Origin of the sequence: Bacillus nitratireducens, assembly GCF_001884135.1 — a bacterium.
In the GTDB taxonomy this organism is placed as follows: domain Bacteria; phylum Bacillota; class Bacilli; order Bacillales; family Bacillaceae_G; genus Bacillus_A; species Bacillus_A nitratireducens.
Genome location: NZ_MAOC01000004.1, coordinates 1 through 57,671, shown reverse-complemented (window position 1 = coordinate 57,671; position 57,671 = coordinate 1). Strand labels below are relative to the sequence as shown.

The window sequence follows — 57,671 nt, the reverse complement described above, 5'->3', positions numbered from 1 at the left end:
ATTTTGCAACAATTAGTGCGGTAGAAGCACATACGCATTACGAAGAAACGAAAGGATCTGTTTTATTAACAGACATTCCTGATAACATTAAAACGGATAGAAAATTTAGCTTTATTATGCGCGATGATGTATTAGCGCGTACGATGAAACATATAGAAGAAATCGGCTGTTTTACGAAGTAAAATGGCCGATTTCTTTTTTTGTGTTTAAGAATAAATGTAAATATATCTTTACATATTTTTGGGTGTATTATACAATTTTGTAAATATATATTTACATTTTAGGAGGGGAAAGATGGATAAAGGAAAAGAAACGACTGTTGCTGTTTCGATGGTTAAATTAAATTTATATGCATTTCTTATAATATTTGTTTTGGCATTTGGAATTAGTTTTTTGCATGCACTTCTTTCAGGCGGGATTCAAGTTGAAATTACGTTACCAACTGTGTTTCTTTTTATTAGCGCAATGATTGTTCTCGTTTGTATTCATGAAGCGATACATTTAATAGGGTTTCGCTATATCGGAGGTGTTCCGTGGAGTGAACTAAAATGGGGCGTCAATTGGAAATTAGGTGTTGCATATGCTCATTCTAAACAGGTGATTACAGTAAAGCAAATGAAGAAAGTGTTAATGCTTCCGTTTTTACCAACTGGAATTTTACCAATTGTATTGGGATTAGCTATGAATTTTCAAGCACTCTCATTTTTAGGGATTCTACTAACAGCAGGTTGTATTGGTGACATTGCCCTATATCAAAAGGTCTCAAAATTTCCAGACGATGCACTTGTTAAAGATCATCCGAGTAAACCGCAGTTTACAGTATATGAATAATAAAGGAAGAGGAGGCGTCTTGAAAAATGGCCTCTTTTTTGTTTGTCAGCTTTTGTCGGTAAGTCGACACGCCTTGTCGAATCGCCGATAAATTCGAAAAATCGCTCATAAAATTTCATTTACTATTGCCTTGTTTTTATCCCACTATTTGCGGGCAGTAAAACTCCCACCTCAAAATTCGGCTAGAGCCAAAAAGTTAGGTGGGAAGCCCTGCTGCCCGTAAACTCCCACTGATTATTAGCCTTCACGTTATCTCCGCCTCTAAAAACGAAAGAACCTCTAATAAATTATCTACCACACGTGAATGTTCAAAGTCACCCCAAAATAAATCTCTCTTCCAAACGCCAAGAATCCCTACTTGTTCAGAACCAAGCACATCGTTTTCTGGGTGATCTCCAACGTAAAGACATTCTTCTGCTTTAACATTTAGCTTTTGCAAAGCACGTTCGAAAATTTCTCGGTGTGGTTTCTTAATTCCTTCCGCTTCTGAAACAAGAATTATGTTTGTATACGTATGTATGTTTAGTGCTCGAAGGTTGTTCATTTGGAAATCAGTAAAGCCGTTTGTAATAATGCCGATTTTTATATTTTGCTGCGTTAGTCGTTGAAGTAATTCATGCATGTTTGGGAAAGGAGTGCAGTGATGTTGAAAGTTTGTAATGTAGTCATACAGCAGTTGCTCTGGTGTTAAAGTAGTAATGTTGTATTCGCAAAGGAGAGTAGCATATACTTTATCTTTCCACGTATATCCATTATTATCGAGTTCAAGAAAACGAGAGCAATACTCGGCTTGTTCAATGTTCGTAAAGTGAAGGGAAAAGCGATTGTATTGGTCATGAATAAATCGCTCTAAAGATTGATGCCGATCTAATAGTGTCCCATCCAAATCGAATAGCACCGCACGAATCATATGTAACCTCCTCAAAGTTTTTATAAATAATTATCGCATATTCGTTGGAAAATGATTATCATATTTTTGTAGGCTGTAATGACGGAGGGGCAAATGAAAGAACTATATGGGAAATTAGTTTGTTTTATCATTTCAATTGGTTTAGTGGCTGGATGTGATATGGCGGAGCAAACTTCGAAAAGAGAGAAAAAAGATGTATGCGAAACGACAGAAGAATGCACACAAATAGGCGATAATAAGCTTCAGAAAGTATATAAAAAGATAGATGGACTTTCAGAACTTGAAGTACTAGAGGATTATGATTTAGAAGGAAGTTCAAGTAATGATATGAAAGAAGCGGAAATGAAAAAAGAGGATGATGAAAATTATTTCTTTTTAGCTTCTTATTATATTGATGGTGATGAAATTGTAGACCCTTATTTCGATAAACTAGATCGCAAACAATTGAATAAGGCTTTCGCTGAAGATAAAGAAGCGAAAGAAGAGGTGCTGATACAACGTCAAGATAGAGGGTATCATCAGTCGTTATGGGATATGTACAGTACTCTTATTCCAGCTAAGTATCGTACTGACATAAAAGAGTTTGATATGGTAACGGATGGATACGATGGAATTGTGGCTCATGTTATGCCAAGTATGGAGTATCCGAAAGAGTGGGTTCTTAGTTTAGATACGCTTGATTCTGCAGTAAATATTGATCAAGTGATGAAAACATTAATTCATGAGACGGCTCACGTATTGACGCTGGGGCATAAACAAATACCAGTAAATGAAAAGTACTTAAAGGCTTTTGAAGAAGATAAAGATATTTCATCATACCAAAATAAATGTAAATCGCTTTTCTTACAAGAAGGATGTGCGAAGGAGAGCTCTTATATAAATCAATTCCATAATTTGTTCTGGAAACCAATTGAGCAGGAGTGGACAGAGAAGAAAGTGGAAGAAAGCGAAGAAGCTCAAATTGAATTCTTTAAGGAAAAGCATGATGAGTTTGTTTCACTGTATGGAACGACAAATGTAGCAGAGGATATTGCGGATACATTTACAGCGTTTATATTACAAGATTCAAAAAAGGTGAAAGAAGGATCAGAATTAAAATATAAAAAAATTGCTTTCTTCTATCAATTCCCTGAACTTGTGAAAATGAGAGCGGAAGTGTTAGCAGGATTATATGATGTTTCGAAAACGATAGAACAACAAAGTGGACACGAAGGCGATTGATGTGTTCGATATATGTTAGCCAAGGGAAAACGTGAAGAATTTTACTTCTTTGCGTTTCTTTATATTTATAAAATTGAAAATTCTGTCTTTTTAAAAAAAGAAGAAGGAACTGAAGCTTTAAAATAGAATTAGTATAAAAATGTCACAAATTAGACACAATTATAATGCGCATATTATAGGGGCTATAAGTTTACTCTCGAGGAGGTAATGAAGCGTATGAAAACGATTCTTGCGGTTGCTGGTCTCATTTGGGTAATGTCTCACGGTTTTCCGATTTTTGAAGGAGAGCAAATTCGTAGTGCATTAAATAAGGAGTTTAATGATTATCATATTATTGATCGAAAAGATAATGTCGTTACAGTACGTGTGAAAGATTGTTTCCATACAGTTACGGTTGCGAATGGAAACGTTACAAATGAATCAAAAATGTGCGATAAAAGATAAAAGAAAGAAGCTGACTCTGGCGTATCGCTCTAAGTCAGCTTTTTTTTCGTTTTCCGATAAGGAGTTTTTCAAACGCCTCGACAAATACATACATAAGAGTTGCGAGGAAGCAAGTGAGCAATACACTGAGCAAGACGAGTGTGAAGTTAAAGACTTGGAATCCATAGCTAATTAAATAGCCAAGTCCTTGTTTAGAAACGAGGAGTTCCCCAAAAATAACACCGACCCATGATAAGCCAACATTCACTTTTAATGTTGAAATAATTGCAGGGAAAGATGAAGGGAGAATAACGTGCGTATAGCATTGCCATTTATTTGCGCCAAATGTGTCCATGACCTTTATATAGTTGGAATCGACTTCTTGGAATGCGCTGTAAATAACGAGAATGGTAATGATGATGGAGATGATTACTCCCATTGCGATAGAAGATGAAATGTTTGGACCAAAAATAACAATGATAATTGGGCCGAGTGCAACTTTTGGCATTGCATTTAGGACAACGAGATAAGGATCAAGTACGCGGGCTAAAAGTGGCATCCACCAAAGGAAGGTAGCAATAATAGCTCCGAGTACAGTTCCGAGAATAAAACCTACTCCGGTTTCCAGTAATGTCGTCCATATGTGAATCCAAAGTGAACCGTCAATCCATTTCGTTAAGAAGAGATCCCAAATGCTCGAAGGGGAGCTAAAGAGTAAAGGATCAATCCACTCCTTTTTACTAGCTATTTCCCATAGTGCAAAAAAGAGGATTAGCAGTAAAAGCTGTAAAGAACGTGCTAACCATGCGCGCCTGCGTTCTTTTTTCCGAAACTGTTCATGTAGTTGTTTTATATTATCCAAGTCGTTCCAACTCCTTCCATATTTCTTGGAAGAGGGATGGGAAGTCATGGTGTTGGCGTGCTTCTAACGGTGATAAGGAACGAATACTTTCTGGGACAATGAACGTTTTTGCAATTTTTCCAGGGTTCGCCTGCAGTAAATAAATACGATCACTCATCGCGATTGCTTCTTCAATATCGTGTGTCACGAGTAGAGATGTTTTTTTATAGTTACGTAATAATGTGAAGACGAGATCTTCTAGTTTTAACTTTGTTTGATAATCGAGTGCGGAAAATGGTTCATCCAGCAATAAAATTTTTGGATCGGTCGCTAACGTTCGAACGAGTGCTGCACGTTGGCGCATACCGCCGGATAGTTCGCGAGGATATTGCTGTTCTATATCATGCAGACCGACTTGTTGCAAAAGCTTTAATGTATGTTCTTTCGTATATTCGTCATAAATCTTCCGAATATGAAGTCCGAGCATAATGTTTTCTTCAATTGTTTTCCATGGAAACAAGTAATCTTGCTGGAGCATATAGCCCATTGATGGGGTCTTAGTTGTAATCGGTTTACCATCTAAAAATACGATACCTTCAATTGGATCAAGTAGCCCTGCAATGATGGAGAGGAGTGTTGTTTTTCCGCAACCACTCGGACCAAGAATAGAAATAAACTCTCCTTCTTCTACTTGTAAACTCATATCTTCAAGAATAAGTTTGGCATTTTCTTTTGCAAAAAAGCAGTGAGAAACGTTACGTATTTGTAAAAAGCTCATACACTTCGCCTCTATTTCTTAATAACGCTTTCGGCAATTTTTGTATTGACGAGCGTTTCATGTGGAACTTCTTTTTGTAATTCCCCAGATTCTTTCATAATCGTTTGGAGCTGTTTCCATTCAGAAGCATCTAATAATGGATTTGTCGCATAAGAATGTTGTTTTTTGTAGCGCTCAATTACTTTCACTGAAATGTCTTTTGAAGTGTCTTTAAATAGTGGTGAAACAGCATTGGCAATCTCTTCTGGACTATGAGTATCAACCCATTGCTGCGCTTTATATAGTGCGCGCGTGAATTTTTCAGCAGCAGCTTTATCTTTCTTTAAGAAACTTTCTTTTGCCATAAACGTTGTATACGGAACAGTGCCAGATTCAGCTCCAAAAGACGCGACGATATAACCTTTTCCCTCTTTTTCCAGTATACTTGCAGTCGGTTCAAAGAGCTGTACAAATTCTCCCGTACCAGATGAAAAGGCATTTGCAATATTAGCAAACTCAATATTTTGAATTAAGTTTGTATCTTTGTGTGGATCAATGCCATTTTTCTTCAAAACGTATTCTCCAACCATTTGTGGCATGCCGCCTTTACGCTGTCCTAAAAATGTAACGCCTTTTACGTCATTCCAATTAAAAGAATCTAATTTTTTACGAGAAACTAAAAATGTGCCATCTGTTTGTGTAAGTTGGGCAAAATTAATGACAGGATCTTTTGCTCCTTGTTGATGAACATAAATGGACGTTTCTGAACCAACAAGCGCAATATCAATTCCGCCGGATAAAAGGGTGGTCATCGTTTTATCTCCGCCAGCTGTTGTTTGTAAGTCAATATTTAAACCTTCATCTTTAAAAAATCCTTTTTCAATTCCAACATATAATGGTGCGTAGAAAAGAGAGTGGGTAACTTCGCCAACGCGAATTTTTTGATCTTGTTCTTTCGTACTATCCTTTGTACTACTACAAGCAACGAATGTGAAAACAGCTAGTAACATGATGCAAAAAACGGTAATTAATTTTTTCACTATATGACACCTCCTAGAAGTCAATCTACAAGCATAATATGTAGGTAAGTGCCCATATGTGAGTAGAGATAGCAGGAATTTTTTGGATAGTAAAGAAGTACAAATATAAGGGGTGATAAAATGGAGTATGAATACGACGATAGCGTTCATTTGCATCTTGATTATTTCGGAGCTGAAGGTGATATGGAATCGATTGCTTATAAGAGGAAGCATGAAGACGTATGGGATGTATATTTTAATTTCGGAGTATACGGTATCCAGAAAGATGATGTAGAGGCAGGGATGTTTATGGACGAATATGCTGGTTATTACGTTTTTTCTGTACATGCTCGTGATTTGAGCTGGGAATTTGGAAGTGCTCAGTTTGAGGAATGGGTTTTGAAGAACCATATAGTAGAAAAAGCGCTTCAAAAATAGGAGGAATTTCGTGGTTGAATTTCTCATCTTATTGTTTATTTGCGTAACTGGAATTTATATCATGCAAGTGCTCATTTACCGATTCGCAAAGAAAAATATTCATAAATACAAAAGGTTGAAATTGGTTCATATGTGGCTAGATATGACTATGAAAAAGGGTCCGAGATTAGATTTGTTTGATTTTGTACTTATAGTAATTGTAAGTATCATTTGGAAAATATGGATGCTTCCTCTTGTATAGTAAACATACTAATCATCCTATCTTAATAAATAACGAAAAGAACCTGTCATATGACAGGTTCTTTTCTATAATAATAATAGTTTTCCGAAACTTGTGCCGACAAGTAAAACCGCACTTGCAAAAATTATAGTAAAGATTATTTGTTTCTTTTTATAATTAAAAATGGTAATTGCTAAAAAGGAAAAGAGGATAAGGGTATGAGAAAACAATCCAAGTTCTAACGGCTTGTGAGAAATAATTTGAATGAAGAATGGAACATATAGTATGAAATAAATAATGAGGAACATGATTTATGGAAACGAGATTATATGTGTATTCATATTGTCCCCCTTTTTTCCAATTGTAGCATGTAGTGTTACATGGGAAATCCAATGTATACGACAAATTACGACAAATGGGTTCATACATATTTGTTATTCTATTAAAGGTCATTATTTGTAATGTATATATAGGAGGATTTTTTAATGTTAAAGAAATTATTATTATTTTTACTTACGGGCTTATGTGTAGTTGTTTTAACAGCTTGTAAAGATGAAGAGGACAAGCTGAAGGCAACGGAAGAACAGAAAATAGATGAGAAGAAGGTTGAAGAAGATAAGAGGGTAGAAGAGGAAAGTAAACAAGAAGAGCAGCAAAGAGTAGAAGAAGAAAAGCGTAAGCAAGAAGAACAACAAAGAGTAGAAGAAGAGAAACGTAAGCAAGAAGAACAACAAAGAGTAGAAGAAGAGAAACGTAAACAAGAAGAGCAAAGACGTGTACAAGAGCAGCAGAAGATTCAGCAACAACAGTCTGCACAACAAGAGAGAACACAGAAACAAGAAAAAACAACACAAGCAACGGGTGGGAAGCCGACAAAATCACAAATTTCGGTCGGTTCCCATGTAGTTATCCAATTAGATAAAGATTATAGTAAAACTGTGAGCGGTGTTGTGAAAGATATTTTAACAAACACGGAAACACATACGTACGGAATTAAAGTTCGATTACAAGATGGACAAATTGGCCGTGTTCAAAGTGTTGGGTAAATAAAAAAGAGGTCGTCCATCTTTGGACGACCTCTTTTTTATTATGCTTGGCTAGTGCGGAAAAATGGAAGCTTCTGCACAGCGTAAACTAACCCATATGCAAGAATTAAGCACATAAGAGGGTTAATGAAAAATCCGTAGCGATTAATTGCTAAGAATAAGTTAGAGAAGATGATGTAAATAATAGAACTTGCTACTAGCATCATAACGCGTTTATGTTTAAATGAATTTAGCATGAAGCAGAAGCTGCTCAAGAATGTACCGATGATAAAGACTCTATGACACATTTGTATAAAGTTATGAATACGGTATTGGTCTACAGCAGGAGCTGTTTTGAATAATTCAATTGTTTTACCGACAGTGAACCAAGAGAACCAGTATGTGAAGTCCGTTTTAAATCCATTTTTGATTAAATCTTTTGCGTATGCCTCTTTATCATCTAAGCCTTGAGCTTTCATTTGATTAACTACATTTTCATAGCCAATTTTGTTAAATGGATCTGCACCGGCAATTAATGGGTCTGCACCTTGCGTTGAGAATAAGATAAATTGATTGAATGCTAAATAGTTACGGACAACCCAGGCCCCGATAATAAGGAACGGACCAATAATCCATAATAATCCAATTCGAATGGAGTCTTTAAATCCATATGTGAACAAGACGACCAGGACAGGAATAAGCATCATTGGAGCTGGGTTTGGACGGAACATAAGTAAAATAGCAACAACAATTCCAAACCATATATGGAATTTTGTTTTATTGTATTTCCATGCGAGAACAAATACATACACGCTTAATGATAATAAGAATATTGAAGGAACTTCTGTTAGTAATGTACGGAAGTATGTATAGTTACTTGGATAAATAGCATATAAAATACTTGCGACAATTCCATAAATATTCTTTTCAAATAACTCTTTTCCTATTAAGAATACTAATAACACTGTGCCGAGGTTCAGTATCATATTAATGACAGTTGCCACGTAATAGTAAGGAAGTGATGTAACATCAGAAATAATCATGGCGCCAGCTAATAATAGCGGCTGACCTGGTGTGATGTATGCATTTTTTCCAGGCACTTCACTAGGTTCTAAATAAACATAGCCAAATACACCATGTTTTAATAATTGTTCGGCTGTTAACGAATAGTTAAAGGCATCATTTGCGCCATATGTTACTTTGACTAACTCTCCATCTAATCCTGGCTGTTTTACTAGACAAAAAACGTGCAGTAGGAAAGAAAGCGCCAAAATTGCATATACCGCTTTAGGTAGATTTTTAAACTTATTTAGCAAAAATGAGCATCCCCTTTTTTATTATTTCTTTCGTATTTTCATGATAAAACCCTAATAGTATTAAGGTTTTCCAAAACATAGTTATTATATCATAAAGTGGAATGAAGGAATTTAGGTTTTTAAGAATAAATAGTTTATATCCCAAAATTCCCCTATTTATTAAGGGAGAATTAAGAAACTAAAGTTATAGTAGAATCCAGTGTGAAGACGAAATGCATGAAAGTATGTTATCTTAATAGGAACTGTTTTTACGGTGCGGGGTGAAATTAATAAACAGAAAAGAGGGAATGAATTGAGGTATAATTTTTCATTTCATCAGCCAAGAAGAAGTATATTAATTTCAGCGATGTTAAGTGGCCTAGTAACCCTATATGTAGTACCCACACTTTTCTTGATTTTAAAATGTTTTAGTTTAGATACGATGAAAGATATTTTAAATCAAAAAATTGTCTTAAGTATAATGATAATTTTGATGTGGATTGTACTATTGTATGTTGCGTATTTGAATAAAGATATAGTTAACAAATTTAAACCGATTATTAGGATTTATATTAGAATGTTTTTAGTAGCGCACGTGGTTACTCTGCTTTTTATTTTCACGCAAAATAATATGAATCTCGTAAATACACTGAATTGGATTTACAATTATAACGCACAGTTTATATTTAGTTTAATTGTAATTTATGCGATATATGTTTTGGTGTATAACGTGCTTGGGAAAGTTTTTTTGAGTACTATTTTGACAAGCATTTTGCTAATTATTTTGGCTATTGTAAATCACTTCAAAATTGTTTTTAGGGGAGATCCACTATATCCTTCTGATTTTACACAGATTGGACATATGCAATCTGTTATACCAATGGTAATGGATTACTTTAGTTGGGGTTATATTCTTCTCGTTATTGTAAGTGTTGTTGTCTGTATTTTGGCGGGTATGTATGTGAGGAAGTATATTCAAAATGTAAAAGTTCATGCAGGCGTACGAGTTCTATTTATAATAGGATCCGTTTTTATTTTATATGTGTATTGTAATTTTACGAATACGTTTATGAATAAATGGTTTCAAAAGTCAGGTATAGAGTTCGTTTTGTGGGATCAAAATGAAAATTATGCTTCGAATGGTTTTGTGTTAGGCTTTATAAGTAATCTAGATACAACAGTTATTGAAAAGCCGAAAGAGTATTCAAAAGAAAATATGCTTCAAATAGCAAATGACATAAAGAAACAATATGGTAGCAACATAGGGGCGCAGAAACAAAAAGAGAAACCAAATATTATTTTTGTAATGAGTGAATCGTTTTGGGATCCAACGAAATTAACGAATCTTTCCTTTAGTGAAGATCCTTTACCGAATTTACATCAGTATATAGAAAGTTTTCCGGGTGGACAAGCTATTTCGCCGGCATTTGGAGGAAATACTGCGAACGTTGAATTTGAGGCGTTAACGAGTTATTCAATGAGTTTGTTAAAACCTGGATCTATACCATATCAGCAAGTCGTTACAAATAAGATAGAAATTCCATCTATTCCTCGAGCGTTGAAAAAAGAAGGGTATTACACAAGCGCAATTCATTCGTTCGGTCGCTCATTCTTTAAACGTGATGATGTATATAAAGTGTTAGGATTTGATAAGTTTAATGCACAAGATACGATGGAAAATGTAGAAGTTGATGGAGACTATATTAGCGATTTATCTATGAGTAAAGAGATAATAGCTGAATTAGAGAAGCAAAAGAAACCTACTTTTATTCATGCGGTTACAATGCAAAATCATTTTCCATTTACAGAAGGAAGATTTGGCGAAAATCAAATAGAGATTAGTGGTTTAGAAAATGAAGAATCGAAGGCTGAATTGGAGACTTATACAGAAGGCTTAAGACGTTCAGATGAAGCTCTTCAATATTTAATAGAGGAGCTAGATAATTTAGATAGACCTACATTATTAGTATTCTTTGGAGACCATCTCCCATCACTAGGAACAAATAAATCTCTTTATAAAGAGACGGGTTATATAACGAATGAAAAAACGCCAAGTGAACGATTAGCGATGGCGCAAACGCCATTATTAATGTATGCAAATTTTAATATATCAAATGACAATTTAGGTTTAGTAAGTCCAATTTATTTTTCAAATCTTGTCCTTGATTATGCTGGATTAAATAAGGTACCGTTCTATCAATTTTTATCGAAGTTATATGAAGAAATTCCCGTACTTCGTGACGAATTGAAGATAGGAAAAGACGGAGAAGTAATAAAAAGTTTAACAGCGAAACAAAAAGAAATGTTAAAGCAATATGAGCTTATTCAATATGACTTACTCGTTGGAAAGCAATATAGTAAGGAGATATTATTTAAATAGGCGACAAAAAAGAACTTGTATACGATACAAGTTCTTTTTTCATAGTATTTAACGGGGTAACCAGACAAGCTGGGTTTAGGGAGTATTACTTGTACATTTAGTATAAATTAAAATAGAATCGTTTTATTGATTGATTTGTGAGAAGTGTGTGAATTTTTCATTTAGTATATAATTGGATAATTTGTTTAATGCGTAAAAAACTCTTTAAAATTGCTAAGAGTTTTTTTATTCAGGTATATATTAAAATTTCAGAAAAATCAGTTATAATTAAACTGTATGGTAATTTTAAAAAAAGAGGTGGGATATTGAAAAGTTTTTGGGGCGAGAAAATAACAGAGTTTATCATTAGTATCGCAGTTATTCTTACTGTGAGCTACGTACCATTCTATTTGTTTCTAGGAAATAAGCTTGATTTTATTACATATTTACAGAGGTTAGCTTCTCCAAAGGAGATTGCACATATTGATACGAACACTATGCAGTCAATTCCCTTTTTTGAACGAATTATTGAACCGTATACGTATTCTATGACTATTCTTTTAATCGCTACTTGTTTAACAATTATTCTTTCAATTGGTCTTTCATTCGTATACTTATTAGTTTCTTCTAAAATTAAGAAGTGGATTGAGAGTTGTTTAATTTTAATAGAATCAGTTCCAGATTTGTTATTAATTTTTAGTTTGCAATTATTTGTTGTATGGATTTATAAACAGACAGGATATCGCTTCGTTACTATTTATGCGTTTAATGATGAACGTGCATATGTCTTACCTATTCTTTGTATGACGATTGTTCCAACTCTTCATTTTTTCCGTGTTATCGTTTTATTTTTAATGGAAGAGAAGAATAAGCCTTATGTGGAATTTGCTCGTGCAAAAGGATTTAGTAATAAATATATACTGTATGTTCATTTATTACGTAATATTATGTACCATCTATTAAATCACTTGCAGCCGTTGTTTTTGTTCATGATTTCAAGTCTTTTAATGGTAGAGGGAGCTTTTAATATTACGGGATATATGTCTTTCTTAATAAGGGCAGGCTCTTTAAATCCTTTAACGATGGCATGGTGGATTCTTTTATTATTTGTACCATTCTATATTTTATTTGCTATTATCCATTACCGAGTGAATCGTATTACAGGAGGGGCTTCTCATGATATATAGAAACTTTCGCTCCAAACGTTTTTTGTGTGGTGTTCTCTTCTTTATAGGGATTGTTGTAATTAGTTATCTTATTACATGGTTTGGTAAGGATTTATATATGAGTAAGACAATCTGGCTAAAAGATGCGAATGGGGATGTTGTTGCTGCAGCTCCGTTTAGTCCGCTTACAATACCACCACTCGGTACAGATCGTAACGGTTTTAACTTGTTTTTTCAATTACTAGTAGGTGCAAAGTTTACAATTTTATTTGTATTTGGTGTATGTGTTGTTCAAGTGTTTCTAGGCACTATATTAGGTGTAGTATTAGCTCATACACCATCTATAGTACAAAATTTATTTCAAAAAGTATGTAAAGTGTATTTCTTTATTCCGACAGTGCTATGGGCGATTTTGTGGATGTTTCCAATCATGTTGCACAGTCAATTAACTGGATTTAATATGGATATTATTATAAAGCAGTTTACTGTTCTTTGTTTTGCGCTGTTGCCAGCTGTTATTCTTTATGTGAATCAAGAAATCAATTTATTTATGAAAAATGAATTTGTTACAACTTCGAAAATATTAGGAGCTTCAAAGTTTCGGATTATTAGAAAGCATATATGGTTGTATCTAAAAGAAATTCTTGTCGTTCTTTTTTTACAGCAGTTTGTTCAATTATTTACGTTATTAATTCATTTGTCGTTCTTTGGGATTTTAATTGGAGGACGAGGTGTAGATTATGATACGGGGAAACCATATTCACTTACAAATGAATGGGCGGGTTTAATTGGTCTATACAAAAATGAATTTTTAGCAGCACCATGGATTGTCATTGCGCCACTACTATTCTTTACTGTTTCTATATTCGTTTTACATATGATGATCAAAGGAATAAAGAAAGAGCAAGGTGGTAGTCTATATTCTATGTATAAAAAGACAAAGAAAGAGCCATATGAACAAAGACAGGAAAAGAAGGAAATAGATAAATCATTGTTCATTCCGGTGTCTTCTAAATCGATAGAAAAAGGTAGTTAATGAAAAGAATTTGCCGTAAGGGCAAATTCTTTTTTTATTGTAAAGTAACTATGAATTTAAAAATTTAATAAGTTCTTTATTTAACTCATCCGCTTGATCGATAGGAGAGCCATGACCGCTATTTGTAAGAGGGTATATTTCAGAGTTTTTAATTCGCTCTTTTGTTAGTTCAGCGCTTTTATAAGGAATGAGCTGATCGTGAACACCGTGGAATATTTTTGTTGGGACGTTAATTTTACTTAAGTCTTTCGTTACGTCTTCGTTTGCAGCGGCTTGCAAAATTTTGATGAGAGCATAGGAAGCGGACTGCATACCGAGATAAGAAAACCATTCTAACGTAGCGGCTCCTAAGTTTCTATTAAAAAATGATAAAGATACATCATTTAGAAATTTAGGCAAATTTACATACATTTGATTAATAAGGGTATCTGCTTGTTCTTTCGGTACGCCGTAAGGGGATTGTTGTTTTTTTACGAAAGAGGGGGAGACGGCATCGATTAATGCAAGTTTAGAAATATGGCGACCGTTATATCGTGACATGTATCGAATAGAAAGAGCACCGCCGACTGAGAAACCAACTAACGTAGCATTTTCTATTTGAAGTGCTTCTAATGCAATTGCGATATCGTCAGCTAAACGATCATATGTGTAACCGGTCCATGGTTTATCAGATTGCCCGTTTCCGCGAATGTCCATGGCGACGCAGCGAAACCCGTGCTGTGGTAAAACATTGAATTGATATTGAAACATTTGGTGATTCAAAGGCCAGCCGTGTACGAAGAAAACAGTTTTACTGTCAGGACCTGGATTCATATCTTGCACAAAAATATGTACATCTTTTTCCACTGTAACGAACATGATATATCCTCCTCATGCGTGTTAATAGGCTCTTTCCCAAAAGCGCTGTTTTGTCATTGCCTGAATAAATTCATTCGCAAGTAGAGTAGGATTTTGTTCAGTTATAACGCCAGATTTTTCTTCGATATTTAAAGATTGAATAATAGTAGTTCCATTTTGAAAAGCGCCAATGGGCTTAAAGTGATTATATGATTCTACGACAAATGAACTTGCTTTGTTAAGAAAATGATCATCAAGATTTCCACCAATAAGAAATAGCCCGTCATAAAGAAGCGGTGATCCTGTTAAGAAAGTATCATTCACTTCCCACTGTACATTTTGTGTTCCTTGCACTATACCTAATCGTTCAGAAATAATTACTGGCTGAAGACCGACTCGTTTGAATTGCTGAAGCATAGATTGTGCGTTTTGCCCGTCATACCCGTTTGCAACAATGACACCTACTCGTAATGTACTGGGACTAAATGTTGTATTCGCCATACTGAGTGCTGGAGATGATTTTGTGACATTTGATTCTTGAACATTCGGTACTGTTGCTCCGACCGCTTCTGCGACTAAAGTAGCCAATTCGGTACTAATATGACCAATCATACTTACGACTTGTTGGCGAACGGATTTACTTTTTACTTTTCCTAATTCAAAGGAGAAGGCTTGCATAATATGGATTTTTTCGACGGGACTCATACTATTCCAAAATAAGCGGGCTTGTGAGAAGTGGTCTTTAAAACTTGCAGCTGTTTCTCTCGTTTTATGTCCAGATACAGTAGAAGGGTATGTAACAAATCCACCCTTTGTTCCGGGGACAGTGTAAGGAGAATTATTAGCTAAGGAGTTATTATGGTAAGCGACTTTCCCTTTATCAATTATATATTTAGAAGCACCATCTCTTTGGTTGTTATGAAACGGGCATATCGGACGATTAATCGGTAATTCTTGATAGTTTGTACCGACGCGCGCCAATTGTGTATCTGTATAAGAAAAGAGCCTACCTTGTAAGAGAGGATCATTTGTAAAATCAATACCACGGACAATGCTTCCAGGATGCAGTGCGACTTGTTCTGTTTCAGCAAATACGTTATCAACGTTCCGATTTAATGTCATTTTTCCGATGGTTTTAACAGGGAAGTCTTCTTCCGGCCAAATTTTTGTTGCATCTAATATATCGAAATCGTATTTAAATTCATCCTCTTCTTCTAAAATTTGAATGCCAAGTTCATACTCAGGGTAGTTTCCAGCATTAATATTTTCCCATAAATCACGGCGATGATAATCTGGATCAGCACCGCCTAGTTTTTGAGCTTCATCCCAAATTAACGAGTGAACGCCAAGCTTAGGCTTCCAGTGGAATTTTACGAATCGGGACTTTCCGTGCGTATTAACTAAACGAAATGTATGAACGCCGAATCCTTGCATCATTCGAAAACTTCTCGGAATTGAGCGATCCGACATAATCCACATCATCATCGCAGCTGATTCTTGATTATTGGCGATAAAGTCCCAAAAAGTATCATGTGCTGTTTGCCCCTGAGGAATCTCATTATGTGGCTCGGGTTTAAGAGCATGAATAAGATCCGGAAATTTAATGCCATCTTGAATGAAGAAAATGGGAATGTTGTTTCCTACTAAATCGAAATTACCTTCTTCTGTATAAAACTTAACAGCGAACCCTCGTACATCTCGGTTCGTTTCATTTGCACCTTTTGATCCAGCAACTTCGGAAAAACGAATAAAAATAGGTGTCTTTTTAGATGGGTCTTGTAAAAAATGAGCCATTGTTAAGTCTTCTAAAGATTCATATAGCTCAAAAACACCATGTGCTCCGTAACCACGGGCATGAACGACTCTTTCAGGAATTCGTTCACGGTCAAAATGAGCGAGTTTTTCTCGCATAAGGAAATCTTCTAAAAGTGTAGGACCACGATCGCCGGCGGTTAAAGAGTTTTCATCATTTGAAATTTTGACACCCGTATTCGTTGTCATCTCTTTTCCTTCATTGTTTTTCGTAAAGGATTGTAACTGTTCTATCTTCTTATTTTCCCGACTATCCATATAAAGCACCTCCCATACTATACGTATTATTGTTCATGGTTTTTATGCTTACATATGGTCTGGAGAAGTATATTATCTATGGATTGATTTTCCTCATTTGTTCAATTTATCTTTGTTTGTCTATGAAAATCATTTATTATAATAAATGGTATTCTTTTGAAGGGGTGTTGAAGTGGAAGAGAGTTTTCTATCAGCTAAAGAAGAAAAAACAAACGCTAAGATTTTCTTATGGGTAATGCATATTATTTTAATTGCATATGAGGTTACATACACGATTATAATAGAAGATACAATGCCTTTAGGAAATTGGTATAAAGTGATATGGAAGCTTACATATATTATGGTTATATTAGGTATTAGTGTTTACTTATTTGAGAGAGGAAAAGCGTATTTAGTTAAATATACATATTTATTTGCATACATAATCGCAGAGATTTTTAATATTGGATGGTATGTTTTTCATAATACAATAGCATTTGATGAAGGGAATGTAATTGAATTTCTTTTCATTTTCTTCGTACCGATATTTTTGAGTAAAAGATATTTATTTATCTTAGCGCCATTTCTTATAGGGAAATATATGATATACCTATTTGTGTTTGGAGAACTTAACTTGTTTATGTCTCTTGTTATCAATATGTTGTTGCTTTTCGTGTCATTTATTATTTTAAATCGATTTTTACAATATCTTTCAGCAGTAAAGGGACGTATTGCAGAAGCAAGTCAGTCACAAAAATTGGCGGTTATCGGAAAAATGGCAGCGACAGTTGGGCATGAAATTAAAAATCCACTTGCTTCATTAAAAGGGTTTACGCAATTACAAAAAGAGAAACACGAAAAAGATGCAACATATGGACAAATGATTCTTGAAATAGAAAATATGAATAACATGATTAGTGAATTAATGGAGATTGCTACATGTAAACCTTCTGTTTATGAAAAGCATATTGTAAGTGATGTTTTAGTACAATCAGTAGAAAATATGCGCGGAAAAATGGACGAGTTAAATATAAATTGCACCTTTAATGAAGAGAAAAATAGAAGTGAAATTGAATGTGATAAACGCAAATTAAAAGGAGTATTTTTGTATGTTATTAAAAATGCTTTAGAGGCAATGGAACATGGTGGAACATTAAAAATACAAGTTGAAACTAAAAAAAGAGATTACGTAATAGTAAGTATAGTAGATAGTGGCTTTGGGATAAAAAAGGATAATTTAGGAAGAGTTAAGAATGCCTTTTATACAACAAAGCAAGAAAGAATTGGATTAGGTCTTACGGTAGCAGAGCGAATTATTACAGAGCATCTTGGAGAATTACATATTTCTAGTGAAGTAAAAAAGGGAACGAGAGTAGAAATAGTGCTCCCGAAAAAGCGTAAGCGCAATGTGACACAAGATTAAGAGGGCTTGTTAAAGGAGTTATCATATGGAAAAAGGCAATATATTTGAAAAAGAAGAGATAAAGGCGTTAAAAATATTTTTAAGCTTATTCTTCTTTATATTTTTTGCGTATGATTTTTCTGAAAAGGCTATTGTTCTTTTATCAGATGAAAATCAAAAACTAGCAGATGTTTTTGGAGAAGGATTAGGTCTATGGCTATATAGTTTGATGATTGGATTATTCCTTGTCGGACTTTATATTATAAAATGGGGAAATCCGTATATTGTGAAGTATATTATTTTAATTGGCTATAATATATTGGATTTTATTAATAACTTCATTATTTATTACGGAAGTGATGCAGAATTTGATGGCGGGAATATAGTAGAAGGATTCTTTATTTTATTTGCACCGATATTTGTGAATAAGAGGTACTTTTGGCTAGTTGCCGGAACTATTGTTGGAAAATATGTACTTATGGGATTCGTTGTTCAATCCTTTATCGTTCTTATCCCAATGGCATTATACAGCGCGTTTGTTATTGTATGTTGGATTATATTCTTAAGATTCCAATCTTACGTTCGTACACTTGAAATGATGGACAAAGAAATACAAAAGGTAGAAAAATTAGCAATGGTTGGAAAAATGGCAACAGTAATTGGCGATAAGATTAGAAGACCATTAGAAAAATTGAGAAAACTTGTGAAGAAGCAAGAAAAAAAACATCCAGAAGATAAGATTTATAGTGAAATTATGAGACAGGAAATAGAGCGAATTCATACAATAGCTACAGAACTCAGTGGGTTTGAGAAGTCTAAATCGGTAGAGTCAGAAACTCATAATATTAAAGAAATTATCTCTTATGTTATCAGGGTTATGGAAAAGCCAGCTTTAGAACAAGGGATAAAAATGCATGTTATTTATAGTAAAGATATCCCTTCAATTACATGCGATGAAAAACGATTGAAACAAGTATTTTTTAATTTAATAAAAAATGCGATTGAAGCAATGTCAGTTGGCGGAACTATTACTGTGAAAGTTATAGTGAAAGATGTAATCATTGTGCAAATTATAGATGAGGGATGCGGCATTCCAAAAGATAAAATTCCGAAGCTAAATGAAGCTTTCTACACAACGAAAGAAACTGGAACAGGCTTAGGGTTAGTAGTTACGGAAAATATTATTAAAGATCACCACGGTAAATTGAAATTTGAAAGTGAAGTTGGAGTTGGAACGACTGTTGAGATTATGTTGCCGATTTAACGGTGGGATATTTTAAAAAGGGGAAATCACTTTCTTTAGAGTGATTTCCCTTTTCAGTGTGGATGGAAGTACGGAATTTTAATAAACGGGATGTTTACTACATTAACAGGGGGGATAAATTCAGACATCTAAAATATGGTTATTTTTAAAGGGAGGGTATAGAATAAATTTGTCTGTTATTTGTTTTAATTTAGTTGTAATCTTTTTGGCCTCGGCAGCGAGGTCCTTTTTTGTAAATGAATGATTTGTAAGTGGGGACTATATATCAGTGATTAGAAAAATAGAGTATACAGCACTTGCAGTAATCCCAGGGGTAATATAAAGAGATATCGCATCCCCCCTCGAGACCGGGTTTCCAGTTGTAATACTAGTCCAAGTTACAGTGGCGGGTCCAGGTGCTGGAGTAGGGTTATACACTTGAGGTTGTCTAGAACCAATATCCGTGGGTTTAATTGAAAATGTCATAGTCCCCGTAATTTTATCTGTAGTGGTTAAAGTAATAGTAGATAGGATGTAACCAGAGGTAGGAGCAGAGAGGTTTGTTGGGACATTCTTGCAAATATCAATCGTATAAACAGCAGCGGGTAAGTTATTAATATTTATAGATGCAGCAAAACCAACTATATTTCCAGCTCCAGCAGTTACATACGGAATAACGTTAGAATCAATTCCTGGAGAACCTGCTATACGTTGAAACCCAGCATTCGTTCCTTGAAAAATCATACTTTTCGCTGATGAACTACCAGCAGTTCCGGTAGGTCCGGTTGTGCCGGTAGAACCAGTGACTCCAGTAGGCCCGGTTGTGCCGGTAGAACCAGTGACTCCAGTAGGTCCAGTTGTGCCGGTAGAACCAGTGGCTCCAGTAGGTCCAGTGATGCCGATAGAACCAGTGGCACCAGTAGAACCAGTAGGACCAGCCTCTACTAATACGATATAATCCGGAGATACATTCGGAAAACCTTGAGGTGCATCTTTTTTTACAACATAGCCACTACTCGTGTAAGTCACAACTTGTCCCGTTTTATAGTTAGGAGCGGCCGCTAGACTAAAAGCGGTAGTGCTTTGTAAACCGGCCCCAGCAGTTCCAGTAGGTCCGGTGGCGCCAGTAGCACCAGTAGCACCAGTAGCACCAGTAGAACCAGTAGGTCCAGTGATGCCGATAGAACCACCGTTACGTCTACCGTCACAACTAAAACAATTGCGTTGATACATGTACTTTCTCCTTTCTATATTTTTGAAAATCTATTATACAAGTAGAACTACTATATATATATTGTAGATTCTATATTTTTGTGTGGCCGATTGTATTGTGTATATAGTTTTCAAAAGTAGAGGAGGTTTTATTAGTTTGATAACTAAGGTTTTATAACCACCATTTTTCCTGTGGAAGCAAAGTAACATCCGCACCAACATTCTCTTTAAACCAATCATACATCAATGTCTCTTTCACTAAATATTCAGAGGCAGAGTGCGACACACCGATGAGCGACATATTTGTTTCTTTTACGTAATCCATAATGAGCGAGTATTTATGCCTGCCGTAATCATTGTCGATATGACAATGGATTTCTCCTGTAATATATGCTTCAGCTCCTTTTTCTTCTGCTTCTTTCATTAAAGAAACGACATCGCCACATCCAGCGATAACTGCAATTTTTTTGATGGAATCATGTTGTTTACCTTCGAAGTCTGTATACGGAATGTTAAAGAGTTTCTTTAGATGTTTTTGGAGTTTTTCTGTTGTTGTTTCGTCTATTTCACAAATGAGGCCGACTGGTTCGTTTTCTGGACCACCGTAAGCAAACCCTTCAATTACATTGGCTTGTAGTGCTTTAGCGATTGAAATGCTAGTTCCAAATGTTTGATGAAAATCCATTGGAACGTGACATGTATATATAGAAAGTTGTTTTTCTTTAATTGCCTGCAAATATTTTGATGAAATTGGAGTAAATCCTCGCCCTGACTTTCCGAGTGGATCACCGCACTCCATCACAATTGGATGGTGCATGAAGAGTAAATCACCTGGCATGGATTGTGAAATGAATTTTTCGAGAACATCATCCGTTGGGAACACAGCTAAAAAGATTGTGTTTACATTTTCAGCACCTCTTATCATAAGACCGTTAAATAACTCAACAAAAGTCGCTTCGAAAAATTGTTGCCATGGAAACTGGATTTGATCATATGTAGCTGGAAGGAAACGACTAAAGGAACTGTCTTTTCCGTATTTTTCAATTTGGAATAAATGATTAAGTGATTGTTCTATTTCTTTTAAAGCTGGCATGTTGTGTTATCCTCCTTAAAATAATCCTTACCCTGTTAGTTGTTTTTGTTTTTCGTGGCAAAATAAGAAGCGGATAGGAAGCACAAAAAACCTAGAATCCAACCGATAGAAGGAGAATAGGGAAGTATATGTTGTAATACCATTCCGCTAGAAATAAAAAAGCTACCGAGTAGACCTAAGAAGATGGGGTATCGCAGTAATTTGAACATACGTGATACAACCTCCTTTATTACATATATTGTATAGTAGTCTCAATTTTCTGTATATAAGATTTAAGAAAAATGGTGGTACAATATATAAATGATAAGAGAAGAGAGGATGTAGGTTCACACATGTACGTTACTGTAACAGAGGCAGCATATAAAAAGATTATGGATACGATTCCAAGTGAAACGAAATATATAAAGTTATTTTATGATAATGAAGGTTGCGGTTGTGTCATGAGTGGGATTATTGATTTAGTAGCCGTTTCAGAAAAAGATGAGCGCGATGTAGATATCGAATCAAGCGTACTAAACTTTATTGCAGATCGCACAAAGCTTGTATTTATGGATGATAAGTTAACAGTTGATTGGCATGAAGGTGGAGGAACTTTTCAGCTGAAGAGCCCGAGCCAATTTTATAATCCAAATATGAAGTTACACGTTCGAGTGTAAGAAAGAAAAGGTGGTTCCAAAATATTTTTGGACCGCCTTTTTATTATATAAGGTGCTAGCAGTGTCGGGTAAGTCGATATTCTTTTTTGAATCACGGATATAAGTTTATGGATTAAGGTGCTTCATACAATACAAAGATTTTTTCACATAATGAAATGTACATGTGATTGAATTTTCTGTATAATTTTACTTGCGGGGGGGATACGCATGAGAAGATGGGGGATTGAGTTGTTAATTTTAGCAGTCGTTATTATTTGGGGGATTAATTTTACGATTGCGAAATATGGACTTTTAGAATTTACAGCAATTGAGTTTACTGCACTTCGGATGATATCGGCGGCACCGCTTATGTTACTCCTTACATTTTTTATTGAAAAGTCGGTTTATATGGAGCGAAAGGATATACCTAGATTAATCATCGTTAGCGTTGTAGGTATTGTACTGTATCAAACATTATTTATGGAAACTGTCAAATATACATCCGCTACAAATGCCTCTTTACTCATTTCTATTTCACCTATTTTTACAACTGTATTTGCGATTTTTTTGAAACAAGAAAAGTTTTCTTCTCGAAAGTTAATCGGTTCAATGATTGCCTTTTTTGGTGTAGCGTTAGTTTTAGTAGCAGGGCATTCGCTTATTAGTTCTTTTTATGGAAATGGAATTGGGCTAATTACATCGATATGCTGGGGGCTTTATCCTGTTTTAGCAGGGCCATTAATTAAAAAATATTCAGCACTACGTGTTACCGCATGGTCTGCACTAGTTGGCGCGATTCCGCTCTTATTGTTAAGTGGTCCACATGTATTTGTAATGCCATTTCACATTACGCACGGAATGACACTATTTGCTTTACTATATTCTATTTTCTTTGTAACAGTATTTGGTTTAGTGATGTGGTATGTTGGTGTTCAAAAAATTGGGGCGTCACATACGATGGTATATATGTATATAACACCACTTGTAGCTGTTTTATTTGCAGCTATATGGGCAAATGAATATGTATCGTTCCAACAAATAATCGGTGGAATTATTATTTTCTTCGGTCTATGGTTTGTGAAATCGGAGAAAGTAAAAGTGCATGCTACCGTACAGGAACCTATATCAAAATAGGAAAACAGATCACCTATGATCTGCTTTCCTATTTTTTTATTTTTGGTAAGAAGACGAGAAATACGATAGCAGTAATAAGTGGAATTAAGTTTAAAAATGGAATGCGGAAGAGTGTAATAAGAATAATACCTGGAAGAAGAACACCGAGGACAGCATAGAAAATACTATGTTTTTTCGTGTACCAATATAAGGAAAGTCCAATAAGTGCAGGGACAATGAGGTGAATGAGAGCCATTAAAAAATAAATCATTAGACGCCCCCTTTATTTATGTGCTTATTACATCATATCCGTATGTTCATAGATTGATATCACTTTTTTCATAATTGGACGAAAAATGTTTTGAAAAACGTCACATTTGCGAGGGATTCTATATTAATAATCTTGTATAATATTATTTCCTAAAAACATTTTAAAAACATAAACATGCTGTTTATGTTTTTAAATTTGAGTGAAATGGATTTTAAGTAGTATGGACTCGAAAGAAATGAGTTATACAGCTTTTGTTGGATAGATAAAAACTACTGAAGAGGGGTACAGCATGATTAGTATGTCATTAAGATCGTTTAAAATTCAATCGTATTATCTACTAGGTATTCTGTTATTAGGCTGGATGTTAACACCGTTTTCAGCACATTTTCTAGGTGCTGGAATTGGACTTATTGTAAGTATGTACTGTGTTTGGCTTTTAGGGAGACGGATTGAAAAGCTTGGAGATAGTCTCGTAAAGAAGACGAAAGCGCCGACGCTCGGCATGTTTAATCGTTTTGCAGCTGCTATTTTGGGTGCTATTATTATGTACGAAATTGAGCACCACATGGTTATGTGGGCATTTGCAGTAGGGATTCTGGGTGGTTATTTCTTAATCGTTGTGAATTTAGGCTACTATAGTATGAAAGATGAGGAAGAATTAACAAAGAGTTAAAAGAGCTTCTTTTTTAGATGGAACAGAGGATCCGGCGATGGATAGAAGCGGTCAGGGCCTTTTTTGTTCCAGTGCGGTGTGAAACCAGAATGGAAAAGAGTTTATGTATTCGAAGCTGTGGTTTGTATGTATGAAAATCTGAGTATATAAATTGAAAATTAGGTTTGGAACTTTTTTAGATAGAAAAGAGGATCTAGCTGTTGGTAGAAGCGGTTAGGGCTTTTTTTGCTCCCATACGATGTGAAACCAGAGCGATGTAGTAAGTGGAAAAAGAGTTTATGTGTTTGAAGCCGTGATTTGTACGTGGATAAATTAAATAATATATAGAAAGAAGCTCACGTTTTTCACGTAAGCTTCTTTTTTATGTAAGTGTGTGTAACCGTTAAGCCGCATTGGGTTTTGTCGGTGAGTACGCGGAACTTTACGGTTACACGACACTTATTCATATGAGTAAAAGGGTTATTCCAACAGAAAGTTTATACTTAAGCGATTGGGCCGCCTAAGTTAATAATATCTTCAGAAACGCTATCAAACTTTTTGAAGTTTGCTTTGAATTCGTTTGCAAGCTCAATTGCTTTCACTTTGTAAGCATCTTTATCAGCCCAAGTTTGTTCAGGCATCAATACTTCGTCAGGTACACCTGGTACGTGAAGTGGAACTTCAAGACCGAAGATGTCGTGTTTCGCAGTTTCAGCTTTTGCAAGTTCGCCGCTTAATGCTGCTTGAATCATTGCGCGAGTATAACCTAAGTTCATACGTTTACCAACGCCGTATTCGCCACCAGTCCAGCCAGTGTTTACTAAGAATACTTTCGCATCATGTTTCTCGATTTTTTCACCAAGCATTTCAGCATAGCGAGATGCATCAAGTGGTAAGAACGGTGAACCAAAGCAAGTTGAGAATGTAGCTTGCGGAGATGTAACGCCGCGCTCTGTTCCTGCTAGTTTGCTAGTGTAACCGCTTAAGAAATGGTACATAGCTTGCTCTTTTGATAACTTACTGATTGGAGGCAATACGCCAGATGCATCAGCAGTTAAGAAAATAATTGTATTTGGATGTCCTGCAACACTTGGTAGTACGATATTGTCAATCGCATGCATAGGGTATGCAGCACGTGTATTTTCTGTTAAAGTAGTATCGTTATAGTCAGCGATGCGTGTTTGACCATCAATGACAACGTTTTCTAAAACTGAACCGAATTTGATTGCATCGAAGATTTGTGGTTCTTTCTCATGAGAAAGGTTTACACATTTCGCGTAGCAACCGCCTTCAATATTGAATACGCCGTTATCAGACCAACCGTGCTCATCATCACCGATTAATTTACGGTTTGGATCAGCGGATAATGTTGTTTTACCTGTTCCAGATAAACCGAAGAATAGTGCTACGTCGCCTTCTTCACCTACGTTTGCAGAGCAATGCATAGAAAGAATGTCTTGTTCTGGTAGTAAGAAGTTCATAATAGAGAAGATTGATTTTTTCATTTCTCCAGCGTATTCTGTACCACCAATTAGTACGATACGTTTTTCGAATGAAACCATAATGAATGCTTCAGAGTTTGTACCGTCAATTACTGGATCTGCTTTAAAGTTCGGTGCAGAAACAATTGTAAACTCTGATTCATGAGTTGTTAATTCTTCTTCAGTTGGACGAATAAATAATTGATGTACGAACAAATTATGCCATGCGTATTCGTTAACAACTTGAATTGGTAGGCGATAGTTGCGGTCAGCGCCAGCAAATCCTTTGAAGACGAATAACTCTTCTTTTTCTTTTAAGTATTCTAAAACTTTTGTATATAATTTATTAAAATGTTCTTCAGAAATCGGTTGGTTCACAGCTCCCCAAGCAATTTTGTCGGCAACCGATGCTTCCTTCACAATAAATTTATCTTTAGGAGAACGTCCTGTGTATTTTCCTGTTGAAGCAGAAACGGCACCAGTAGAAGTTAATTTCCCTTCATTTCGCATTAATACTTTTTCCACTAATTGCGGAACACTTAGTTGAATCTGTGCATTGCTTCCGTTCAATAATTCATGTAAACCAATTTGGACATTCACAGTACTCATATTTATATACCATCCTTTTCATTTAATGAAATATTTCTCGTAATCCCCATCAAGAGTATAACACAATTATATAAATAATGTATACTATTTATTTATTTTTGTTTGTGTGAATGTATTAGTTCCTTATTAATATTTCATTCTATACGTATTGAGAAAAACTTTCAGGAAAATGTGAATATTAATTGACAAATGAATATCATTTCTTTAGTATAGGTTGGGACGGATACTCTCTTATCCCGAGCTGGCGGAGGGACAGGCCCGATGAAGCCCAGCAACCTCACTTGTAGTGGTAAATACAGGTGAATAGGTGCTAAAACCTGTGCGAGGCTAATGGTCTCGAACGATAAGAGCAAAGGGCAAAAAGCAGTATGCAAGTAGCAAATTAAACCTTTCCTCTATATTAAGTAGGAAAGGTTTTTCTGTATGCTTGTGTGGGAGAATAAATGTATGTCGCAGTTTGTGGCAAATTAAGGATGAGTTCCGTACAATATATACAATTACTGTAGGGAGGTTTACCACATGACAAAAAAACGTCATCTGTTCACATCTGAGTCTGTAACTGAAGGACATCCAGATAAAATTTGTGACCAAATTTCTGATTCAATTTTAGATGCGATCTTATCAAAAGACGCAAATGCACGTGTAGCTTGTGAAACAACTGTAACAACTGGTTTAGTATTGGTAGCGGGGGAGATTACGACTTCTACTTACGTAGACATTCCGAAAATCGTTCGTGAAACAATTCAAGGCATTGGTTACACACGTGCAAAATACGGATTCGATGCAGAAACTTGTGCAGTTTTAACATCTATCGATGAGCAATCTGCTGACATCGCTATGGGTGTTGACCAAGCGCTAGAAGCACGCGAAGGTCAAATGACTGACGCTGAGATTGAGGCAATTGGTGCAGGAGACCAAGGTTTAATGTTTGGTTTTGCATGTAATGAAACACAAGAATTAATGCCACTTCCAATCTCGCTTGCTCACAAATTAGCTCGTCGTTTAACTGAAGTACGTAAAGATGACACATTATCATACTTACGTCCGGATGGAAAAACGCAAGTTACAGTTGAGTATGATGAAAATGGTAAACCTGTACGTGTAGATACAATTGTAATTTCTACACAGCATCATCCAGATGTTACATGGGAAGAAATCGATCGCGATTTAAAAGAGCATGTAATTAAAGCTGTAGTTCCAGCAGAATTAATGGATGGAGAAACGAAATTCTTCATTAACCCAACTGGCCGCTTCGTAATCGGTGGACCACAAGGTGATGCTGGTTTAACAGGACGTAAAATCATCGTTGATACTTACGGTGGATACGCTCGCCACGGTGGCGGTGCATTCTCTGGTAAAGATGCAACGAAAGTTGACCGTTCAGCAGCATATGCAGCTCGTTATGTTGCGAAAAATATCGTAGCAGCTGGTCTTGCTGACAAAGCAGAAGTACAACTTGCATACGCAATCGGCGTAGCGCAACCAGTATCAATTTCAGTTGATACATTTGGCACTGGTAAAGTATCTGAAGACGTACTAGTAGAACTAGTTCGTAACAACTTCGATCTTCGCCCAGCTGGTATTATTAAAATGCTAGACTTACGTCGCCCAATTTACAAACAAACAGCAGCTTACGGCCACTTCGGACGTACTGATGTAGATCTTACATGGGAACGTACAGACAAAGCAGCTACTTTAAAAGAGCAAGCTGGTCTATAATATATGAAAAAAAGCTTTGCGCTGTGTGCGCAAAGCTTTTTTTATTTGGTTTTATTTGCTATTTGGATGCAGGAACTGCAATAAACTTCGCCGTCTAGCTCAATATATTTTCTCATGTTTGTCATACCACTTGCCGGAAATGGCATATGAATCCATGCTTTTTCATACGTTTGTATTTCCTTTTCGCATGATTTGCAAAGGGGAGGTTTCTTACGGAACATAGACGGTCACCCTTTCAGTTGATGCGCTTTTCCTGCGCAAAAAGCACTGCTCAGTAAAAATAGCGTTGCGAATATAATACTCACTAATGTAGCGTATGGAATCGCGCCTTTTAAGGAAAATCCGACAGTGATGGAAGCAACAAATAAGAGGATGAATGTTGTTGTTAATTTTTTATAAAGTTCCATAGTATGTGAACCTCCGAATTGTTTTGTATTGTAAATTTTAAAACTAAGCTTAAACCTATTATGTAGAGAACATAAGAAGAGATAAATAGTAGCTAATGATGTGAAAGCTAGGAGTATAAGAAATGGAAATAGTATGCCTATTTAAATTCCTTTTTGTGGGTGTTCATACTTATATTGTATCATGACGTATTGGTGGCTTCATACAGAATTGTGTAAAGGTATGTATGATAAAATGAAGAAAAGCTTTTAAGAAAGGAAAGATGAAAAATGAGTGTAACTGAACATAAAAAACAAGCGCCAAAAGAAGTGCGCTGCAAGATCGTGACGATTTCTGATACACGTACAGAAGAGACGGACAAGAGCGGACAACTATTACATGAATTATTAAAAGAAGCGGGTCATACAGTGACCTCTTATGAAATTGTAAAAGATGATAAAGAGAGTATTCAGCAAGCAGTGTTAGCTGGTTATCATAGGGAAGATGTTGATGTCGTGCTAACAAATGGCGGAACTGGTATTACGAAACGTGATGTAACGATTGAAGCAGTGTCAGTGTTATTAGATAAAGAAATTGTTGGTTTTGGTGAGTTATTCCGTATGATAAGTTACTTAGAAGATATCGGAAGCAGCGCAATGTTAAGTAGAGCGATCGGCGGTACAATTGGGCGCAAAGTTGTCTTTTCGATGCCAGGGTCTAGCGGAGCGGTTCGTCTTGCGATGAACAAGTTAATTTTACCGGAATTAGGTCATATTACATTTGAGCTGCATCGTCAATGAAAATTGCAGGAATTGTATTAGCAGGCGGTATGTCGAGTAGATTTGGTGAGCCGAAAGCGTTAGCGATTTGGAAGGGGACTACTTTCGTTGAGCATATTGTGAAAGTGATGACAACTGCGTTGCAAGAAGTTGTAGTCATTAGTCACTCCGATATAAAAGAGCGAGTAGAGCAATTCGTACAAGTTCCTGTTATAGAAGATATTCCGCATTATAAAGGAAATGGACCACTTGCTGGAATTGTATCAGGAATGGAATATATAGAAGCAGATTGGTATGCTATTATGCCTTGCGATGTGCCAAATGTTTCGCATGAATGGTTTACCATTTTACTAGAGCAAACGAGCGATGAATATGATGCGGTTGTCCCTATTATTAATGGAAGAAAACAACCGTTACTTGCAGCGTATCATAACCGTGTGAAAGAAAAAATTTATGCTTTGCTTCAAGACGAAAAAAGAAGTATGGGCCAGCTTTTATCACAATGTAATGTGAAATATATTGCTGGTGAAGATGTACAAGCGAATGCAGATTGGTTTATAAACGTGAATACGAAAGAAGAATATGTGCAGGCTCAAAAAGACCTTTCAAATGAATGAAAGGTTTTTTTGATATACAGAAATTGGGGAACAATTGCTGTATACAGGTATGTGAGTAAGTAGATTTTAAGGGGAATCTCTTAAAATCGTTATACAGTAAAAATACTGTATAACCATATATTAATTTTTATGGGTTTTTATTACAAGTCTGTTTAGTTATGTATGATTCTGTTATAATTAATACAGAAATAAGGTTATGCTTCACCTTGTGTACCATTTATTAGACTAAAATTTATAATTGTGTAATAAACTCCCTGTCTTTCATTGCAGGGAGTTTATTTAAGTGTTAAGCCAATAGTTCTGCTTCGTTTTGGTGAAGAGCTTCTTCATACTGGTTAAATAAACTATGAAAGATTTCATCCCAACTTTGTGATTTCGCATAAGAAGAGGCGGCAACTCCCATTTGTTTTAATTTTTCTTCATTATTTAATAAAGAATAAATAGATGATAAAAATGAATCCTCATTTTTTGGTTCACATAGAAATCCGGTTTTTTCATCTATAATAATATTTTTAACCCCGCCACTATTTGCACCAATAACAGGTGTACCACATGCGAGTGACTCCAGTACGACGTTCCCAAATGTTTCAGTAGCAGATGGAAATACCATTAGATCGGAGGAAGCATAGGCCTCAGCTAAATTCGCGCCTTGTAAATATCCAGTAAAAGTTATATTTGTTTTTGGGACATTTTCATGTAGGCCCTTTGCGAGAGGACCATCTCCAGCGATGAGCCAATGAATATCGTCACGTTCTTTGTTCGTCGTTTGAATAAGTGTTTGAAGAGTGTCGATATCTTTTTCAGGAGCAAGGCGCCCGACGTAGGAAAGAATATATTTCGCTGTAATATTATATTTTTTTCGGAATAGGTCTTTATTGTAAGTTGGATGAAAGAGAGTACAATCTACACCACGTCCCCAAATATAGAGCTGTTGAAATCCTTTCTTCTTTAATTGATGTAATGTTTCAGGAGAAGGCACAAAGTTTTTTTGCATATGACTATGAAACCACTTTAAATAGTTCCATAGCATATTGGAGAGAAATTCGATTTTGTAATAGCGTAAATAAGCATCGAAATCAGTATGATAAGAACCGACAACCGGGATATTTAACTTTTTTGCATAATATAACCCACAAAGTCCCATATTGAAAGGCGTAGCAATATGAATGATATCGGGTTTAAAGGCAAGAAGTTCCCGTTTAATGCGCGGAGTAGGAAAGGCAAGGCGACATTCTGGATATAATATTGTTAACGGGATACTTCTCATTTTATTTACATTCGCTACGAAATTATCTTCAGCCGTATGCTGAGGGGCAAAAACAGAATAGGCGATATTTTCTTTTTGAAAATATTTAGTTAAACGTTCCAAAGTTTTCGCCACACCGTTGACTTGTGGTGTAAATGTATCGGTAAATATGGCGACTCTCATCATATCGCTCCTTTACATGAGTGGAATGAGTTGATAAAAAGAGATGATGCCAGAGCAAGTGCCGAGGCACATGCCTACAAATACATCTGACGGATAATGAAGCCCTAAATAAATACGGGAAATACCGACGCATAGCGCTAACGGTAATAGAAAAGCAAGCAAGTTTGGATTATAGCAAATAAATGGAATGAGGACAGAGAAAACAGCCGTTGTATGTCCGGATGGAAAAGAATGATCTTTTAATGGATGAACTGGATATTTTGCATCCTGAATTGTCAAATAAGGACGTTTTCGTGGATACCATCTTTTTAATATTTGCACTGGAATATGGCTAATTGTTAAAGAAATAGCAGTTGCAATTGCAGCTTGATGCAAATTCCCTGTTGCGAAAATTAAAAAGAAAAGTGTGAGTGCAATGGAGAATGTAGCACCACCGATATGGGTAATATTGCTGAAAAAGATGTTTAATGTTTTTTGATCAAAGTAGCGATTAATTCCTTTGAAAATGTAACATTCTATTTTATATAGTCCACTGACCTTCATGAGATTTTTCCTCCCTCATTTACATATATATGGAGTTATTAACTTCTATTTTAATAAGATTTTATTGAGGGGATAATAAGGTTTTGTAAAGAAAAAGTTAGATTTTTTCATAAAAAAGCTGCCAATCTTATGGCAGCAGTAAAATTATTTTTGTAATGATTTATAGTACTGACCTTTTTCAACATATTGTGTGCGAATTCGTTCCATGTCTTTACGGTCTTCCCCTGTTAATTCACGAACGACTTTCGCTGGACGGCCGAAAGCTAACGTATTTGGTGGAATTTTCTTTCCTTGTGAAACGAGGCTTCCAGCACCGATAAAGGCTCCTTCACCAATTTCAGCACCATCTAATATAATAGAACCCATTCCAATTAAAGCATCTTTTTTAATATGACAGCTATGTAAAATAACTTGATGCCCAATTGTAACATCGTCTTCTAAAATAAGAGGGTACTGAGGGCTTTGGTGAAGTGTACATTGGTCTTGTACATTTACCCGATCTCCAATTATTGTTGGTGATACATCGCCGCGTATGACTGTATTAAACCAAATACTTGATTCTTCGCCAATGGAAACATCGCCTGTAATGGTAACATAATCAGCGATAAAAACACTACTCGCAATTTTCGGATTTTTTTCTTTGTAAGGATATATCATGTAAAGCCTTCCTTTCCTAGAGACTAGTTTTAGTGTATCAAATTATAAGAAAGAGTGAAATGGAGGAGTTTCGTATGTGGAACTATGAAGCGGAAGAAGCGAAAGCCGTCATTATTATCGTACATGGTGCCATGGAATATCACGGGCGTTATGAAGTAGTTGCAGAAATGTGGAATCATAGCGGTTATCACGTTGTTATGGGGGATCTTCCAGCACACGGAACAACTTCAAGAAATAGAGGACATATCGATTCATTTGATGAATACATAGAGGAAATAAAGTTATGGGTGAAAGAAGCAAGAAAATATAGATTGCCTATTTTTTTATTTGGTCATAGTATGGGAGGACTTGTTGTTATTCGTATGATGCAAGAAACGAAAAGAGAGGACATAGATGGGATTGTATTAAGTTCGCCTTGTCTAGGCGTATTAGCTGCACCTTCTGCTCCGCTTCGTGCTGCTTCAAAAATATTAAATGTCGTTGCTCCAAAATTGCAATTTGCAACAAATCTTACTGTAGAAATGTCAACTCGTAATCATGAAGTGAGAGATGCGATGGAGAATGATTCATTGTTCTTGCGCAAAGTATCAGTACGTTGGTATAGTGAATTGATTAAGTCTATCGAAATTGCTCATGAGAAAATAGATGATTTTCCAGATGTTCCACTCTTGCTAATGCAGGCGTGTGAGGATAAACTTGTAGATAAAATACGTGTCCGCAAGTGGTTTGATAATGTTAAAATGAGTGATAAGGCTTTTAAAGAATGGCCGAATTGCTATCATGAGTTATTAAATGAGTATGAGCGGGATGAAATTTTGAATTATATTCAGTCATTTACTGAAATGCGTGTCAATAATATAGTAAAAACAAACAAATAAATCATTATTTGTACATTTAATAGAGGAGATGAAGGAAGAAGTGAACGTACCGAGTAATCCCATAACGCTCATGGCGAAAGTATACCGTGATGTGTTTCCGGTTGTACACCATGAGCTAGCGATGTGGAAAGAGCGTGCCTACCATATTCCGAATGATGAGCTTCATAGTCAGGCAATCGCAAGTATTGAGAATAAAACGTTTCATTGCGAGGGCGGTGGTATTTTAGCACTGTTAGCAAATGAGCACCGAGAGGAATGCATTCGTTTTATCGTAGCGTATCAAACAATCAGCGATTATTTAGATAATTTATGTGACCGCAGTACATCACTTGACCCAAATGATTTTGCCGCACTGCATGAATCTATGTTAATGGCATTATCACCTGAAGTAGAAGGTGGCGGTAATTATTATCGCTATCGTGATGATCAAGATGATGGTGGTTATTTAGATGAACTTGTTGAAACATGCCAAGATGTTTTAAAGAAAACGAAGCATTATGATAAAATTGCTCCTGTTCTTCATGAACTTGCTTGTTATTATTGTGATTTGCAAATTCATAAACATGTGAAGCTAGAAGAAAGAGAACCACGCTTACAAACATGGTTTGAAGCACATAAAGAAAACTTACCTGAGATGAGTTGGTTTGAATTTTCAGCATGTGCCGGTTCTACGCTTGGAATCTTTTGTCTTGTAGCATATGCATTCCATGATGAATTACATGATGAAGATATTGCGAAAATTAGACAAGGATATTTTCCTTACGTACAAGGACTTCACATTTTACTTGATTATTTCATCGATCAAGAAGAAGACCGTATAGGCGGAGATTTGAATTTCTGTAGTTATTATGAAAACGAGCAAGCTATATTAGATCGGATGAAACACTTTGTAGAAGAAGCAGAGAAGAGCATTGGTGATTTGCCTCATGCGAAGTTTCATCGTCTCATAAGCCGAGGGTTACTTGGTATTTATTTATCAGACCAAAAAGTATCAGCACAAAAGAATATGCACAAAATGGCACGGCGCATTGTAAAATATGGAGGGCTTACTTCACGATTCTTCTATTGGAACGGGAAGATGTACCGAAAGAAAATGGCGCAGTGATGAAAAAAACCACTCATGTAGAGTGGTTTTTTTTATCCCGCATTAACGGGCAGTAAGACTCCCACCTCAAAATTCGGCGAATGCGAATGAGTTAGGTGGGAGATCAACTGCCCGTAAAAGCCTTCACTTTATTATGATCGTATTTTTGAAAATACGTATATGAGAAGTTCAATCGCGAAAATAACTAAAACAGATAGTCCGAATAAAGGCATGACAGCGCCTAGTATAACCATCATGATAAAGAAAACGAATGTGCTTTTCTTATCTCTTTGCTTAGGAGGTGCTGCTAATTTTCCTTTCGGCTTTCTCGCTAACCACATTTTTACTCCGTAATAAATGAGAAGTAATAAGGACAATGTCGTTAGTAAGCATAATATTTTATTTGGCCATCCGAATAAATGTCCTTCGTGAAGCGGGATACCGTAAGTAAACCATTGTGCAAATAAGCCATAATCACGGTAGTCCGTTTTTGAAATGAGTTCCCCACTATATTGATCAAAGTAAGCTGTTATTTCTTCATTTGGTGCGACATGCATCCCCGTAATACCAGAACCGCTCGATTTCGAAACGGTGAATACACCTTTCGAATCAGCTGGTAGTGAGATAACATATGGCTTCTTTATTTCAATTTCCTTTTGTAATTTATCGACAGAAATTGCTTTTGGTTCATTTGAATTCGATTCAGGAGGAGCTTCTTTTCTTGTTGCCCACGGTAATTCTTTTACCTTTGATTCAGGCGGTGCCATATACAATTTCGGATACCCGAGCGATTCATTCGACGATGCGATTTTATAAATTTGGTTCCCCATAAATCCTGACCAAGGCAATCCAGATGCGACTAACAAAACGAGAGGAATTGTAAATATAATACCGATAATAGAATGACGTCGTTTTGCTTTTTCTCGCTTATTAGATGCCGGTGTGTTTTTGAATTGGCGTATACTCATATACAAACCAGTCACAATTAAAAAGATTGTCCAGCATGCCGCAAGTTCTACAATATAGTTGACGACAGTACCACCAACTAAAAGAGAACTATGTAATTCCCGCATTATATTGGCAAACGTTTCACTTGCGTTTTGATCTCCGACAATTTGATTATTGCTATCTAAATACACATATTTTTGCATTCCTGTATATTCATTTGCAATTGTAAGCCTAGTATTATAATCCCCATTAAACTCACTGATTTTCGCCACACTATAATGTGGATATTTTTTCTCTGTTAAGAAAAGCGAATCAGCCATCGAAATAGATTCTGTTTGGGCGCTCTTTCCGAAATATAAATCTTTATAGATGAAATCTTCAACTTCTTCCCGAAATAAATACCCAATTCCGCTCAGTGACAAAGTAATAAGAAGCGGCGTAATAAAAAGCCCAGCATAAAAATGCCAACGCCAAAAAATATAATGAAGCGAACGATTTTGTTTCATACTTCAGTTCCCCTAACCTTCCCTATATGAATAAGCTACTTATTTAATATAGCGAGATTAAGTGTGATTACTTTGAAAGAATTGTGAAAAAAGTTAAAAGTTTTGGGGATTTTTATTAAACACAAAGCACATTTCAAAAGGGATGTGTTCTATGTTTATGAAGACCTTTTTATATTTGATACATACATTCTAACAACCGCTTTCGCAAGACATTGAGAGGAATCAACAAAGTCCTCACTCAACACCACATTCAAATCGGTACATGCGATAATAGCGGTATCTACTTCGTCTTTTAACTGTAAAACGAGCACACTCCATAATTTGCGAGCTTTCTCAATTTCTCCGCCCTTAATACAAGTAATAATTTGATTAATCATTTCTTGCCATTGTTCATTATGAATGTACTCTATATTACGTTTTGTAATCCCGTCTTGGTAAATACCTGCTTGAACAGTCGCTTCTGTTGCGAGAAGAGCGACTTTTTTTGTATTTTCAGGAATTGCTTTTAACGTCTCATCGACTATATTCAAGATAGGAATGGTAATAGAACGCTGTAATTCCTCGAAATAAAGATGCGCTGTATTACATGGCATTGCGATGAAATCTACACCAGTACTTTCAAGTTTTTGCGCTCCTTCAATAATCGCTTTTTTCATCGCCGCATGATCAATAGGGCGATCCATATAAAACGGTGTTGGGCACGAATAAATCATCATATGAGGAAAGTCCATATCATGCGTTGCTCCATATATTGTTTGGCACCCTGCTACAACTGTATCGACGAATGGCCCAGTTGATTTTGGTCCCATTCCTGCTAGTATTCCGATCATTGTTTAGTCCCCTTTAATATGTAATCAAAAACGTTTTCTGCGAATGAGAAAAAGAAATAAAGTAAGTAATAAAAATGAATATACGATAGTCCAAGCTGTAAGCCATAGAGTGTGAGTAAGAATATTATATTTGTATTGTCCAAGCATTATAAAGCTTTCGATAGGTGGTAAAAACCATAGTAACTCTTTTTTTAACCGGATTGAGGCGATCGTCATAAGTAATATAAATGTAAGACTAAGCCAAGCGGTGCTTGCTTTTTGAATAATATTTCTAGTAAATAATGTTGCGATTGAAATTCCTAGTATAGATAAAGACATGTGAGCGAGAAATCCGACTAGAAATAAAGAAGCTGTCATTTTTTCATTAAACATTTGCAAAATAATTGGATAGATTACGGATATAAAAGATAAAACAGTACAAATAAGAAGAGCCGTAATATATTTACCAACGTATAATGCCGAAATATTATTTGTATGTGAAATAGTGATTTGTTCTTGTACAGGATCTTCAGTATGAAAAATTGTGACTGTAATCCAGGCAGATAATAAATAAAGTGCGAGTGCTGTTTCTAAGTATGTCGGCACAATGGGAGTTGGTTTGTATGTATATACAAAAAGTAAGCTTATGCAGTACATCGCAATAGGAGGAATGTATTTATACGATTTTGTGTAGTCGAGAAAATGGTAACGAATAAGCGCAAACATAATAAACCTTCTTTCGATTTAAAAATTAGGCTGTAGCAGTGTGATAGATGCTTTTTTATGTAATAAAAACTGAAGCATTTCGTTTGTATATTCCTTTTCGATTTGTAATTGAATGAGATTTTGATTTGAATTGTGTGTAACTTGTATAAATCCTGATTGCTTTTGTAGTTCTATAGCTGAAAATGTTTCGTGAACAATTGCCTCAATATAGACCTGTTCTGTTGATTTTTGCACAGAGGTATCTTCCGCAATTGTATGATTTGCTAACGTCACAATTCTATCGGCGAAGTTTTCTAGTAGTTGTTTTTCGTGACATGTGAAGAGTATAGATATGCCGTGTTGTTTTAATGAGAGTAAAATATGTTCTAGTTCTTGCTGAGAGTTAGGATCGAGCCCAGAAAGAGGTTCATCCAAAATTAATAAATGTACATCCGTAAGCAATGCTTGCATAATGCCTGTTTTTTGTTTCATGCCTTTTGAAAAGTTTCGTACAACGGAATGCCTTGCATGATGTAAGTGAAAAGATTCAAGAAGCATCGGAATTTTATCTTTTAAATATTTTGTTGATAAACCGTGAATATGGCCGAGATGATATAGATAATCCTCTAATGTAAAACGAATCCCTTCAGGAAAATGTTCAGGTACATAGCCGATTTGTATATGTTCTTTTCTTTGAAGTGTCCCTGTCGTAGGTGAAATAAATCCTGCAATTATTTTGAGTAGAGTACTTTTTCCAGTCCCATTCCCGCCAATAATAGCGAGTGCCTCTCCTTCTGGAATGGATAAATCAATGTTGTCTAGTATAAGTGATTTGCCATACTTCTTTTGAATTCCTCTTAGTTCTACTAGCAAAGTTCTATCCTTCTTTCTTCAAATATTGTATACATCCATTATATAGGAGAATAAGAAAAAGACGTGCAATGAGCGCACGTCTTTTTTTGATATGTTTTGTCGAATCGTTGATATATTTTATCGCTTCTCAATCGCCACAATAAATGGCGGGTTATTTTGCTGGTTAATGAAGCCGTATCGCAAAACGTGAGCTTGTTTTTGATCTAGTTCTTCTGTAAATTTGAGAACAGCGTCGCGTTCTACTTGTCCTTCTGGATGACCGTGATAAATAACAAGGACGATGATTCCTTCAGGTGCCATTACTTCTAGTAATTGTTCAATTGCCGAGAGTGTTGAGTTCGGTTTTGTAACGATATGTTTGTCACCACCAGGAAGGTAACCTAAGTTGAAGATAGCGCCTGTTACTTTTCCTTTTGCATCTTCTGGTAGTACGGATAGAAGCGTATCGTGACTATCGTGAACTAAAACAGTACGTTCAAAAAGCTCTTTTTCTTTTAGACGGATAGTAGAGCTTTCAATTGCTTCTTTTTGAATATCAAATCCAAATACTTTTCCGTTATCTCCAACGATTTCAGCTAGGAAGCAAGTGTCATGTCCATTGCCGAGGGTTGCATCTATAGCGTAATCGCCTTCTTTAACAGCCGTTTGCAAGAGTGTGCGAGCAAACGGTAATACACGTTCTAATTTCATTTTTGTTTCTCCTCATTTGCATATTTTCCTTGCCAGCTTCCGCGGCGTACAAATTCTGCATCGATGGAATTTAATACTTCCCATTTATTTAAGCTCCACATTGGACCGATCATTAAATCAGGTGGACCGTCACCTGTGATGCGGTGCACAATTACGTCTTCTGGAATGATTTCAAGTTGGTCAACAACGAGACTGACGTAATCCTCAAGAGAAAGGAATTCTAGTTGTCCTTTTTCGTATTGCTTCACCATTGGTGTTCCTTTTAATAAATGAAGTAAATGAATTTTAATTCCTTGTACGTCAAGCTTGGCTACTTCACGAGCTGTTTCCATCATCATGTCATAATCTTCAAGGGGAAGACCGTTAATAATGTGGGAGCAAACTCTAATGCCATGCTTACGTAATTTATTTACGCCTTCCACGTAAGATGGATAGTCATGAGCGCGATTAATAAGGTTTGCAGTACGTTCATGAACAGTTTGTAGTCCGAGTTCAACCCAAAGGTATGTGCGTTTATTTAAGTCCGCTAAATATTCAACGACATCGTCTGGTAAACAATCCGGACGAGTGGCAATAGAAAGACCGACAACGTCTTTTTCTGCTAGAAGCGGTTCGAATTTTTCTTTTAATACTTCAAGTGGCGCATGTGTATTTGTGTATGCCTGGAAATAAGCGATACATTTTCCGTCTTTCCACTTTGAGCGCATTTTTTCTTTCATTTCATGATATTGCGTTATAACATCATCGCGGCGATCGCCAGCGAAGTCACCAGATCCAGCAGCACTACAAAACGTGCAGCCACCGTAAGCAACTGTACCGTCACGGTTCGGGCAATCAAAGCCAGCATCTAATGAAACTTTAAAGATTTTTTCACCAAATTCATTTCGTAAGTGATAATTCCATGTATGATAACGTTTATTGTCGTTTGTATATGGAAAAGGGTTTTGAACCTTCATTACTTTCCCTCCTAAGACGAGTCAAAATAAAGTTCAACTAATACTCAGTGGGGAGTGTCTATCCCCACTGAGTATTAGTTGAACCAATCGGGTATTTACGTGTAGCCCGACTCCTGTTTATCTTCTTCGTTCCAGCCGAATTTTGAGGTTGGGTCTTACTGCCCACAAATAGCGAGATGAAACAAAATCCATTATAACATACTCATAAGGTTGAGATGGAAGGGACACACTAAAGGGGAATTGAAGCAAGGAGGGACAATTATGGCAGAGCGTCAATCACTTGAATCGTATATTACACAAGCGGAACAAGCGGTGGAATATGCGAAAGAACAATTAGACCTTGGCATGAGACAAGAGCATTACAATACGATGGAGTATTCGGATGCGCAGTTACAATTAGAACAAGCATATAACGATTTACAAACGATGCAACAACATGCGAATGATGAGCAACGCGAACAGTTAAATAGAGCACGTATGGCAATTCGCCAACTGCAACATCAAATGATTATTACACCGCACTAATAAGGAGTGAATGTAATGGCGAAACGTTCAGATCAAAATAATCCAGAGCAAAAAACACAAAATGGACATAACGCTGAATTTTCGAATGAGCTAGATCCGGTTGTTCAAGTGAAACAGCGTAATAGTAAAAAGGGACAACCGCAAAGATCAAAGCAATCAGAGTAAACCAGGTCGCAATATGACCTGGTTTTATTTTGCATCGAAAATGGCTGAGTAGTGCGGGATGAACAACTCACATACCGATTAAAGTTTTATTTTACTATATGACAATAATGTAAGATTTCTGTAAGGTTTGTCGATAGTTACGAGAGGCCTTTTCCAGTAGAGTAAGGGAGGATTTAATTTTGGACAAGGAGTTGCTTTATGGGGAACAATATTACAAACAAACGAATTGATGAGTTAGATTACATTCGTGGCTTCGCATTACTGGGGATTATTTTAGTAAATATTCTTGCACTACTGAATATTAAAGTTCCAGATCCTAATACAGTGGATGCAAGTTATCAAAGGTTTCTATACTTATTTGTAGAAGGGCGTTTCTTCTCAATCTTTTCATTCTTATTTGGAGTAGGATTCTATATCTTCATTACAAGAGCGATTGCGAAAGGGAAGAATGGATATGTTCTATTTCTACGCCGCTTAGTTGCACTATTTATTTTTGGTTTGATTCATCAAATGTTTCAGCCTGGGGAAGCACTAGCGTTATACGCAATTTGTGGATTAGTAACTTTACCATTTTATAAAGTGAAGAAGCAAATAAATTTGGTAGTAGGTCTTATTCTTACGATAGCTTTTAGTATTATGGCAGCTAAGGAATTATTACCATTAGGTTTAATTTTATTAGGTCTTGCTGCAGGACAGTACAAAGTATTTGAAAACCTTTCAGCGAAAATAAAGCAAGTCGCTATTTTTACAGGCGTTATGTTTGTTTTAAGTGTGATAGCTTTATGGTATCAATATGGGCATGTTCCTGCTGAACCATTTGTAAATATGATAATTATGAATGAGGATGGAACAATGGATGCTGCAGGTCAATTTTTAAAAATTGGAGTGACAGTTGGACCAATTATTTCAGCTTTCTATGTCGGAGCATTAATTTTGCTACTTCAATTAAAACCAGTTCAAACATTGTTAGCACCACTGAAATATTACGGTCGTATGGCTTTAACAAATTATATCGGACAAACTGTAATGATTTTAATTGCGGGCAGTGTATTTAACTTTGCAGGAAACTTAACGTACATGCAGACGCTATATGTGTGTATCACAATTTATGCAATTCAAATTATTTTCAGTGTGATTTGGATGAAAATCTTTAAAATGGGTCCATTAGAATGGATTTGGCGTGTTATTACGTATTGGACGGTAACACCTTTAAAGAAATAAAGATAGAAATGGGCTGTTCCATAAACGGAACAACCCATTTTTTATTGTCACCTTTTGTCGGTAAGTTGATATTCCTTATCACATAGCTGATAAAAGTGAAATTATCGCCGATAAAATTTCATTTATCAATGAAGGAAGTGAATGTATTTAAAATGAAAAAGCTTACCTTACAAGCGCACCTTTTTTATATTACAAAAGTGTAAGGTAATTGTAATGTTAACAAATAGCAGTTCCTCTCCAAAAGGCGCAAAATAGGTAATGGAAAAACAAGCGTAGGAGGATATATATGACGAAACCAGTTGTAGACGTGAAAAACGTTCAAAAAGTGTACGGTAAAAAAGGTGAGAACCAATCACATGCGTTAAAAGGTGTTTCATTCTCAATTCAAGAGGGTGAGTTTGTCGGAATTATGGGACCATCAGGTTCTGGTAAAACGACATTGTTAAATGTAATTTCAACGCTTGATAAAGCAACGGGCGGCGTTGTTGAAATTGCGGGTACGGACATTACGAAAATGAAGCAAGGTGAGCTTTCTGATTTCCGTTCGCAAAAGTTAGGATTCATCTTCCAAGACTTTAACTTATTAGAGAATTTATCTATTTATGAGAACATTGCACTTCCACTTTCCCTTCAAGGTGTTCCATCACGTAATATTGGACCGAAAGTAGAGAAAGTAGCGGATATGTTAGGGATTACAGAAATTCTTCAAAAGTATCCATCTGAAGTATCTGGTGGACAGAAGCAGCGTTCAGCAGCAGCACGCGCTTTAGTGCATGAACCGGCAATTATTTTAGGGGACGAGCCAACAGGAGCTCTTGATTCTAAAAATGCAGCGAGTTTACTTGATGCGATGACAAACTTAAATGAAGAACAAGGCGTATCTATTATGATGGTTACGCACGATCCATATAGTGCAAGTTACTGTCAGCGTATTTTATTCATTCAAGATGGTGAGCTATATAAAGAAATTCATCGCGGTGGTACGCGTGAAGAGTTTTATAAAGAAATTTTAGATGTACTTGCAGATTTAGGTACACAAAAAGCGTAAGAAGGGAGGTCTAGGCTATGTTATTTAAACTTTCCATGTCAGGGCTAAAAAGTAAGCTGAAAGATTATATCGTCTTACTTGTTGGTCTTGTCATGTCGATTTCAATTTTTTATATGTTCCAAACGTTAGCGCTGAATAAAGCGTTTATCGAATCTAATTCGGTTATTCAATCAATTGGATTCGTATTCCAAGCAGGTTCATTTTTACTAGCCATTATAACGTTCTTCTATATTTTATATGCGAACTCTTTCTTATTATCTCTTCGTCAAAAAGAGTTTGGTATGTATATGATGTTAGGAGCAAAAAAACATAAAGTTACATTGCTTATGTTTATTGAAACGATTGTATTAGGTGCTGCTTCTCTTGCGATTGGTATTACAGTTGGTGTAGGACTTGCAGAAGGTATCGGACAGTTATTAATGAAACAATTAGAATTTGCTGGTGAAGGTTATAAAGCATTTTATCTACCATCTATGACTGTTACTTGCATCTTCTTCTTTGCACTATTTGTATTATCGGCAATTATGAATAGTATTAAGTTATCACGTATTTCTGTACTGCAACTTGTACATGCAGATGCACAAACAGAGCGTGTTGCAGTAAAAGGTAAAATGACAGGTGTCGTTGCAATCCTTGCTGTTATTTTATTAGGAATTGGCTATGCATCAATGATTTACATGGAAAAACTAAGAGAAATGGGAATCCTTATTGCATTAATTACAACAACAACTGGTACTTACATGCTATTTGGATCATTTCTCCCAGTTATCATTAGAAAGTTAAAGAGTAATAAAAAGCGTAGTGAAAAAGGACTTAATGCCTTTACGTTTGCACAATTAAACTTCCGTATTAATAGCTTAACGAAAGTACTTGCAACGGTAGCGATGTTAGTTGCTCTTGGAGCGGGTGCAATTTCAGGTGGTATGGCGTTTAAAAATAACGTGATAAAAATGGTTGATGGTTTAGTAATATATGATTCAGTTATTCATAACCCAACAACAGAAGAAAAGAAAATTTTAGATGGTATTACATTTAAAGAGAAAAATGAATATCGTTACAAAGTTGATAATAAATACGTTTATTATGTAAAAGAAGATTTAGAGAAAAATCCTCCTTTCGTACAAGATACAAAACAGATGGAAAGTATGAAGGATTTAGGAAAAACAAAGAAAGTTTCAGAGGAACTGCCAGTAGGTGCAGTTTCTAGAGAAATGAATGAAAAAGATGCGAGCGCTAAAGAACTTCCAGAAGAATGGAACGAGGCTTTCAGAACAATTCAGCCATTTTATCTATATGAAGACCATGCAATTAAAATTGTAGATCAGAAAATGTACGATAATGTAAATGGTAAAGAAGGAATCGTAGTTACTGGAAAAACAGACGATTTTGTAGCATACACAAAAGAATGGAAAAAACTTGACGAGTTGCAGCTAGTTAAATATAAAAATGTAAAAGCTGAAAGATTAGATAGTAAATATCAATCTTACAATGGGTTCTACGGCGTTGCGAGTGGAACAGTATTTATGGGATTCTTCCTTGGAATTGCGTTTTTAGCAATGATGGCAAGTTGTTTAATGTTTAAAATTCTTTCTGGTGCATCAAAAGATATTACGCGTTATCAAATGCTTCGTAAAATCGGTGTGCGCCGTGAGTTATTAACGAAATCAATTTATAAAGAATTATTCCTAGTATTCTTATTCCCGGCAATTGTGGGTATCGCTCACGTATTAGTTGGTATGAATATTTTCGGATTTATTTTAATGGATCCGTACTTCCGTATTTGGGTACCAATTGTAATTTTTGTAGTTATTTATGCGATTTATTACTTCATTACAGTTCAATTGTATAAAGGAATTGTTCTTCCGAAAGAAGATTAATAAAAACCGAGCGAAACTGCTCGGTTTTTATTATTTTCAGAAAAAACACTTTAATGTTACTGAAATATATAATATAATGTAAATAAGTAACATGATATGAAAGTATCAGCAACCGAAAAATGAAAGGAGGAATCCGATCTGTAGAAAGAAGCTGAACTTGTACTCCCCCTATTTTTTCTACCCACACCGTATTTGTACAATCATAAATTTCCAAATGAAAAATTGTCGTAAGAGTATATTGTGAAAATAATGGATAATACATGGAAATCTCATAGCATGATAAGGTAAAATGGACAGGATAATGAGAAAATTACCGTTCATAAGATGAGGAGATACATGTATGGAAGTTGTAGAGGCATTAAAAGATATAAGCCAAATTGAGGCTATGAAAAGTTATTTAAAAGAGCACTCGCAGCGAGATTATCTTTTATTTGTTATTGGAATTAACACTGGATTAAAGATTACTGAGCTACTTAGTATGAAATTTGAAGAGGTATTAAATGAAGATAAGACTGTTAAAGAGTTTTATTCTCTTCCTGTGAAAGATGAAAAATTTAAACAAGATATTTATTTAAATACAAAAGTAAAAGAAGCCCTTTTAGATTACGTACAATCTATTGATGCTCAAAGAGAAAACTACGTATTTCAATCTAATAAAACGACAAATTCAATCTCGCGCCAACAAGCGTATCGTGTTATCCATAGCGCAGCTGAAGCGGTTGGGATTGTTGGAAAGATTGGAACGAATTCAATGCGAAAAACATTTGGATTTCATGCGTACAAAAGAGGAATAGCGATTGCGCTATTGCAAAAGCATTTTCATCACGCAACTCCATCAGAGACGCTCAAGTATTTAGGAATCTCAAAAGATGAGAAGTTTAAAACAGAGATTGATGTAGATTTGTAAAAGGAAAGAGCCGTAACTAAAAAATTTTAGGAGGCGGGAATATGAATATTAGAGAAAGTGAACTACCTGGAATTGGATGTAAATTTGAAGTTATAACAAAGGGTAATGAAAAAATGGTTATTGTTATTCATGATGATGGAAGAAGGGAAATGTATCATTTTGATGCTGATCATGATGAGAGTATTTCAAGCATTTCTCTTCGTGATTCTGAAGCGAGACAAATTGCGGCCATATTAGGCGGAATGGTATATAGACCACAAGCTTTAGACACAATTGAGATGGCTTTTGAAGGGTTATCAATTGAATGGTTTAAAGTAGAAAATAACGCACCAGTGGTACAAAAAACAATTGGTAGCTTACATGTCAGAAAAACATATAACGTAACGATTATTGCTATTTTGAAAAAGAATATGAAGAAGTTCTTCAATCCAGGTCCAGACTCTATTATTGAAGCTGGCGATATGCTCGTATTATCGGGTGAAAGGCATGAAGTGAAAAGAATTATTAATGAATTGCTTTCAGCAGGAGGTGATTCATAATCGATGGATACTTTAATCTTTGAAGTTGGAACTGCGTTAGTATTAGTAGCTTTTGCAGCTATCCTCGCTGCAAAGTTAAAGTTTTCGATTATTCCGTTTCTCATTATACTCGGTATGTTAGTGGGGCCTCATGCCCCAGATTTAGGGCTTATCGATTTAAGGTTTATTGAAAGCGGAGAAGTTATTTCCTTCCTCGGCCGTGTTGGCGTCATATTCCTCCTATTCTACTTAGGCTTAGAATTCTCAATAAAAAAATTAATTAAATCAGGAAAGTCGATTGCTTTCGGGGGGACTGTCCACATATCGCTTAATTTTATATTAGGTTTGCTTTATGGATATATTATGGGCTTCCCCTTATTAGAAACATTAATTATTGCAGGAATTATTACAATTTCATCAAGTGCAATTGTAGCGAAAGTAATTGTTGATTTAAGGAGATCTGGTAATAAAGAGACAGAACTCATTTTAGGGATCATTATGTTTGATGATATCTTTTTAGCTGTATATTTATCAGTCGTTTCAGGGTTAGTACTCGGAGGTGCAACGTCATTTATAGGTGCTCTTACATCGGTGTTAATCGCAGTAGGGTATATGCTCCTATTCTTTATAATCGCTAGAAAAGCTACCCCGTTTCTAAATAAAATATTAGATATTTCGTCAAATGAAATTTTTATTATCGTAATATTCGCTATTTTATTTTTCGTAGCAGGATTTTCAGAAACGATTCATGTTGCGGAGGCGATTGGGGCGTTATTATTGGGACTCGTCTTTTCTGAAACAGAGCATAGTGACCGGATCGAGCATCTCGTCGTCCCGTTTTGTGATTTCTTTGGAGCTATATTCTTTTTCAGCTTCGGTTTAAGTATAGATCCATTTTCGCTTGGAGGAGCAGTGTGGTTGGCATTAGGAGCAGTTTTCATTACTCTTATCGGTAATTTTACAGCTGGAATGATTGCAGGACGTAAAGCCGGGTTATCGCATAAGGCTTCTACGAATATTGGTTTAACACTTGTATCACGCGGAGAGTTCTCCATTATTGTCGCGAATATTGGCATCGCTGGTGGCTTAATGGCAACGATTAAACCGTTCTCTGCTTTGTATGTTTTAATATTGGCATCTTTAGGACCTTTATTAACGAAGGAGTCTGGGAGAATATATTCCTTACTAGATAAAATGTTTAAATGGAGTGCTAAAGAAAGTGCAAAACGTAAAAAAGAAGTTGGGTAATTATACAAGGGAACGATTTCATTATATATAGATTAAAATGACACAAAGGCGATTAGAAATTTTTCTAATCGCCTTTATGCCATTATCTGAATTTCATCAACTATTAATCAGTTGCCTTCCTATTTAAAAACGACTACAATTTTACTGTTATAGATGAACGAAAAAAATAGAATAGGAGGGGAGACTATGCCAAGGAAAGTATGGCTATTAGTAGCTGGGATGATTATTAATGTCACGGGTGCTTCTTTTTTATGGCCTTTTAATACAATTTATTTGCATGATCACCTAGGAAAATCTTTATCAGTGGCTGGAATGGTATTAATGATCAACTCGCTTACTGGTGTAATCGGGAACTTGCTCGGCGGTGTTTTATTTGATAAATGGGGCGGTTATAAATCAATTTTAGTAGGGATTGTCATTACACTCGTATCGATTTTAGGTCTTGTGTTTTTCCATGGTTGGCCGTTATATGTTGTGTGGCTAGCATTAATTGGCTTTGGTTCTGGAATGGTCTTTCCATCGATGTATGCGATGGTTGGTACGGTTTGGCCAGAGGGCGGAAGACGAGCATTTAATGCGATGTATGTTGGACAAAACGTTGGGATTGCGATCGGAACAGCATGCGGTGGTTTAGTTGCGTCTTATCGTTTTGATTATATTTTCTTAGCGAACTTTATTTTATACTTTGTTTTCTTCCTAATTGCTTTTATTGGATTCCGAGGTATGGAAGACAAAAAAGAGCAAGGAGTACAAAAAGAAATCGAAACGAAAAAAGGGTGGTCACTTACACCTGGATTCAAAGCACTTCTTATCGTATGTGTAGCATATGCTTTATGCTGGGTTACATATGTACAGTGGCAAGGGGCAATTGCAACGTATATGCAAGAGTTAAATATTAGTCTTCGTCACTACAGCTTATTATGGACGATAAACGGGGCGATGATTGTTTGTGCCCAGCCGCTTGTTAGTATGCTAATTCGCTGGATGAAGCGTTCTTTAAAACAACAAATTATGATTGGAATTATCATTTTTGCGGCGTCATTCATTGTGTTAAGTCAAGCGCAGCAGTTTACGATGTTCCTCGTTGCGATGGTGACATTAACAATTGGTGAGTTATTCGTATGGCCAGCTGTTCCAACCATTGCAAATATACTTGCGCCGAAAGATAAATTAGGCTTTTATCAAGGTGTTGTAAATAGCGCAGCGACTGTAGGGAAAATGTTCGGACCGGTCGTTGGCGGAGCGATTGTTGATATATACAATATGGAAGTATTGTTTATAGCGATCATGGTAATGCTTGTAGTAGCGATTATAGCAACGAGTATTTATGATAAACGAGTAAAAGTAGAAGAAACAGTTGAAGAAAAAATTGCAGTTTAGTTTGACGGAACATGTAACATGTTTTAGAATATATTTAAATAAAACAACCTTTGGAACAAGGGAGATAGCTCGGCTGTCCTAAGACGAATTCGTTAGTTATTAAGAGTAACGATTAACCGAGAAGCCTTAGCTTCAAGTAAGCTCTTTAGAGATACGAAGTAGTGGGTAGTTCACATTAACTTATATTTGTAATAACAGTGAGAAGGAGTAGTAGTAATAGAAGCTGGTTTAGAGAGTTGACGGTCGGTGCAAGTCAATCCACGTTTCGTTATGAACTCGCCTTTGAGTTGCAGTTGTGAAATCATTAGTAGCAATTGCCGTTAATCCACGTTACGGATCTAAGCGAATGTATATATTACATTAATTTAGGGTGGTACCGCGGGAATCTATAACCTCTCGTCCCTTTCTAGGGATGAGAGGTTTTTTGTATTTTGGGCGGTGAAAATAAATAGAATTTCAAGGAGGGTATCTCATGAGCTTTAATCATCAAGAAATTGAGAAGAAGTGGCAAGGGCATTGGGAAGAGAATAAAACATTCCGTACGCCAGATGAGACAGAAAAACCAAAATTTTATGCACTAGATATGTTCCCATATCCATCAGGTGCAGGCTTACACGTAGGTCATCCAGAAGGTTATACAGCGACAGATATTTTATCTCGTATGAAGCGTATGCAAGGATATAATGTTCTTCATCCAATGGGATGGGATGCATTCGGTCTTCCAGCAGAGCAATATGCACTTGATACTGGGAACAGCCCGGCTGAATTTACAGAACTTAATATTAATACGTTCCGTAATCAAATTAAAGCATTAGGCTTCTCTTACGATTGGGATCGTGAAGTAAATACAACAGATCCAAACTACTACAAGTGGACACAATGGATCTTCCTAAAACTATTTGAAAAAGGTTTAGCTTACGTTGATGAAGTACCTGTAAACTGGTGCCCAGCACTTGGTACGGTACTTGCAAACGAAGAAATCATTGACGGTAAGAGTGAGCGCGGTGGACATCCAGTTGAGCGTCGTCCGATGAGACAGTGGATGTTAAAAATTACAGCTTATGGAGATCGTCTATTAGAAGATCTAGATGAGCTTGATTGGCCAGAAAGCTTAAAAGACATGCAACGTAACTGGATTGGTCGTTCTGAAGGTGCAGAAGTACACTTCAACATCGACGGTACAGACGAGAAATTCACAGTTTTCACAACGCGTCCTGATACATTATTTGGTGCAACATACTGTGTACTTGCTCCGGAACATGCGCTTGTTGCAGAAATTACAACAGCGGAACAAAAAGAAGCGGTAGAAGCTTACATTAACTCTGTTAAAATGAAGAGTGATTTAGAGCGTACAGAACTTGCGAAAGAGAAAACTGGTGTATTCACTGGTGCTTACGCAGTTAACCCAGTAAACGGTGAGAAATTACCAATCTGGATCGCTGATTATGTTCTTGCAACTTACGGAACAGGTGCTGTAATGGCAGTTCCAGCTCACGATGAGCGTGACTATGAATTCGCATCAGTATTCAATCTTCCAATGAAGGAAGTTGTAAAAGGCGGAGATATTACGAAAGAAGTGTACACAGGTGATGGTGCACACGTAAACTCAGCATTCCTTGATGGTTTAAATAAAGAAGAAGCAATCGCAAAAATGATCGAGTGGCTTGAGGTAACAAGCGCAGGAAATCAAAAAGTAACGTACCGTCTACGTGACTGGTTATTTAGCCGTCAACGTTACTGGGGTGAGCCGATTCCAGTAATCCATTGGGAAGATGGCACAATGACAGCTGTGAAAGAAGAAGAATTACCATTAGTTCTTCCGAAGACAGAAAACATCCGTCCTTCAGGTACAGGTGAATCACCACTAGCTAACATTGAAGAGTGGGTAAATGTTGTTGATCCTGAAACTGGTAAAAAAGGTCGTCGTGAAACGAACACAATGCCACAATGGGCTGGTAGCTGCTGGTACTACCTACGCTACATCGATCCAAACAACAGCGAAGCACTTGTAGACCCTGAAAAAGTAAAACAATGGCTTCCAGTTGATATTTATATCGGAGGAGCAGAGCATGCTGTTCTTCACTTACTATATGCTCGTTTCTGGCATAAAGTATTATATGATATCGGTGTAGTTCCAACGAAAGAACCGTTCCAACAATTATTCAACCAAGGTATGATCTTAGGTGAAAACAACGAGAAAATGAGTAAATCAAAAGGTAACGTTGTAAACCCGGATGATATCGTAGCAAGCCATGGTGCAGATACACTTCGTCTATACGAAATGTTCATGGGACCATTAGATGCTTCAATTGCTTGGTCTGAAAATGGTCTTGACGGAGCTCGTCGCTTCCTAGATCGCGTATGGCGCCTATTCATTCAAGAGAACGGTGAATTAAGTGAGAAAATTACTGATGCACCAAACAAAAATCTTGAAAAAGCTTACCACCAAACAGTGAAGAAAGTAACAGAAGACTATGCAGAGCTTCGCTTCAACACAGCGATTTCTCAAATGATGGTATTCATCAACGATGCATACAAAGCTGAAACACTTCCGAAAGAATATGTAGAAGGTTTCGTAAAAATGATTGCACCAGTTGCACCTCACATCGGGGAAGAGCTATGGAGCAAACTTGGATACAGTGAAACAATCACATATGCAAGCTGGCCAACATTTGATGAGTCTAAACTTGTAGAAGATGAAGTTGAAATCGTTGTTCAAATTATGGGCAAAGTTCGCGCAAAACTAACAATGAGTAAAGACGCATCAAAAGAAGAAATGGAACAACTTGCACTTGAGGAAATCAAAGAACAAATTGAAGGAAAAACAGTTCGTAAAGTAATTGTTGTTCCTGGAAAACTTGTTAACGTTGTTGCAAACTAATTCATTCTAAATAAAAGCTCAGAGTATTTATACTCTGAGCTTTTTTGTGTAGAAAATAATCTCAGGATCACCTTCATCTAAATTTTCAACTATTCCACTACGTACAAATCCATTCGCATTAAAAACGGTTTGCATACTTTCATTCGATTCATTCGTTGAAGAAAAGATTTTTTGAGTAGGAGAATGAGTTAACATATATGAGATTAATGAGCTTGCATAGCCTTGCCTTCTTTTTGCTGGCGAAACGATGATTAATGAGAGGAAAGTACAACCAAAGAAATTTGTATCGTACGTTAGAAAACCAGAGATAGAATTGTCTTCTTTTACAATGATGCATCTGCCCTCATCAATAGTGTGCTTAATATAATCTCGTCTACTATCATCTCCGAGCACATCAATATCTAAATGTACGATTGAATCTAAATCATCAATATAAGCCTTTGTTACATTTTTCAATAGAAATCCCCCTAGAAAAAATATTCAGTTAATTAATTTTATCATGAACAAAGAAAAAGGAGCGGAATTCCAATACAGACAAACACCTATTCTTCTATAGGAAATATGATAAAAAAGGTAGGTTAAATTGAGAAGAAGAGGTGAAAGGAATGAAAGGGATGGATAATAATGCACCACATGGCTTCTTCGGAGGTGAATCGGATAGTTATGGACAAATGATGTTCATGGGAGGAGATGGTCAACACGGATATGGCGGAATCCCAAGTTGGATGGGAGGAGCAGCTGGAGGATTTCCGACGTCAGTGGCGGGTGTACAAACAGGATTTCCAACATCAGTAGCTGGAGCGCAAACAGGATTTCCGGCACTAGTAGGAGGTGCACAAGGAGGAGTTCCTATAGGTATGCCAACTACATTCCCATCTTTCGTTGGCGGTGTACAAACAGGATTTCCTGTACCTGGCGTTGGTGTTGTAGCAGGTGGGGTCGGCGGATTCCCTCAAGGTGTTCATGGTCATCATGTGCATCATGAGCATCACGGCCATCACGGTCAGCATGTACATCATGAGCATCACGGCCATCATCAGCATCATGGCCATCATCAACACCAAGGCCACCATGGTCATCATCAACAACAAGTACATCATCATGGTCATCATCAAATTCATCCACAGGCTGTCCTTTATCAAACACACCAAGGTCATCATCAGCACCACGGCCATCATCAGCACCACGGTCACCATCAGCACCACGGTCATCATCAACAACACGGCCACCATCAGCAACAAGTACATCACCAAGGCCACCACCAAATTCATCCGCAAGCTGTTCTTTTCCAAACACACCAAGGTCAACACCATCACCAAGGCCAACATCATCACCAAGGCCAACACCATCACCAAGGCCAACACCATCACCAAGGCCAACACCATCACCAAGGTCAACAACATCACCAAGGCCAACACCATCACCAAGGCCAACACCACCATCAAGGTCAACAACATCATCAAGGTCAACAGCATCATCAAGGTCAACAACAATACCAACAGTATCAGCAACAACAACAACAGCCTTGGGCAGGTGGAATTGGAGCAGGGACGGCAGCAGGAGCAGCGGCTGGTACTGCAGGAGCAGCAGGACACGCGGGACACGTGGGTCATTAATAGGCCAAAGGAAAAAAGACATAATAAAAAACTGCTAGGAGATCCTAGCAGTTTTTTTCTGCCTCTTGACGTTGGCGTTCGATTTCAGCACGAAGTTGTGGTTCCGGTGCTTGCCATCCTTCAGGTTTCATAATTTTGCCGTCGCCCTCGCGGAATCGAGGCTTTCCATCAGGGAATAGTTTTGCCATGTTAGCATTGTTTACAATTTCGAATCCTTTATCTGGACGTACGCCCATTTCTGCAAACGTTCCGAATGCAAAGTAAATAAGGTCAATAAGTGCATCATATTGATCTTCAACAGTTGTTGCTTCTAGAAATTCTTCTAGCTCTTCTTGCATAAAGCTAGCACGAATTTTTGCACGCTCTTCTGTTAGTTTTGTTGGAGTATTTGTCACAGGATGTCCGAACTCTTCATGCATTTTTGCAACAAGTTCGTATCCTTTATCTAAACCTTTTTCGTTTGTCATGTTGTTTCATCCTTTCTTACGCTATGCCGAAGTTTATTGTAACATAAGGTGGTTATTTAATAAAAAAACATCTTATGAGAAATAAGATGTTTGCTCGTCATTCTTCTTTCTTAATTAAAATAGATAAAATAAGATCAATACCAAACATTCCGATGAGTAGCATTGGTATAACGACAAGTAAATAACGTGTGAAAGAAACATTTTTTAAGTATGTATGAGCAAATAAAAAGACGCCGAGAAATAAAATACCATTTAAAATAGGTTTTACTAATTTTTTAGACATAAGCTCCCCCGTAAATATCCCTTTTCTCTATTTAAAAATAAAAACTTCCCTCTCCGTTGTACCATGCCAGAGAGGGGAGTTCAATCGTTAACTTATTCAATTACACCAGAATTTGTAATATTTACGGTATATTTTACGTTAACAGGGACATCTTTGTACATTTTTTTCCACTCTTCTAATTTAAATGGACGATAATGTTGCTTATATTTAGCTCCTAGTCCGAGAGGATCGACGCCTAAAGATTTGAACTGTTTAATTAATTTGGCAGCTTGTATATCTAATTGTTTTTGGATGGCTTTTTCAATTTTTTTTGTGTTCTTAACATTTTCTAAGTTAATTGGTTTCGATAGTTCTTGGATACGGGCATCAAGCTTAACGTGAATGGAAAAAGAAGGTTTTCCATTTTTTATTTTTATATCGTAAGTTGGAACGGAACGAATATTATTAATCATTACGTATGCGGAATCCGTTTTAAATTCATGTGAATCTAATCTGTGTTTCTCTAATAGTCCTTTAAATATGAACATATCTTTTTCTGTAATTTTACCGATATATTTATCCTTTTTAAAAAGACCAATTCCAGTAATTTTTATTTTATCCTCATGTTTCTTTAAAATCGGAATATAGTAGTCTTGTCCTTCTCGATAATAACGGAATGCTCCTATATGCAGGTTATCCTGTGGTAAAGGACCTGTTTCCATGTTATGTTCTAGCAATTTCTTCATATAAATTGCAACGTTGGATGCAGTCGTATATTTTCCTTTTAAAAGATCAGTACCATTCCCCTCTAATAAAGCAACATATAAAGCGTTCCCTATATTCACATCTCGAATTAATGTGTCAAATGAAGTAGACATTCCTTTTTTGGCAAGTCTGATAGTATAGAGAGCGACACGCATTTGTCCGCTAGCGAATGGTTGAGAAGACTCCAAAGATGTGTCTGCTTTTACTTGTTTTACGGCATTTGCGCTGCCTTCAAAAACTTGAACTTTATTTCCTTTTTGTTGAATGGGACAAACGAAAGTCACTTTTACTTTATTATCTTTTGCTAAATCAAATACGGTTCCTTGAATAAGTTGTACATCATCGATAATATTTTTTTGTAAACATCCAGTTAGACTGAAGATTGTCATACAAGAAAGAAGTATTAATTTGCTTTTGATTTTTTCCATTTTCTTTTCACCCACACAATAATAAATAGGATAGGAATGTATACATAAATGAGCCAAAAACTAACTTTTGATGCGTTGCTAATAAAATTATTAATATCCTGTCTGTTTGTTAAAAGTTGTGAAACAATGAGGGTAATAAGGATAAAAGCGATTAGAATTCCTCTTTGTTTTACGCGAAATATTTCGTGAGTTCCTCTCGTTGCCGCCCATAAAGGAAGGATAAAACTTGTGACAATAACGAGTGCATAAGCTGAAATTGCAATATATTCTAGCCTTTCTATGAATGGTAATTGAATGACTTGGGTCATAGAAAGTTGAGACCATATCGTTTTTAATAATTGTTTTTCACTAAAAAAGGAAAAGGCTAAAAGGGTACTAAATAAATATAGAAGATTTGAAAATAGTGCCCCATATTGAGCGAATTTATGAGATTGTTTAGGGTTTTTCACAAATGGATAAACCATGAGGTAAACCTCAAAACCGGTCATACTGTAGATTGACAGTTGAGCGGCTTTTAAAATATCTGAAAAAGAATGTGTGAATATAGGGAGTAAATTAGGCCAGTGAGAGTATTTCAAAACGAATAGGCTAAGAAATAAATATCCCAATGTACCACCAACTGAGATGACACAAATGCCGGTAATTACACGAAATCCAGAAGAGATAATGTAATAGCTAACTAAGCATAAAAATAGTGTTAACATCCAAGTGGAAGCGGTAGGGAACATCCATACTTGAATAATCTCAACATATGTTCGAATGACGGAAATACTGACGATTAAAAAATAAGCCGAAAAGATGATATTAATGCCGTTTCCTAGCCATTTTCCAAATGTTTGCCGATGTAAATCAATTAAATTCCCGTTTGTTTCTTTTAATAAAAAATACATCATCCATATAAGAATATGGATACAGATTCCTGTGATTAAAACTCCCATCCAGCCGTCGTATCCAGCCGCCTTTGCAATGATTCGAGCGAATCCGAGAACACCAGCACCAAATTGTGCACCGTGAATTAAAAAGAAAACGAAGACGGGTGATATTTGGTGTTCTGCTTTAATTTTACTCATCGATGCACCTCATTTCTTAATCATCAAAATCTGACGTATGTTTCGTAGAAATTCCATTAGTAGCTTTCTTTACGTGTTGCGGTCTTGCTTGAACATCTCGAGTATCAATCATTGTTAATGGAAAACGAATCCAAGAATCTTTAAAGGATTGTTGTCTCGTTGGATAAAAGAGAGCGTACGGCTTACGTAAAGAAGTAAGTCTAAACAAATGGGTAAATAAAAAGATAAATCCAAGAGATATACCGAAGAGCCCGCCTATTTCTGCAAATGCGAGAAATGGGAAACGAAGTAAACGAACGGCATTACCCATTTTATAAATGGGCGTAATAAAGGAAGCTAACGCTGATAAGGCAACGATAATTAATAAAATATTACTCGTTAAACCAGCTTGTACAGATGCTTGTCCGATTACGATACCGCCTACAATACCGAGTGTTTGACCAACCTTCATTGGTAATCTCGCACCAGCTTCTCTTAATAAATCAATGGCAAGTTCCAAGAAGAGTGCTTCAATTAAAGGTGGAAATGGCACTTGCGCCCTTGATAAAATTAACGTTTCCAATAAATCACTAGGAACTAATTCATAGTGATAGTTTAAAGTCGCAACATATAATGGTGTCGCGCAAATTGAAAATAAAACAGCGATTAGCCGTAAAATTCTTGAGAATGTAGCGTATAACCAAGAAACGTTATAGTCTTCTGGTGAAATGAAAAAATCGAAATATGATACAGGAGTTAAGAGGACACTTGGTGAACCATCAACAAAAATAGCGATTTTGCCATCAATAAGTGCCTTTGTAACTCTGTCAGTACGCTCAGTATTTATATAGAGCGGGAAAATGGACTTTTCGCCCATTAATTCTTGTATATATGCACTATCGTTAATTTGATCATATTCAAGAGACCGTAATGATTCCTCTAGAAAATCTACATTATCTTTTTCAGCGAGGTTGTCTAAATACATAATGATAACTTTTGTTTTTGAAAATTCACCGATGATCATCTCTTTTGTTTGTAAATCTAAAACTGGAAGACGTTTTCGAACTAAATTAATATTTGTATCAATATCCTCTACGAAACCTTCTTGAGGACCGATAACAGTCGATTCATTTAAAGGCGGAGTTGGTGCACGATAATTATCAATTGCAATGTTTGCAAGCATGCACTTTTGATCTTTTTGGTTCAATTGAATAATCGCATGTCCCTTCAAAACCATATCCTCAATTTTTTGTAAATCGTTTGTAATCGTAATACCACTCATCGGAATATGTTCTTTTAGTTCTTCTAATGAAGCACAAGGTTGTTCTAACAGAGTAGGCATTAAATATTTCTGTAATTTCTCTCCATCAAGTGAAGGACGATAGTAAGAAATCCAATAAGGCATCGTTTCATCATCAGATGTATGATAATTAATAAAATCACTAGACTTTTTAAGCTTCTCTATTAAATCTTGTAGAGAATGAATACGGTCTTTTTCTGGCTTCGAAAAATCATAAATACTATTACTTCCAGATTTTTGCTGTTTCGTTTGAGAAGAATCATCCTGTTTAGAATCTTGCTGTTTCGTTTGAGAAGAAT

At 36.2% G+C, this 57,671-nt stretch carries 59 protein-coding genes, 1 riboswitch and 1 other annotated feature (1 of these 61 running past the window's edge); of the genes, 31 read left to right on the top strand and 28 right to left on the bottom strand.

The annotated features are described in order from the left end of the window. Together mutTA and BAU23_RS00925 are read left to right on the top strand one after the other, a co-directional pair. Positions 1 to 182 carry the end of an antimutator 8-oxo-(dGTP/GTP)ase gene (gene mutTA, locus BAU23_RS00930; RefSeq protein WP_000276383.1) on the top strand. Its footprint begins 298 nt before the window's first position, so 182 of the gene's 480 nt are visible here — the last part of the coding sequence; its start codon lies off the left edge, out of view; the stop codon is at positions 180 to 182. 112 nt (positions 183 to 294) lie between these two features. Then, positions 295 to 831, top strand: coding sequence for a DUF3267 domain-containing protein (locus tag BAU23_RS00925; RefSeq protein WP_000357375.1), 537 nt, complete (start codon positions 295 to 297; stop codon positions 829 to 831). Positions 832 to 1,075: 244 nt separating this feature from the next. Here the strand turns inward: BAU23_RS00925 and BAU23_RS00920 are convergent, their stop codons facing one another. Continuing rightward, positions 1,076 to 1,741 carry an HAD family hydrolase gene (locus BAU23_RS00920; protein WP_071733377.1) on the bottom strand — a complete coding sequence of 222 codons (666 nt, stop codon included), beginning with the start codon at positions 1,739 to 1,741 and terminating at the stop codon, positions 1,076 to 1,078. A gap of 93 nt (positions 1,742 to 1,834) precedes the next feature. Between BAU23_RS00920 and BAU23_RS00915 the strand changes: the two genes are divergently transcribed. Together BAU23_RS00915 and BAU23_RS00910 are read left to right on the top strand one after the other, a co-directional pair. Then, positions 1,835 to 2,962: a recombinase family protein gene (locus tag BAU23_RS00915; protein ID WP_000661684.1), complete on the top strand. Its 1,128-nt coding sequence runs from the start codon at positions 1,835 to 1,837 to the stop codon at positions 2,960 to 2,962. A gap of 216 nt (positions 2,963 to 3,178) precedes the next feature. Then, positions 3,179 to 3,406 carry a hypothetical protein gene (locus BAU23_RS00910; protein WP_000849114.1) on the top strand — a complete coding sequence of 76 codons (228 nt, stop codon included), beginning with the start codon at positions 3,179 to 3,181 and terminating at the stop codon, positions 3,404 to 3,406. A 34-nt stretch (positions 3,407 to 3,440) separates the two neighbouring features. On the opposite strand, the gene BAU23_RS00905 is transcribed toward BAU23_RS00910, so the two are convergent. The 3 genes from BAU23_RS00905 to BAU23_RS00895 are packed head-to-tail and all read right to left on the bottom strand — an operon-like array spanning position 3,441 to position 6,023. Next, positions 3,441 to 4,247 (bottom strand): ABC transporter permease, encoded by an 807-nt coding sequence (locus BAU23_RS00905; RefSeq protein WP_071733375.1) that lies wholly within the window; start codon positions 4,245 to 4,247, stop codon positions 3,441 to 3,443. After that, entirely contained in the window at positions 4,240 to 5,004 is a 765-nt protein-coding gene (locus BAU23_RS00900; protein ID WP_071733373.1) for an ABC transporter ATP-binding protein, read from the bottom strand. The genes BAU23_RS00905 and BAU23_RS00900 overlap by 8 nt, the downstream gene beginning before the upstream one ends. Positions 5,005 to 5,015: 11 nt before the next feature. Continuing rightward, positions 5,016 to 6,023, bottom strand: coding sequence for an ABC transporter substrate-binding protein (locus BAU23_RS00895; protein ID WP_000733996.1), 1,008 nt, complete (start codon positions 6,021 to 6,023; stop codon positions 5,016 to 5,018). A 120-nt stretch (positions 6,024 to 6,143) separates the two neighbouring features. Between BAU23_RS00895 and BAU23_RS00890 the strand changes: the two genes are divergently transcribed. The 3 genes from BAU23_RS00890 to BAU23_RS00875 all read left to right on the top strand — a co-directional run bounded on the left by BAU23_RS00890 (position 6,144) and on the right by BAU23_RS00875 (position 7,706). Continuing rightward, entirely contained in the window at positions 6,144 to 6,440 is a 297-nt protein-coding gene (locus BAU23_RS00890) for a DUF3986 family protein (RefSeq protein ID WP_000455565.1), read from the top strand. Positions 6,441 to 6,450: 10 nt separating this feature from the next. Continuing rightward, a complete protein-coding gene (locus BAU23_RS00885) occupies positions 6,451 to 6,681 on the top strand; it encodes a hypothetical protein (RefSeq protein ID WP_000229116.1) in 231 nt (76 codons plus the stop codon). Positions 6,682 to 7,145: 464 nt separating this feature from the next. Then, positions 7,146 to 7,706 carry a YwbE family protein gene (locus BAU23_RS00875; protein WP_071733369.1) on the top strand — a complete coding sequence of 187 codons (561 nt, stop codon included), beginning with the start codon at positions 7,146 to 7,148 and terminating at the stop codon, positions 7,704 to 7,706. 41 nt (positions 7,707 to 7,747) lie between these two features. Here BAU23_RS00875 and BAU23_RS00870 read toward each other — a convergent pair whose 3' ends face one another. Continuing rightward, positions 7,748 to 9,001: a glycosyltransferase family 39 protein gene (locus BAU23_RS00870; protein ID WP_000932532.1), complete on the bottom strand. Its 1,254-nt coding sequence runs from the start codon at positions 8,999 to 9,001 to the stop codon at positions 7,748 to 7,750. A gap of 292 nt (positions 9,002 to 9,293) precedes the next feature. Here BAU23_RS00870 and BAU23_RS00865 point away from each other — a divergent pair, with 292 nt between their 5' ends. The 3 genes from BAU23_RS00865 to BAU23_RS00855 all read left to right on the top strand — a co-directional run bounded on the left by BAU23_RS00865 (position 9,294) and on the right by BAU23_RS00855 (position 13,541). Beyond that, a complete protein-coding gene (locus BAU23_RS00865) occupies positions 9,294 to 11,360 on the top strand; it encodes an LTA synthase family protein (protein ID WP_001270072.1) in 2,067 nt (688 codons plus the stop codon). A 305-nt stretch (positions 11,361 to 11,665) separates the two neighbouring features. Beyond that, a complete protein-coding gene (locus tag BAU23_RS00860; protein ID WP_000834895.1) occupies positions 11,666 to 12,526 on the top strand; it encodes an ABC transporter permease subunit in 861 nt (286 codons plus the stop codon). Beyond that, on the top strand, positions 12,516 to 13,541 hold the full coding sequence (locus BAU23_RS00855) for an ABC transporter permease subunit (RefSeq protein ID WP_071733367.1): 1,026 nt from the start codon (positions 12,516 to 12,518) through the stop codon (positions 13,539 to 13,541). The genes BAU23_RS00860 and BAU23_RS00855 overlap by 11 nt, the downstream gene beginning before the upstream one ends. A gap of 48 nt (positions 13,542 to 13,589) precedes the next feature. Here BAU23_RS00855 and BAU23_RS00850 read toward each other — a convergent pair whose 3' ends face one another. Continuing rightward, positions 13,590 to 14,399, bottom strand: a complete 810-nt coding sequence (locus BAU23_RS00850) for an alpha/beta fold hydrolase (protein ID WP_000498265.1) — start codon at positions 14,397 to 14,399, stop codon at positions 13,590 to 13,592. Between the two features lie 21 nt (positions 14,400 to 14,420). Beyond that, positions 14,421 to 16,448: a catalase gene (locus BAU23_RS00845; RefSeq protein WP_016130386.1), complete on the bottom strand. Its 2,028-nt coding sequence runs from the start codon at positions 16,446 to 16,448 to the stop codon at positions 14,421 to 14,423. Positions 16,449 to 16,620: 172 nt separating this feature from the next. On the opposite strand from BAU23_RS00845, the gene BAU23_RS00840 reads away from it, so the two are divergent. Then, the gene (locus BAU23_RS00840) at positions 16,621 to 17,850 is read left to right on the top strand and encodes an ATP-binding protein (RefSeq protein WP_016130385.1); all 1,230 of its coding nucleotides are present in this window, start codon (positions 16,621 to 16,623) and stop codon (positions 17,848 to 17,850) included. Positions 17,851 to 17,875: 25 nt separating this feature from the next. After that, the gene (locus BAU23_RS00835; RefSeq protein ID WP_071733365.1) at positions 17,876 to 19,093 is read left to right on the top strand and encodes an ATP-binding protein; all 1,218 of its coding nucleotides are present in this window, start codon (positions 17,876 to 17,878) and stop codon (positions 19,091 to 19,093) included. A gap of 258 nt (positions 19,094 to 19,351) precedes the next feature. Here the strand turns inward: BAU23_RS00835 and BAU23_RS00830 are convergent, their stop codons facing one another. Next, a complete protein-coding gene (locus BAU23_RS00830) occupies positions 19,352 to 20,305 on the bottom strand; it encodes a hypothetical protein (protein ID WP_071733364.1) in 954 nt (317 codons plus the stop codon). A 151-nt stretch (positions 20,306 to 20,456) separates the two neighbouring features. After that, positions 20,457 to 21,377 carry a Nif3-like dinuclear metal center hexameric protein gene (locus BAU23_RS00825; protein WP_016130381.1) on the bottom strand — a complete coding sequence of 307 codons (921 nt, stop codon included), beginning with the start codon at positions 21,375 to 21,377 and terminating at the stop codon, positions 20,457 to 20,459. A gap of 332 nt (positions 21,378 to 21,709) precedes the next feature. Here BAU23_RS00825 and BAU23_RS00820 point away from each other — a divergent pair, with 332 nt between their 5' ends. Continuing rightward, positions 21,710 to 22,033, top strand: a complete 324-nt coding sequence (locus BAU23_RS00820) for an iron-sulfur cluster biosynthesis family protein (RefSeq protein ID WP_000289574.1) — start codon at positions 21,710 to 21,712, stop codon at positions 22,031 to 22,033. Between the two features lie 207 nt (positions 22,034 to 22,240). After that, a complete protein-coding gene (locus BAU23_RS00815) occupies positions 22,241 to 23,146 on the top strand; it encodes a DMT family transporter (RefSeq protein ID WP_001255395.1) in 906 nt (301 codons plus the stop codon). A 28-nt stretch (positions 23,147 to 23,174) separates the two neighbouring features. Here BAU23_RS00815 and BAU23_RS00810 read toward each other — a convergent pair whose 3' ends face one another. Beyond that, positions 23,175 to 23,396 carry a hypothetical protein gene (locus tag BAU23_RS00810; RefSeq protein ID WP_000639046.1) on the bottom strand — a complete coding sequence of 74 codons (222 nt, stop codon included), beginning with the start codon at positions 23,394 to 23,396 and terminating at the stop codon, positions 23,175 to 23,177. 289 nt (positions 23,397 to 23,685) lie between these two features. On the opposite strand from BAU23_RS00810, the gene BAU23_RS00805 reads away from it, so the two are divergent. Next, positions 23,686 to 24,069: an ATP synthase subunit I gene (locus BAU23_RS00805; protein ID WP_000624938.1), complete on the top strand. Its 384-nt coding sequence runs from the start codon at positions 23,686 to 23,688 to the stop codon at positions 24,067 to 24,069. 482 nt (positions 24,070 to 24,551) lie between these two features. On the opposite strand, the gene pckA is transcribed toward BAU23_RS00805, so the two are convergent. Further along, positions 24,552 to 26,138, bottom strand: a complete 1,587-nt coding sequence (pckA, locus tag BAU23_RS00800; RefSeq protein ID WP_000108818.1) for a phosphoenolpyruvate carboxykinase (ATP) — start codon at positions 26,136 to 26,138, stop codon at positions 24,552 to 24,554. Positions 26,139 to 26,366: 228 nt separating this feature from the next. After that, a riboswitch (SAM riboswitch) is annotated at positions 26,367 to 26,488 on the top strand. 169 nt (positions 26,489 to 26,657) lie between these two features. Between pckA and metK the strand changes: the two genes are divergently transcribed. Then, the gene (gene metK, locus BAU23_RS00795; RefSeq protein WP_000163119.1) at positions 26,658 to 27,857 is read left to right on the top strand and encodes a methionine adenosyltransferase; all 1,200 of its coding nucleotides are present in this window, start codon (positions 26,658 to 26,660) and stop codon (positions 27,855 to 27,857) included. A gap of 41 nt (positions 27,858 to 27,898) precedes the next feature. On the opposite strand, the gene BAU23_RS00790 is transcribed toward metK, so the two are convergent. After that, positions 27,899 to 28,078 (bottom strand): hypothetical protein, encoded by a 180-nt coding sequence (locus BAU23_RS00790; protein ID WP_000488703.1) that lies wholly within the window; start codon positions 28,076 to 28,078, stop codon positions 27,899 to 27,901. Positions 28,079 to 28,084: 6 nt separating this feature from the next. After that, entirely contained in the window at positions 28,085 to 28,264 is a 180-nt protein-coding gene (locus BAU23_RS00785; protein WP_000424802.1) for a hypothetical protein, read from the bottom strand. Positions 28,265 to 28,531: 267 nt separating this feature from the next. Between BAU23_RS00785 and BAU23_RS00780 the strand changes: the two genes are divergently transcribed. Continuing rightward, positions 28,532 to 29,041: a MogA/MoaB family molybdenum cofactor biosynthesis protein gene (locus tag BAU23_RS00780; protein WP_000117136.1), complete on the top strand. Its 510-nt coding sequence runs from the start codon at positions 28,532 to 28,534 to the stop codon at positions 29,039 to 29,041. Next, positions 29,038 to 29,637 carry a molybdenum cofactor guanylyltransferase gene (locus BAU23_RS00775; protein ID WP_016130378.1) on the top strand — a complete coding sequence of 200 codons (600 nt, stop codon included), beginning with the start codon at positions 29,038 to 29,040 and terminating at the stop codon, positions 29,635 to 29,637. The genes BAU23_RS00780 and BAU23_RS00775 overlap by 4 nt, the downstream gene beginning before the upstream one ends. A 286-nt stretch (positions 29,638 to 29,923) precedes the next feature. On the opposite strand, the gene BAU23_RS00770 is transcribed toward BAU23_RS00775, so the two are convergent. The 3 genes from BAU23_RS00770 to BAU23_RS00760 all read right to left on the bottom strand — a co-directional run bounded on the left by BAU23_RS00770 (position 29,924) and on the right by BAU23_RS00760 (position 32,266). Continuing rightward, positions 29,924 to 31,066, bottom strand: a complete 1,143-nt coding sequence (locus tag BAU23_RS00770) for a glycosyltransferase family 4 protein (protein ID WP_071733361.1) — start codon at positions 31,064 to 31,066, stop codon at positions 29,924 to 29,926. 12 nt (positions 31,067 to 31,078) lie between these two features. Further along, on the bottom strand, positions 31,079 to 31,609 hold the full coding sequence (locus BAU23_RS00765; protein WP_000868588.1) for a phosphatase PAP2 family protein: 531 nt from the start codon (positions 31,607 to 31,609) through the stop codon (positions 31,079 to 31,081). A gap of 144 nt (positions 31,610 to 31,753) precedes the next feature. After that, positions 31,754 to 32,266, bottom strand: a complete 513-nt coding sequence (locus tag BAU23_RS00760) for a gamma carbonic anhydrase (RefSeq protein ID WP_000640216.1) — start codon at positions 32,264 to 32,266, stop codon at positions 31,754 to 31,756. A 74-nt stretch (positions 32,267 to 32,340) separates the two neighbouring features. On the opposite strand from BAU23_RS00760, the gene BAU23_RS00755 reads away from it, so the two are divergent. Next, positions 32,341 to 33,144 carry an alpha/beta hydrolase gene (locus BAU23_RS00755; RefSeq protein ID WP_000267408.1) on the top strand — a complete coding sequence of 268 codons (804 nt, stop codon included), beginning with the start codon at positions 32,341 to 32,343 and terminating at the stop codon, positions 33,142 to 33,144. A gap of 40 nt (positions 33,145 to 33,184) precedes the next feature. Then, entirely contained in the window at positions 33,185 to 34,249 is a 1,065-nt protein-coding gene (locus tag BAU23_RS00750; protein WP_001102478.1) for a tetraprenyl-beta-curcumene synthase family protein, read from the top strand. Between the two features lie 131 nt (positions 34,250 to 34,380). On the opposite strand, the gene BAU23_RS00745 is transcribed toward BAU23_RS00750, so the two are convergent. From BAU23_RS00745 to mnmL, 6 genes are all read right to left on the bottom strand, one after another. Beyond that, the gene (locus BAU23_RS00745; RefSeq protein WP_000812667.1) at positions 34,381 to 35,682 is read right to left on the bottom strand and encodes a PepSY-associated TM helix domain-containing protein; all 1,302 of its coding nucleotides are present in this window, start codon (positions 35,680 to 35,682) and stop codon (positions 34,381 to 34,383) included. Between the two features lie 155 nt (positions 35,683 to 35,837). Beyond that, on the bottom strand, positions 35,838 to 36,512 hold the full coding sequence (locus BAU23_RS00740) for an aspartate/glutamate racemase family protein (RefSeq protein WP_000579327.1): 675 nt from the start codon (positions 36,510 to 36,512) through the stop codon (positions 35,838 to 35,840). A 24-nt stretch (positions 36,513 to 36,536) separates the two neighbouring features. Beyond that, positions 36,537 to 37,217 carry an ABC transporter permease gene (locus tag BAU23_RS00735; RefSeq protein WP_071733360.1) on the bottom strand — a complete coding sequence of 227 codons (681 nt, stop codon included), beginning with the start codon at positions 37,215 to 37,217 and terminating at the stop codon, positions 36,537 to 36,539. Positions 37,218 to 37,235: 18 nt separating this feature from the next. After that, entirely contained in the window at positions 37,236 to 38,069 is an 834-nt protein-coding gene (locus BAU23_RS00730; RefSeq protein ID WP_016130372.1) for an ABC transporter ATP-binding protein, read from the bottom strand. A 117-nt stretch (positions 38,070 to 38,186) separates the two neighbouring features. Beyond that, positions 38,187 to 38,759, bottom strand: a complete 573-nt coding sequence (gene mnmM / locus BAU23_RS00725) for a tRNA 5-(aminomethyl)-2-thiouridylate-methyltransferase MnmM (RefSeq protein WP_000764482.1) — start codon at positions 38,757 to 38,759, stop codon at positions 38,187 to 38,189. Beyond that, positions 38,756 to 39,715, bottom strand: coding sequence for a tRNA modification radical SAM protein MnmL/YtqA (mnmL, locus tag BAU23_RS00720; protein WP_000868033.1), 960 nt, complete (start codon positions 39,713 to 39,715; stop codon positions 38,756 to 38,758). The genes mnmM and mnmL overlap by 4 nt, the downstream gene beginning before the upstream one ends. A 261-nt stretch (positions 39,716 to 39,976) precedes the next feature. Here mnmL and BAU23_RS00715 point away from each other — a divergent pair, with 261 nt between their 5' ends. From BAU23_RS00715 to leuS, 10 genes are all read left to right on the top strand, one after another. After that, the gene (locus BAU23_RS00715; RefSeq protein ID WP_000840865.1) at positions 39,977 to 40,240 is read left to right on the top strand and encodes a YtzC family protein; all 264 of its coding nucleotides are present in this window, start codon (positions 39,977 to 39,979) and stop codon (positions 40,238 to 40,240) included. A gap of 15 nt (positions 40,241 to 40,255) precedes the next feature. Then, a complete protein-coding gene (locus BAU23_RS00710) occupies positions 40,256 to 40,405 on the top strand; it encodes a hypothetical protein (RefSeq protein ID WP_001129345.1) in 150 nt (49 codons plus the stop codon). 198 nt (positions 40,406 to 40,603) lie between these two features. Continuing rightward, positions 40,604 to 41,626, top strand: coding sequence for a DUF418 domain-containing protein (locus BAU23_RS00705; protein WP_071733358.1), 1,023 nt, complete (start codon positions 40,604 to 40,606; stop codon positions 41,624 to 41,626). A gap of 286 nt (positions 41,627 to 41,912) precedes the next feature. After that, complete coding sequence (locus tag BAU23_RS00700; protein ID WP_000165842.1) at positions 41,913 to 42,674, top strand: ABC transporter ATP-binding protein; 762 nt, start codon at positions 41,913 to 41,915, stop codon at positions 42,672 to 42,674. Positions 42,675 to 42,691: 17 nt separating this feature from the next. Next, the gene (locus tag BAU23_RS00695; protein ID WP_000897782.1) at positions 42,692 to 44,551 is read left to right on the top strand and encodes an FtsX-like permease family protein; all 1,860 of its coding nucleotides are present in this window, start codon (positions 42,692 to 42,694) and stop codon (positions 44,549 to 44,551) included. Between the two features lie 340 nt (positions 44,552 to 44,891). After that, a complete protein-coding gene (locus BAU23_RS00690; RefSeq protein ID WP_071733356.1) occupies positions 44,892 to 45,458 on the top strand; it encodes a tyrosine-type recombinase/integrase in 567 nt (188 codons plus the stop codon). 41 nt (positions 45,459 to 45,499) lie between these two features. After that, positions 45,500 to 45,997 carry a cation:proton antiporter regulatory subunit gene (locus tag BAU23_RS00685; RefSeq protein ID WP_001026047.1) on the top strand — a complete coding sequence of 166 codons (498 nt, stop codon included), beginning with the start codon at positions 45,500 to 45,502 and terminating at the stop codon, positions 45,995 to 45,997. Between the two features lie 3 nt (positions 45,998 to 46,000). Beyond that, on the top strand, positions 46,001 to 47,224 hold the full coding sequence (locus tag BAU23_RS00680; RefSeq protein WP_071733354.1) for a cation:proton antiporter: 1,224 nt from the start codon (positions 46,001 to 46,003) through the stop codon (positions 47,222 to 47,224). 186 nt (positions 47,225 to 47,410) lie between these two features. After that, on the top strand, positions 47,411 to 48,604 hold the full coding sequence (locus BAU23_RS00675; RefSeq protein ID WP_001137540.1) for an MDR family MFS transporter: 1,194 nt from the start codon (positions 47,411 to 47,413) through the stop codon (positions 48,602 to 48,604). Between the two features lie 188 nt (positions 48,605 to 48,792). Continuing rightward, positions 48,793 to 49,011 (top strand) — a binding site (T-box leader). Positions 49,012 to 49,076: 65 nt separating this feature from the next. After that, the gene (gene leuS, locus BAU23_RS00670; protein WP_016130370.1) at positions 49,077 to 51,485 is read left to right on the top strand and encodes a leucine--tRNA ligase; all 2,409 of its coding nucleotides are present in this window, start codon (positions 49,077 to 49,079) and stop codon (positions 51,483 to 51,485) included. Between the two features lie 27 nt (positions 51,486 to 51,512). Here the strand turns inward: leuS and BAU23_RS00665 are convergent, their stop codons facing one another. Then, complete coding sequence (locus BAU23_RS00665; protein WP_016130369.1) at positions 51,513 to 51,941, bottom strand: GNAT family N-acetyltransferase; 429 nt, start codon at positions 51,939 to 51,941, stop codon at positions 51,513 to 51,515. Positions 51,942 to 52,090: 149 nt separating this feature from the next. Between BAU23_RS00665 and BAU23_RS00660 the strand changes: the two genes are divergently transcribed. Then, the gene (locus tag BAU23_RS00660; RefSeq protein ID WP_071733352.1) at positions 52,091 to 53,101 is read left to right on the top strand and encodes a VrrB protein; all 1,011 of its coding nucleotides are present in this window, start codon (positions 52,091 to 52,093) and stop codon (positions 53,099 to 53,101) included. A gap of 44 nt (positions 53,102 to 53,145) precedes the next feature. Here the strand turns inward: BAU23_RS00660 and BAU23_RS00655 are convergent, their stop codons facing one another. The 5 genes from BAU23_RS00655 to BAU23_RS00635 form a co-directional block, all read right to left on the bottom strand. Next, positions 53,146 to 53,568, bottom strand: a complete 423-nt coding sequence (locus tag BAU23_RS00655; RefSeq protein WP_000180548.1) for a pyrophosphohydrolase domain-containing protein — start codon at positions 53,566 to 53,568, stop codon at positions 53,146 to 53,148. Positions 53,569 to 53,665: 97 nt separating this feature from the next. Next, positions 53,666 to 53,851: a hypothetical protein gene (locus tag BAU23_RS00650; RefSeq protein ID WP_000038778.1), complete on the bottom strand. Its 186-nt coding sequence runs from the start codon at positions 53,849 to 53,851 to the stop codon at positions 53,666 to 53,668. Between the two features lie 92 nt (positions 53,852 to 53,943). After that, positions 53,944 to 55,023, bottom strand: a complete 1,080-nt coding sequence (locus tag BAU23_RS00645) for a Ger(x)C family spore germination protein (RefSeq protein WP_000411383.1) — start codon at positions 55,021 to 55,023, stop codon at positions 53,944 to 53,946. Further along, a complete protein-coding gene (locus BAU23_RS00640; RefSeq protein WP_000034803.1) occupies positions 54,999 to 56,093 on the bottom strand; it encodes a spore germination protein in 1,095 nt (364 codons plus the stop codon). Before BAU23_RS00640 ends, BAU23_RS00645 begins: the two co-directional genes overlap by 25 nt. Positions 56,094 to 56,109: 16 nt before the next feature. Further along, positions 56,110 to 57,671: spore germination protein (locus BAU23_RS00635; protein WP_131802501.1), on the bottom strand; the 1,562-nt coding region annotated here is incomplete at its 5' end.

Coding starts and splice junctions, on each gene's coding strand:
- mnmM (WP_000764482.1), bottom strand. CDS start 38,759: ATGAAATTAGAACGTGTATTACCGTTTGCTCGCACACTCTTGCAAACG.
- BAU23_RS00695 (WP_000897782.1), top strand. CDS start 42,692: ATGTTATTTAAACTTTCCATGTCAGGGCTAAAAAGTAAGCTGAAAGAT.
- mnmL (WP_000868033.1), bottom strand. CDS start 39,715: ATGAAGGTTCAAAACCCTTTTCCATATACAAACGACAATAAACGTTAT.
- BAU23_RS00765 (WP_000868588.1), bottom strand. CDS start 31,609: ATGAAGGTCAGTGGACTATATAAAATAGAATGTTACATTTTCAAAGGA.
- pckA (WP_000108818.1), bottom strand. CDS start 26,138: ATGAGTACTGTGAATGTCCAAATTGGTTTACATGAATTATTGAACGGA.
- BAU23_RS00785 (WP_000424802.1), bottom strand. CDS start 28,264: ATGGAACTTTATAAAAAATTAACAACAACATTCATCCTCTTATTTGTT.
- BAU23_RS00645 (WP_000411383.1), bottom strand. CDS start 55,023: ATGGAAAAAATCAAAAGCAAATTAATACTTCTTTCTTGTATGACAATC.
- BAU23_RS00890 (WP_000455565.1), top strand. CDS start 6,144: ATGGAGTATGAATACGACGATAGCGTTCATTTGCATCTTGATTATTTC.
- BAU23_RS00805 (WP_000624938.1), top strand. CDS start 23,686: ATGATTAGTATGTCATTAAGATCGTTTAAAATTCAATCGTATTATCTA.
- BAU23_RS00910 (WP_000849114.1), top strand. CDS start 3,179: ATGAAAACGATTCTTGCGGTTGCTGGTCTCATTTGGGTAATGTCTCAC.
- BAU23_RS00780 (WP_000117136.1), top strand. CDS start 28,532: ATGAGTGTAACTGAACATAAAAAACAAGCGCCAAAAGAAGTGCGCTGC.
- BAU23_RS00705 (WP_071733358.1), top strand. CDS start 40,604: ATGGGGAACAATATTACAAACAAACGAATTGATGAGTTAGATTACATT.
- BAU23_RS00845 (WP_016130386.1), bottom strand. CDS start 16,448: ATGGATAGTCGGGAAAATAAGAAGATAGAACAGTTACAATCCTTTACG.
- BAU23_RS00810 (WP_000639046.1), bottom strand. CDS start 23,396: ATGATTTATTTTTTAATGGCTCTCATTCACCTCATTGTCCCTGCACTT.
- leuS (WP_016130370.1), top strand. CDS start 49,077: ATGAGCTTTAATCATCAAGAAATTGAGAAGAAGTGGCAAGGGCATTGG.
- BAU23_RS00755 (WP_000267408.1), top strand. CDS start 32,341: ATGTGGAACTATGAAGCGGAAGAAGCGAAAGCCGTCATTATTATCGTA.
- BAU23_RS00835 (WP_071733365.1), top strand. CDS start 17,876: ATGGAAAAAGGCAATATATTTGAAAAAGAAGAGATAAAGGCGTTAAAA.
- BAU23_RS00745 (WP_000812667.1), bottom strand. CDS start 35,682: ATGAAACAAAATCGTTCGCTTCATTATATTTTTTGGCGTTGGCATTTT.
- BAU23_RS00915 (WP_000661684.1), top strand. CDS start 1,835: ATGAAAGAACTATATGGGAAATTAGTTTGTTTTATCATTTCAATTGGT.
- BAU23_RS00855 (WP_071733367.1), top strand. CDS start 12,516: ATGATATATAGAAACTTTCGCTCCAAACGTTTTTTGTGTGGTGTTCTC.
- BAU23_RS00685 (WP_001026047.1), top strand. CDS start 45,500: ATGAATATTAGAGAAAGTGAACTACCTGGAATTGGATGTAAATTTGAA.
- BAU23_RS00820 (WP_000289574.1), top strand. CDS start 21,710: ATGTACGTTACTGTAACAGAGGCAGCATATAAAAAGATTATGGATACG.
- BAU23_RS00640 (WP_000034803.1), bottom strand. CDS start 56,093: ATGAGTAAAATTAAAGCAGAACACCAAATATCACCCGTCTTCGTTTTC.
- BAU23_RS00875 (WP_071733369.1), top strand. CDS start 7,146: ATGTTAAAGAAATTATTATTATTTTTACTTACGGGCTTATGTGTAGTT.
- BAU23_RS00925 (WP_000357375.1), top strand. CDS start 295: ATGGATAAAGGAAAAGAAACGACTGTTGCTGTTTCGATGGTTAAATTA.
- BAU23_RS00715 (WP_000840865.1), top strand. CDS start 39,977: ATGGCAGAGCGTCAATCACTTGAATCGTATATTACACAAGCGGAACAA.
- BAU23_RS00920 (WP_071733377.1), bottom strand. CDS start 1,741: ATGATTCGTGCGGTGCTATTCGATTTGGATGGGACACTATTAGATCGG.
- BAU23_RS00740 (WP_000579327.1), bottom strand. CDS start 36,512: ATGATCGGAATACTAGCAGGAATGGGACCAAAATCAACTGGGCCATTC.
- BAU23_RS00710 (WP_001129345.1), top strand. CDS start 40,256: ATGGCGAAACGTTCAGATCAAAATAATCCAGAGCAAAAAACACAAAAT.
- metK (WP_000163119.1), top strand. CDS start 26,658: ATGACAAAAAAACGTCATCTGTTCACATCTGAGTCTGTAACTGAAGGA.
- BAU23_RS00700 (WP_000165842.1), top strand. CDS start 41,913: ATGACGAAACCAGTTGTAGACGTGAAAAACGTTCAAAAAGTGTACGGT.
- BAU23_RS00760 (WP_000640216.1), bottom strand. CDS start 32,266: ATGATATATCCTTACAAAGAAAAAAATCCGAAAATTGCGAGTAGTGTT.
- BAU23_RS00655 (WP_000180548.1), bottom strand. CDS start 53,568: ATGACAAACGAAAAAGGTTTAGATAAAGGATACGAACTTGTTGCAAAA.
- BAU23_RS00680 (WP_071733354.1), top strand. CDS start 46,001: ATGGATACTTTAATCTTTGAAGTTGGAACTGCGTTAGTATTAGTAGCT.
- BAU23_RS00690 (WP_071733356.1), top strand. CDS start 44,892: ATGGAAGTTGTAGAGGCATTAAAAGATATAAGCCAAATTGAGGCTATG.
- BAU23_RS00790 (WP_000488703.1), bottom strand. CDS start 28,078: ATGTTCCGTAAGAAACCTCCCCTTTGCAAATCATGCGAAAAGGAAATA.
- BAU23_RS00825 (WP_016130381.1), bottom strand. CDS start 21,377: ATGCCAGCTTTAAAAGAAATAGAACAATCACTTAATCATTTATTCCAA.
- BAU23_RS00650 (WP_000038778.1), bottom strand. CDS start 53,851: ATGTCTAAAAAATTAGTAAAACCTATTTTAAATGGTATTTTATTTCTC.
- BAU23_RS00900 (WP_071733373.1), bottom strand. CDS start 5,004: ATGAGCTTTTTACAAATACGTAACGTTTCTCACTGCTTTTTTGCAAAA.
- BAU23_RS00815 (WP_001255395.1), top strand. CDS start 22,241: ATGAGAAGATGGGGGATTGAGTTGTTAATTTTAGCAGTCGTTATTATT.
- BAU23_RS00770 (WP_071733361.1), bottom strand. CDS start 31,066: ATGAGAGTCGCCATATTTACCGATACATTTACACCACAAGTCAACGGT.
- BAU23_RS00735 (WP_071733360.1), bottom strand. CDS start 37,217: ATGTTTGCGCTTATTCGTTACCATTTTCTCGACTACACAAAATCGTAT.
- BAU23_RS00775 (WP_016130378.1), top strand. CDS start 29,038: ATGAAAATTGCAGGAATTGTATTAGCAGGCGGTATGTCGAGTAGATTT.
- BAU23_RS00830 (WP_071733364.1), bottom strand. CDS start 20,305: ATGTATCAACGCAATTGTTTTAGTTGTGACGGTAGACGTAACGGTGGT.
- BAU23_RS00850 (WP_000498265.1), bottom strand. CDS start 14,399: ATGTTCGTTACAGTGGAAAAAGATGTACATATTTTTGTGCAAGATATG.
- BAU23_RS00660 (WP_071733352.1), top strand. CDS start 52,091: ATGAAAGGGATGGATAATAATGCACCACATGGCTTCTTCGGAGGTGAA.
- BAU23_RS00675 (WP_001137540.1), top strand. CDS start 47,411: ATGCCAAGGAAAGTATGGCTATTAGTAGCTGGGATGATTATTAATGTC.